The organism is Stenotrophomonas sp. MH181796 (assembly GCF_009659995.1).
Lineage (GTDB): Bacteria > Pseudomonadota > Gammaproteobacteria > Xanthomonadales > Xanthomonadaceae > Stenotrophomonas > Stenotrophomonas riyadhensis.
Genome location: NZ_RAHU01000004.1, coordinates 399,524 through 457,194 on the forward strand (window position 1 = coordinate 399,524; position 57,671 = coordinate 457,194).

The 57,671-nt window shown below is 66.0% G+C and carries 46 protein-coding genes and 1 pseudogene (2 of these 47 running past the window's edge); 22 read left to right on the forward strand and 25 right to left on the reverse strand.

Going from position 1 to position 57,671, the window contains the following annotated elements:
* The 3 genes from D5301_RS12085 to D5301_RS12095 all read right to left on the reverse strand — a co-directional run.
* A protein-coding gene (locus D5301_RS12085; RefSeq protein ID WP_164162050.1) for a TonB-dependent receptor crosses the window boundary here: on the reverse strand, positions 1-426 show its start. 2,403 nt of this gene lie to the left of the window's left edge; 426 of the gene's 2,829 nt are visible here — the first part of the coding sequence; the start codon lies at positions 424-426; its stop codon lies off the left edge, out of view.
* A gap of 198 nt (positions 427-624) precedes the next feature.
* Positions 625-1,272, reverse strand: coding sequence for an energy transducer TonB (locus D5301_RS12090; RefSeq protein ID WP_153855794.1), 648 nt, complete (start codon positions 1,270-1,272; stop codon positions 625-627).
* A 217-nt stretch (positions 1,273-1,489) separates the two neighbouring features.
* Positions 1,490-2,227, reverse strand: coding sequence for an SIMPL domain-containing protein (locus tag D5301_RS12095; RefSeq protein ID WP_153855795.1), 738 nt, complete (start codon positions 2,225-2,227; stop codon positions 1,490-1,492).
* Positions 2,228-2,358: 131 nt separating this feature from the next.
* Between D5301_RS12095 and D5301_RS12100 the strand changes: the two genes are divergently transcribed.
* From D5301_RS12100 to tldD, 4 genes are read left to right on the forward strand one after another with little or no spacing between them, the layout of a single operon-like run.
* Positions 2,359-2,967 carry a Maf family nucleotide pyrophosphatase gene (locus D5301_RS12100; RefSeq protein WP_153855796.1) on the forward strand — a complete coding sequence of 203 codons (609 nt, stop codon included), beginning with the start codon at positions 2,359-2,361 and terminating at the stop codon, positions 2,965-2,967.
* Positions 2,960-4,447 carry a ribonuclease G gene (rng, locus tag D5301_RS12105; RefSeq protein ID WP_049444954.1) on the forward strand — a complete coding sequence of 496 codons (1,488 nt, stop codon included), beginning with the start codon at positions 2,960-2,962 and terminating at the stop codon, positions 4,445-4,447. The genes D5301_RS12100 and rng overlap by 8 nt, the downstream gene beginning before the upstream one ends.
* A gap of 30 nt (positions 4,448-4,477) precedes the next feature.
* Entirely contained in the window at positions 4,478-8,332 is a 3,855-nt protein-coding gene (locus D5301_RS12110; protein WP_153855797.1) for a YhdP family protein, read from the forward strand.
* A gap of 60 nt (positions 8,333-8,392) precedes the next feature.
* Entirely contained in the window at positions 8,393-9,838 is a 1,446-nt protein-coding gene (tldD, locus tag D5301_RS12115) for a metalloprotease TldD (protein WP_049398683.1), read from the forward strand.
* A gap of 41 nt (positions 9,839-9,879) precedes the next feature.
* Here tldD and yjgA read toward each other — a convergent pair whose 3' ends face one another.
* Entirely contained in the window at positions 9,880-10,467 is a 588-nt protein-coding gene (gene yjgA, locus D5301_RS12120; protein ID WP_049398682.1) for a ribosome biogenesis factor YjgA, read from the reverse strand.
* 68 nt (positions 10,468-10,535) lie between these two features.
* Between yjgA and pmbA the strand changes: the two genes are divergently transcribed.
* Entirely contained in the window at positions 10,536-11,903 is a 1,368-nt protein-coding gene (gene pmbA, locus D5301_RS12125; RefSeq protein WP_121504581.1) for a metalloprotease PmbA, read from the forward strand.
* 87 nt (positions 11,904-11,990) lie between these two features.
* A complete protein-coding gene (locus D5301_RS12130) occupies positions 11,991-12,362 on the forward strand; it encodes a DUF4870 domain-containing protein (protein ID WP_010482972.1) in 372 nt (123 codons plus the stop codon).
* Between the two features lie 85 nt (positions 12,363-12,447).
* Here D5301_RS12130 and D5301_RS12135 read toward each other — a convergent pair whose 3' ends face one another.
* The 5 genes from D5301_RS12135 to D5301_RS12155 all read right to left on the reverse strand — a co-directional run bounded on the left by D5301_RS12135 (position 12,448) and on the right by D5301_RS12155 (position 17,810).
* Entirely contained in the window at positions 12,448-13,326 is an 879-nt protein-coding gene (locus D5301_RS12135) for a farnesyl diphosphate synthase (RefSeq protein WP_121504580.1), read from the reverse strand.
* Positions 13,316-13,576 (reverse strand): exodeoxyribonuclease VII small subunit, encoded by a 261-nt coding sequence (locus D5301_RS12140; RefSeq protein ID WP_005410522.1) that lies wholly within the window; start codon positions 13,574-13,576, stop codon positions 13,316-13,318. The genes D5301_RS12135 and D5301_RS12140 overlap by 11 nt, the downstream gene beginning before the upstream one ends.
* A 36-nt stretch (positions 13,577-13,612) precedes the next feature.
* Positions 13,613-14,899, reverse strand: a complete 1,287-nt coding sequence (gene tilS, locus D5301_RS12145) for a tRNA lysidine(34) synthetase TilS (RefSeq protein ID WP_324187314.1) — start codon at positions 14,897-14,899, stop codon at positions 13,613-13,615.
* Positions 14,900-15,561: 662 nt separating this feature from the next.
* Positions 15,562-16,107, reverse strand: a complete 546-nt coding sequence (locus tag D5301_RS12150) for a WG repeat-containing protein (RefSeq protein WP_324187315.1) — start codon at positions 16,105-16,107, stop codon at positions 15,562-15,564.
* A complete protein-coding gene (locus tag D5301_RS12155; protein WP_032128997.1) occupies positions 16,104-17,810 on the reverse strand; it encodes an alkaline phosphatase in 1,707 nt (568 codons plus the stop codon). The genes D5301_RS12150 and D5301_RS12155 overlap by 4 nt, the downstream gene beginning before the upstream one ends.
* Positions 17,811-17,964: 154 nt before the next feature.
* Between D5301_RS12155 and D5301_RS12160 the strand changes: the two genes are divergently transcribed.
* The gene (locus D5301_RS12160; protein WP_006381938.1) at positions 17,965-19,299 is read left to right on the forward strand and encodes a dicarboxylate/amino acid:cation symporter; all 1,335 of its coding nucleotides are present in this window, start codon (positions 17,965-17,967) and stop codon (positions 19,297-19,299) included.
* A gap of 227 nt (positions 19,300-19,526) precedes the next feature.
* Here D5301_RS12160 and D5301_RS12165 read toward each other — a convergent pair whose 3' ends face one another.
* Positions 19,527-20,300: a C40 family peptidase gene (locus D5301_RS12165; protein ID WP_324187316.1), complete on the reverse strand. Its 774-nt coding sequence runs from the start codon at positions 20,298-20,300 to the stop codon at positions 19,527-19,529.
* Positions 20,301-20,431: 131 nt separating this feature from the next.
* Positions 20,432-20,971, reverse strand: coding sequence for a C40 family peptidase (locus D5301_RS12170; protein WP_110714359.1), 540 nt, complete (start codon positions 20,969-20,971; stop codon positions 20,432-20,434).
* A 111-nt stretch (positions 20,972-21,082) separates the two neighbouring features.
* Between D5301_RS12170 and D5301_RS12175 the strand changes: the two genes are divergently transcribed.
* The 7 genes from D5301_RS12175 to D5301_RS12205 all read left to right on the forward strand — a co-directional run bounded on the left by D5301_RS12175 (position 21,083) and on the right by D5301_RS12205 (position 27,728).
* Positions 21,083-21,565 carry a peptidylprolyl isomerase gene (locus tag D5301_RS12175; RefSeq protein ID WP_110713041.1) on the forward strand — a complete coding sequence of 161 codons (483 nt, stop codon included), beginning with the start codon at positions 21,083-21,085 and terminating at the stop codon, positions 21,563-21,565.
* 99 nt (positions 21,566-21,664) lie between these two features.
* A complete protein-coding gene (locus D5301_RS12180) occupies positions 21,665-22,909 on the forward strand; it encodes a DUF418 domain-containing protein (protein WP_153855799.1) in 1,245 nt (414 codons plus the stop codon).
* Positions 22,910-22,912: 3 nt separating this feature from the next.
* Positions 22,913-24,163 carry an FAD-dependent oxidoreductase gene (locus D5301_RS12185; protein ID WP_110713038.1) on the forward strand — a complete coding sequence of 417 codons (1,251 nt, stop codon included), beginning with the start codon at positions 22,913-22,915 and terminating at the stop codon, positions 24,161-24,163.
* The gene (gene gorA / locus D5301_RS12190) at positions 24,160-25,518 is read left to right on the forward strand and encodes a glutathione-disulfide reductase (protein ID WP_110713037.1); all 1,359 of its coding nucleotides are present in this window, start codon (positions 24,160-24,162) and stop codon (positions 25,516-25,518) included. Before D5301_RS12185 ends, gorA begins: the two co-directional genes overlap by 4 nt.
* 186 nt (positions 25,519-25,704) lie before the next feature.
* Positions 25,705-26,625, forward strand: a complete 921-nt coding sequence (locus D5301_RS12195) for a DMT family transporter (protein WP_110713035.1) — start codon at positions 25,705-25,707, stop codon at positions 26,623-26,625.
* Positions 26,622-26,960 (forward strand): MGMT family protein, encoded by a 339-nt coding sequence (locus tag D5301_RS12200; protein WP_223846496.1) that lies wholly within the window; start codon positions 26,622-26,624, stop codon positions 26,958-26,960. The genes D5301_RS12195 and D5301_RS12200 overlap by 4 nt, the downstream gene beginning before the upstream one ends.
* Before the next feature lie 93 nt (positions 26,961-27,053).
* Positions 27,054-27,728 (forward strand): rhomboid family intramembrane serine protease, encoded by a 675-nt coding sequence (locus tag D5301_RS12205; RefSeq protein ID WP_008267505.1) that lies wholly within the window; start codon positions 27,054-27,056, stop codon positions 27,726-27,728.
* 176 nt (positions 27,729-27,904) lie between these two features.
* On the opposite strand, the gene D5301_RS12210 is transcribed toward D5301_RS12205, so the two are convergent.
* Positions 27,905-29,488 (reverse strand): NAD(P)/FAD-dependent oxidoreductase, encoded by a 1,584-nt coding sequence (locus D5301_RS12210; protein ID WP_153855800.1) that lies wholly within the window; start codon positions 29,486-29,488, stop codon positions 27,905-27,907.
* A gap of 75 nt (positions 29,489-29,563) precedes the next feature.
* A complete protein-coding gene (locus D5301_RS12215; protein WP_110713034.1) occupies positions 29,564-30,058 on the reverse strand; it encodes a VOC family protein in 495 nt (164 codons plus the stop codon).
* A 317-nt stretch (positions 30,059-30,375) separates the two neighbouring features.
* Here D5301_RS12215 and D5301_RS12220 point away from each other — a divergent pair, with 317 nt between their 5' ends.
* Entirely contained in the window at positions 30,376-33,399 is a 3,024-nt protein-coding gene (locus D5301_RS12220) for a TonB-dependent receptor (protein ID WP_110713032.1), read from the forward strand.
* Positions 33,400-33,602: 203 nt separating this feature from the next.
* Here the strand turns inward: D5301_RS12220 and D5301_RS24245 are convergent.
* The 5 genes and pseudogenes from D5301_RS24245 to D5301_RS12245 all read right to left on the reverse strand — a co-directional run.
* Positions 33,603-34,102 (reverse strand): annotated as a pseudogene (locus D5301_RS24245) (DDE-type integrase/transposase/recombinase); the annotation flags it as partial.
* A gap of 236 nt (positions 34,103-34,338) precedes the next feature.
* Positions 34,339-36,345 carry a M13 family metallopeptidase gene (locus D5301_RS12230; RefSeq protein ID WP_153855802.1) on the reverse strand — a complete coding sequence of 669 codons (2,007 nt, stop codon included), beginning with the start codon at positions 36,343-36,345 and terminating at the stop codon, positions 34,339-34,341.
* A gap of 308 nt (positions 36,346-36,653) precedes the next feature.
* Positions 36,654-38,756, reverse strand: a complete 2,103-nt coding sequence (locus D5301_RS12235; RefSeq protein ID WP_049398732.1) for a M13-type metalloendopeptidase — start codon at positions 38,754-38,756, stop codon at positions 36,654-36,656.
* A 190-nt stretch (positions 38,757-38,946) separates the two neighbouring features.
* Positions 38,947-41,961 (reverse strand): TonB-dependent receptor, encoded by a 3,015-nt coding sequence (locus D5301_RS12240; protein ID WP_164146818.1) that lies wholly within the window; start codon positions 41,959-41,961, stop codon positions 38,947-38,949.
* Between the two features lie 817 nt (positions 41,962-42,778).
* Positions 42,779-45,586, reverse strand: a complete 2,808-nt coding sequence (locus D5301_RS12245) for a TonB-dependent receptor (RefSeq protein ID WP_153855803.1) — start codon at positions 45,584-45,586, stop codon at positions 42,779-42,781.
* Positions 45,587-45,800: 214 nt separating this feature from the next.
* Here D5301_RS12245 and apbC point away from each other — a divergent pair, with 214 nt between their 5' ends.
* Both apbC and dcd read left to right on the forward strand, forming a co-directional pair.
* A complete protein-coding gene (gene apbC / locus D5301_RS12250) occupies positions 45,801-46,655 on the forward strand; it encodes an iron-sulfur cluster carrier protein ApbC (RefSeq protein ID WP_110714355.1) in 855 nt (284 codons plus the stop codon).
* 78 nt (positions 46,656-46,733) lie between these two features.
* Positions 46,734-47,306, forward strand: a complete 573-nt coding sequence (gene dcd, locus D5301_RS12255; RefSeq protein ID WP_010483020.1) for a dCTP deaminase — start codon at positions 46,734-46,736, stop codon at positions 47,304-47,306.
* A gap of 88 nt (positions 47,307-47,394) precedes the next feature.
* On the opposite strand, the gene D5301_RS24030 is transcribed toward dcd, so the two are convergent.
* Genes D5301_RS24030 through D5301_RS12265 form a run of 3 tightly spaced genes read right to left on the reverse strand, consistent with a single transcriptional unit; the run spans position 47,395 to position 48,668 of the window.
* On the reverse strand, positions 47,395-47,562 hold the full coding sequence (locus D5301_RS24030) for a DUF5668 domain-containing protein (RefSeq protein ID WP_180846270.1): 168 nt from the start codon (positions 47,560-47,562) through the stop codon (positions 47,395-47,397).
* Positions 47,563-47,577: 15 nt separating this feature from the next.
* Entirely contained in the window at positions 47,578-48,000 is a 423-nt protein-coding gene (locus tag D5301_RS12260; RefSeq protein WP_110713023.1) for an HIT family protein, read from the reverse strand.
* A complete protein-coding gene (locus tag D5301_RS12265; RefSeq protein WP_153855804.1) occupies positions 47,997-48,668 on the reverse strand; it encodes a dienelactone hydrolase family protein in 672 nt (223 codons plus the stop codon). The genes D5301_RS12260 and D5301_RS12265 overlap by 4 nt, the downstream gene beginning before the upstream one ends.
* A 204-nt stretch (positions 48,669-48,872) precedes the next feature.
* On the opposite strand from D5301_RS12265, the gene rimO reads away from it, so the two are divergent.
* Positions 48,873-50,234: a 30S ribosomal protein S12 methylthiotransferase RimO gene (gene rimO, locus D5301_RS12270; protein ID WP_153855805.1), complete on the forward strand. Its 1,362-nt coding sequence runs from the start codon at positions 48,873-48,875 to the stop codon at positions 50,232-50,234.
* Positions 50,231-51,070: a DUF3025 domain-containing protein gene (locus tag D5301_RS12275; RefSeq protein ID WP_324187317.1), complete on the forward strand. Its 840-nt coding sequence runs from the start codon at positions 50,231-50,233 to the stop codon at positions 51,068-51,070. The genes rimO and D5301_RS12275 overlap by 4 nt, the downstream gene beginning before the upstream one ends.
* An 87-nt stretch (positions 51,071-51,157) precedes the next feature.
* On the opposite strand, the gene greB is transcribed toward D5301_RS12275, so the two are convergent.
* Entirely contained in the window at positions 51,158-51,664 is a 507-nt protein-coding gene (gene greB, locus D5301_RS12280; protein WP_110713018.1) for a transcription elongation factor GreB, read from the reverse strand.
* A gap of 87 nt (positions 51,665-51,751) precedes the next feature.
* Positions 51,752-53,257, reverse strand: a complete 1,506-nt coding sequence (locus D5301_RS12285) for a helicase HerA-like domain-containing protein (protein ID WP_110713017.1) — start codon at positions 53,255-53,257, stop codon at positions 51,752-51,754.
* Between the two features lie 122 nt (positions 53,258-53,379).
* Between D5301_RS12285 and D5301_RS12290 the strand changes: the two genes are divergently transcribed.
* On the forward strand, positions 53,380-54,987 hold the full coding sequence (locus D5301_RS12290) for a transglycosylase SLT domain-containing protein (protein ID WP_110713015.1): 1,608 nt from the start codon (positions 53,380-53,382) through the stop codon (positions 54,985-54,987).
* A 23-nt stretch (positions 54,988-55,010) separates the two neighbouring features.
* Positions 55,011-55,358 (forward strand): ribonuclease E inhibitor RraB, encoded by a 348-nt coding sequence (locus D5301_RS12295; RefSeq protein ID WP_110713014.1) that lies wholly within the window; start codon positions 55,011-55,013, stop codon positions 55,356-55,358.
* A 91-nt stretch (positions 55,359-55,449) separates the two neighbouring features.
* On the opposite strand, the gene asd is transcribed toward D5301_RS12295, so the two are convergent.
* Entirely contained in the window at positions 55,450-56,292 is an 843-nt protein-coding gene (gene asd / locus D5301_RS12300) for an archaetidylserine decarboxylase (protein ID WP_153855806.1), read from the reverse strand.
* Positions 56,289-56,939, reverse strand: a complete 651-nt coding sequence (locus D5301_RS12305) for an SCO family protein (protein ID WP_006381470.1) — start codon at positions 56,937-56,939, stop codon at positions 56,289-56,291. Before D5301_RS12305 ends, asd begins: the two co-directional genes overlap by 4 nt.
* Before the next feature lie 122 nt (positions 56,940-57,061).
* On the opposite strand from D5301_RS12305, the gene prmB reads away from it, so the two are divergent.
* On the forward strand, positions 57,062-57,671 hold the 5' portion of the coding sequence (prmB, locus tag D5301_RS12310; RefSeq protein ID WP_110713009.1) for a 50S ribosomal protein L3 N(5)-glutamine methyltransferase. 320 nt of this gene lie beyond the right edge of the window; 610 of the gene's 930 nt are visible here — the first part of the coding sequence; its start codon is at positions 57,062-57,064; its stop codon lies off the right edge, out of view.

The window sequence follows — 57,671 nt, forward strand, 5'->3', positions numbered from 1 at the left end:
CAGGCCATAGGTGGCCATGCGGCGGCCGTTCAACAGGATCAGCGTCGACCCCGCGCCAAGGCCGCGCAGCGACACGCCCGAGCCGCCGCCGGCGAAGCCGGTACCGAAGGACTTGGGAATCGAACCTGCGCCATTAGCGGTCAGTGTCTGCAGGTACTCCGACAGCGACGTCTTGCCCGTGCGGTCGATTTCCTGGCGGGTCACCACCTGCACCGGCGACGGCGTTTCGGTGTTGGTGCGCGGAATGTTTGAGCCCGTGACCGTGATGCGGTCGAGGTTGGTGGCCTTCTCCTGCTCCTGCGCGAAGGCGGAGTTGGAAGCTACCGCACCAACCAGCAGCAGCGTGCTGCCGGCAAGGATATGGGTGATGGATGATGCCAGGGTGCAGCGGCGGCGGCTGGCGGGCCGTTGGATCAGGTGTTTCACAGCTTCTCTCCTAACTGGAAAACCATAGCGTTGAGGGCTGTCTCCGGAAGGTTCCGGGACGGGCCAATCTAGGTTTCCGATGGGTGACGAAGCAGTGAAATTTTGCTTAATTCGTAACGACTGACTGCTGGCTTTGCCGAGTCTGTCTTTTCGCGTGTGAAAGCCGGCCCGACGGGTCGCCGGGCCGGCCCGGAACGATCACTCCGGCAGCGAGAACTGCACTGGCACCAGGCCGATGGCCGGGACCGCTACGCCATCACGCTGGGCCGGTTCGAAACGCCAGCGCTTGAGCACCTGCTGGCGCGCGGCCTGGTCCAGGCTGCGCGAGCCACTGCTGCGCTCGATGCTGACCATGACCGGCTGGCCGCTGCTGTCGACTTCCACCCGCAGCAGCACCGTGCCTTGCTCATGATTGCGCAGGGCCGGCACCGGATAGGTGGGTGGCGGTGCACTGCGGTATTGCAGCTGCGCTCCGGCCAGCGGTGCAGCACTGTCGATGCTCGGCGCGAGCTGTGGCGGGGCCGGTTCGGCCGCTGGAAGTGCGATGCCCTGGGTGTCCTCCACGGTCGCGGTGGGAGCGGGCAGGGGCGGCGTTGCCGGCTGTGCATGCGGCTTCGGCACGACCCGAGCGATCTCCTTTGGGTCCAGTTTCGGCGGTGCCGGCGGTGGGGGGATCTTCTCGATCAGCCGTACCGTGGTCTTGTCGCGCGGGACCTGTACGGCCTGGTAGGTCGCCGGTATGAGCAGCAGCAGGAATGCGAGCAGATGCAGGGCGATGGCCGCGCTCCAGGCGGCAACGCGGGCGGGGTCGAAGTGCGGGGATGCAACGGGATACGTACGAACCATGGTCCACCTCCATGCCAGTGACGAAGTCCTCAACGCACCAGGGCCCGTGGCGGGGTTGCCGCACGCGGCTGGCAGTGCATCAGTAGCGCGGCATGGCGGCCACTGCCTAGAGGCAGGGGCGGCATCGTTGGGCTGGCCTTCAGCCAGCACCGGTGGTGCGCATGAAAAAAGGCGGGCCCCCTGCGGGACCCGCCTTCGTTGGCGGTGCTGGACGCGATCAGCGGCCCAGTTCGAACACCACGTCCAGGTTGACCGAGACCGTCGATTCGCCCGGCGCGACCGTAGTGGCCTTGTCCATCGCCGCACCGGCGGACATCGTCCGCATCATCGGCATCGGGCGGAAGCCGCCGTTGCTGTTTTCGGAGATGCTGACGATGCGGCGCACCTGCAGCCCCAGTGATTTCGCGTAGGTCTGGGCGCGGGCCTGGGCCTTCTTCAGCGCAGCCAGGCGCGCTTCGTCATAGACCGGTTCCGGCTGGTCGATCTCGAAACTGGGGCCATTGATCTGGTTGGCGCCCTGTGCGGCCAGTGCGTCCAGCACCTTGCCGAGCTTGGCGATGTCGCGCACCTTCAGGCTGACCGTATTGTTGGCCTGGTAGCCGGTGATCTTCGGCGCTTCGTTGTCGGCATAGCGGTACTGCGGATTGAGGCTGATGCCGCTGGTCTGCACGTCACGCTCGGCGATGCCGGCGGCCTTGATCGCGGCCAGCACCTTGTCCATCTGCTGGGCGTTCTGGTGCATGGCGCTGTTGCCATCGGCAGCCTGGGTGACCACGCCGGCCGACAGGGTGGCCACGTCCGGTACGCGGGTGGCTTCGGCATTGGCCGAGATGTTCAGCAGCGTGCCTTCGGCCGGGGTGGCGATCGACGGCGACGACGGGGCGGCATGGGCAGTCATCGAGGTTCCAAGGGCGAGGGACAGGGCAAGCAGCAGCGGGGTGGCGGTCAGGCGCATGGAGAACTCCTTGTTGTGCCGTTGAGGGTGGTGTCGTAGCGATGAACGCGCTGTGAGCCCGTTCGGGGTTGAACGCGTTCCGGAACGGGTTGCCGACGATTCAGGTGGCGGCCTCAGGTTATGCTGTGCCGATGCTCTATCTTGCTTCCCGCTCCCCCCGACGCAACCAGTTGCTGGCCCGACTCGGACGCCCCTTCCAGGCCCTGGACCTGGAGGTCGTCGAGCAGCGCGCGCCCGCTGAAAGCGCCGAACAGTATGTATGCCGGGTCGCCGCCGACAAGGCGCGCGCCGGCCTGGCCCGGGTGCTGGCCGATGATCCGCAGGCGCGGGTGCTCGGCTCGGACACCGAGGTGGTGCTGGACGGTGAAGTGTTCGGCAAGCCGGCCGATCCCGCCGACGCGCGGGCGATGCTGGCCCGGCTGGCCGGGCGCACCCATCAGGTGATGACCGCAGTGGTGGTGGTGGCTGCGGACGGGCTGGACAGTGAGCTGGTCATTTCCGAGGTGACCTTCGCGCCGATCAGCGCCGCCGACATCGCTGCCTACGTGGCCAACGGCGAACCGCTGGACAAGGCCGGGGCCTATGCCATCCAGGGCGGGGCCGAGCGCTGGATCGAACATCTTTCCGGCAGCTACTCCGGCGTGATGGGACTGCCGCTGCTGCACACCGATCGTCTGCTGGCGCGCTGCGGCGTGCCGGCCCCAACTGCTGATGCCGCCAGGGAGGCTGCCGATGTCTGAGGAAATCCTGGTCAATGTGACCCCGCGCGAGACCCGGGTCGCAGTGATCGAAAACGGCATGCTGCAGGAGCTGCATATCGAGCGCGGCTGGCGCCGGGGTGTGGTCGGCAACATCTACAAGGGCAAGGTGCAGCGGGTCATGCCCGGCATGCAGGCGGCCTTCGTCGAGGTCGGGCTGGAGCGCGCTGCGTTCCTGCACGCCAACGACGTGGTGCGGCCGGCGCCGGTGGCCAGCGCCGACACCGAGAACACCACGCTGCCACCGCCGTCCAGCGTGCCCATCGTCGAGCTGCTGCGCGATGGCCAGGACATCGTGGTACAGGTGGTGAAGGACCCGATCGGTACCAAGGGGGCGCGCCTGACCACGCAGATCAGCATCCCCTCGCGTTACATGGTGCTGCTGCCGCAGTCCAAGGTGGTGGGCGTGTCGGCGCGTATCGAGGATGAAGGCGAACGCGCGCGGCTGAAGGCGCTGGTGACCGAACTGTCGGCCCAGCATGGCGGCTACGGCTACATCGTGCGTACCAATGCCGAGGGGCAGCCGGCCGAGGCCATTGCCGAGGACATCGCCTACCTGTCGCGGGTCTGGAACGTGGTCGAGCGACGGGGCCGCGAAGCGCCTTCGTGCAGCAACATCTATGAAGACCTGAGCCTGCCGCTGCGTTCGGTGCGCGACCTGATCCGCAAGGACGTGGACAAGGTGAAGGTGGACTCCAAGGAAACCTTCGCGCAGCTGCAGGCGTTCGTGGCCAAGTACATGCCGGTGCTGGCCGAGAAGCTGGAACTGTATTCGGGCGATCGCCCGATCTTCGACATGTTCGGGGTGGAGGACGAGATCGGCCGCGCGCTGGACAAGCAGGTGCCGCTGAAATCCGGCGGCTACCTGGTGATCGACCAGACCGAGGCGATGACCACCATCGACGTCAACACCGGTTCGTTCCTCGGCCAGCGCAACCTGGAAGAGACGGTGTTCCGCACCAACCTGGAGGCCGCGCAGGCGGTGGCCCGGCAGCTGCGGCTGCGCAACCTGGGCGGCATCATCATCATCGATTTCATCGACATGGACGATGCCGAGCATCGGCGCCAGGTGCTGCGCACCCTGGAGAAGGCGCTGGCCCGCGACCATGCCAAGACCACGGTGTACGACTTCTCGCCGCTGGGCCTGGTGGAGATGACCCGCAAGCGCACGGTGGAAAGCCTGGAGCGCCAGCTGTCGGAAACCTGCCCGCAGTGCAGCGGCCGTGGCAGCATCAAGACCACCGAGACGGTGACCTACGAGATCTTCCGCGAGATCACCCGCGCGGTGCGCCAGTTCGATGCGGCGCGCCTGCTGGTGATTGCTTCGACCAAGGTTGTTGCGCGCATTACCGACGAGGAGTCCTCGGCGGTGGCCGAGCTGGAAGAGTTCCTCGGCAAGAGCATCCGTTTCCAGGCGGACGAGCAGTACCTGCAGGAGCAATTCGATGTCGTTCTGCTCTGACCCTCGCCGGCTGCAGGCCGGCGGTGGCCGATGAGCGCGCCGCCGCGCCTGCGACTGCGAAGGATCCGCCGTCATTTCATTGCCGCCTGCGCGGTGGGCCTGGTCGGGCTTGCACTGCTGGTGGGCACGCTCAGCCAGCTGCTGCCGCTGGCCGAGCGCCATCCCGACAGGATTGCCGCCTGGCTGAGCGAGCGTGCCGGCCAGCCGGTACGTTTCGACCAGTTGCAGACCGCATGGACCCGTCGCGGTCCGCTGCTGCAGCTGAAGGGCCTGCGCATCGGCGCCGGCCAGGGCCTGGCGATCGGCGAGGCCGAAGTGCTGGTGTCGATGTACAGCGGGCTGCTGCCCGGGCGCTCGCTGACCGAGTTGCGCCTGCGTGGCCTGGCACTGGACCTGCAGCAGGGCGAGGACGGCCGCTGGTCGGTACGTGGCCTGCCGCAGTCCGACGCTGGTGGTGACCCACTGGACGCGCTGCGCCGGCTGGGCGAGCTGCAGGTGATCGATGGCCGCCTGGGCGTGCATGCGCCGGGGCTGGGAATCGACACCACGCTGCCACGCATCGACGTGCGCCTGCGGGTCAATGGCGACCGCCTGCGCGTGGGCGTGCGTGCCTGGGCCCAGACCGAAGCGCTGCCGTTGACGGCGGTGCTGGACGTGGACCGCGTGCGCGGCAATGGCCAGGCCTGGCTGGGCGCCGATCCGGTCGATTTCCATGCCTGGTCGCCGCTGCTGGCGGCCGGCGGTGTGCGCCTGCGCGAAGGCAAGGGCGAACTCAACCTGTGGCTGACCCTGCGCGATTTCGCGCCGGTGGCGCTGACCACCGACTCGGACCTGCGTGATGTGCGCATCGACGGTGCGCCGATGCCTGACGTGGCGACGCCGCAACTGCAGCTGCAGCGCCTGCAGGCGCGCCTGCGTTGGCAGCGCCAGGCCGATGGCTGGGCACTGCAGGTACCGCGGCTTCGTTTGAAGACGGATGACGGCGAACAACAGCTCGATGGCCTGCAGTTGCAGGTCGGCAAGCAACTGCGGGTGAGTTCCGGTGAAGTCCAGGCGGGTACCGCATTGCGTGCGCTGGCGCTGAGTGATCGCCTCGAGCCGGGCCTGCGCCATTGGCTGTTCCTGTCCAGGCCGCAGCTGGATGTGCGTCAGCTGCAACTGGCTGGTGAGCGTGATGGTCCGTTGAGGGCGCAGGGCGAGCTGCAGTCGCTGGGCTTTGCCAGTGTGGGGCATTCCCCGGGCCTGCGCGGCCTGGGCGGGCGCTTCGAGGGCGATGCCGATGGCTTCAGCCTGCAGCTGGAGCCGCAACGGCAGCTGCAGTTCGATTGGCCGACCGGCTTTGGTGTGCGCCATGACCTGCACCTGGCGGGGCAGGTGGTGGGCTGGCGCGACGAGGGCGGTGGCTGGCGTATCGGCACCGCAGCGATGCGCGTGGAAGGCACTGACTATGCGGCCGATGTGCGTGGCGGCGTCTGGTTCCAGGGCGACGGCACGCGGCCCTGGCTGCAGCTGGCAGCCAAGCTGGACGATGTGCCGATGACCGCGGCCAAGCGCTTCTGGATCCACTCCAAGATGAGCAAGGGCGCCACCGACTGGCTGGACATGGCGCTGGCTGGCGGCCAGGTGCGCAATGGCGTCGGTCTGGTCAGCGGTGACCTGGACGACTGGCCGTTCGACAACAACGATGGCCGCTTCGAGGCCACCGGCCACATCACCAACGGCGACATCCGCTTCCAGCACGACTGGCCACTGATGAGCCAGGTCGATGCCGATATCGCCTTCATCGGCCCCGGCTTCGACATGCGCGGACGCGGTGATCTGGCCGGTGTGGCGGTACAGCAGTTCGAAGCGGGCATTCCTGATTTCGGCCAGCAGCCGCTGTACGTGCGCGCCGATGCCCAGAGCGAGGCGGGCAAGCTGCTGGCGATGCTGCGGCAGAGCCCGTTGCACCACGACTACGGTGACACCCTCGACAACCTCACCGCCGCGGGACCGGCGCATGTGACCTTCGACCTGCTGCAGCCGTTGCACCTGGATGAAGGCGAGGGCCACCTGCAGGGCACGGTCGACCTCAACGGTGTGAAGCTGGTCGACAAGCGGTTCCAGTTGACCTTCGACAACATGCATGGGCAGGCGCGCTACAGCAACGGCGGTTTCGACGCCGAGGAACTGGCGGTGCGTCACCTCGGCCAGGACGGCCGCCTGAGCCTGCGCGCCGGCGGTTACGTGCACGACAGCAAGCTGGCCTTTGAATCGCAGCTGTCGGCCAACCTCGATGCCGGCGTGCTGATCGACCGCGCACCGGAAATGGCGTGGTTGAAGCCCTACGTCGCCGGCACCTCGCCGTGGACCATCGCGGTCAACCTGCCGAAGGTCGCGCCGGGGGCACCTGCACCACCCAGCGAACTGCGCTTGAGTTCGGATCTGGTGGGCACCCGCCTGGACCTGCCGGCACCGCTGGACAAGCCGGCCGCCGAACCGCTGGCGACCACGGTGGCCGCACAGCTGCCGATGGGGGCTGGCCGCATCGACGTGGCCTTTGGCCAGCGCCTGGCCCTGGCCGCGCGCAGCCATAACAACCAGACCGGCGTCCAGGTCACGCTCGGCAGCGACCACGTCGACCGCGAGCCGCCACCGAGCGGGCTGACCGTCAACGGTCGCAGCCCGACCCTGGATGCGCTGGAATGGATCAGCCTGGCGCGTGGCGGTGGTGACGATGACAGCATGCCGCTGCGTGCGGTGGATGTGCAGGTCGGCAGATTGATGCTGATCGGCGGCGTCTTCGAGCAGACGCGGCTGCAGCTGCAGCCCGGTCCGCAGGCGCTGGATGTACGCCTGGACGGACCGTCACTGGCGGGACGCCTGACCGTTCCCAATGCCGAGGGCGGCACGATCAGTGGCCAGCTCGACCGCGTGCACTGGCAATCCCTGCCGGCGGCTCCGGGTGCATCGGCCGCACCGGCACGGGTACAGGCCGGCGCCAACGACATGGACCCGGCCAAGCTGCCGCCGTTCGCGCTGGACATCGCCGACCTGAAGTTCGGCAAGGTGGTGCTGGGCCAGGCGGTACTGCGTACGCGGCCGCTGGCCAATGGCCTGAACGTGGACGAGCTGCGCTTCCGTGCGCCCGACCAGGAGATCGACATCAGCGGTCGCTGGCTGGGCCGCACCGGTGGTGCCCGCACCGAGCTGACTGCACAGGTGCGCAGCGAGGACCTGGGCGGACTGATGCAGAACCTCGACTACGGCGGCCAGCTGCGTGGCGGTTCCGGCCAGGCGCAGCTGCAGGCCACGTGGAGTGGGGGGCCGTCGGACTTCCAGCTGGGCAACCTGCAGGGCCGCCTGGACCTGCACGCGCGCAACGGCCAGCTGCTGGAGCTGGAACCGGGCGCTGGCCGGGTGCTGGGCCTGCTCAGTGTCACCCAGTTGCCGCGGCGCCTGATGTTCGACTTCCGCGACTTCTTCTCCAAGGGCTTCGCGTTCAACCAGATCGACGGCAGCATGCAGTTCGGCCAGGGCATGGCACGCACCGACAAAGTGCTGATCGAAGGCCCGGCAGCCAACATCACCATCCGCGGCCAGGCCGACCTGCGCAACCAGCAGTTCGACCAGACCATCGACGTCAACCCGCGTGCAGGCAATCTGCTGACCGTGGTGGGTGCGGTCGCCGGTGGTCCGGTGGGGGCGGCGCTGGGCGCGGCCACCAATGCGGTATTGTCCAAGCCATTGGGCGAGATTGGCGCCCGTACCTACAAGGTGACCGGTCCATGGAAGGAACCGAAGGTGGAAGTGATCGAGCGCAGCCGCGACAAGGCTCCGCCACCCGTACCGGCACCGGCGCCGGCCATTCCGCCGACCGTCACCGGCCTGCCGCGCTCGCGTTGAGCGCGGCTTTCTTGTTCACGGGGCTTGCCTGAGCGCCCCCGCATCCCCAGATCGAGAACCATGACTGATATCGCCCTGACGCTTGCCCAAGACCGCCTGCTGCGCCCCGGCGGCCTGGATACCGCTGGCCTGGAGCGCACCTTCGGCCAGCTGCTCGGCCCCGGTGTGGACTTCGGCGACCTTTATTTCCAGCATGCCCGCCGCGAGAGCTGGAGCGTGGAAGACGGCATCGTCAAGGACGGCGCCCATTCCATCGAGCAGGGCGTGGGCGTGCGGGCGATTTCCGGCGAGAAGACCGGCTTCGCCTACTCCGACGACATCCATGCCGATGCGCTGCTGACGGCGGCGCAGTCGGCGCGTGCGATCTCGCGTGAAGGTGGCGCCCAGTCCGGGCGGTCGCTGCTGCGCGGCAACGCGCGCGCGCTGTACCCGGCGCTGGACCCGATCGATGGCATCGGCAACGAGGCCAAGGTCGAGGTGCTCAAGCGCCTGGATGGCTACCTGCGCGCCGCCGACCCGCGCGTGAAGCAGGTGATGGTGAGCCTGTCCGGCGGCGTCGATACGGTACTTATCGCCCGCAGCGACGGTGTGCTGGGCGCTGACGTGCGCCCGCTGGTGCGCCTGAACGTGCAGGTGATCGTCGAGCACAACGGCCGCCGCGAGTCCGGCTATGCCGGCGGTGGTGGCCGCTACGGGTATGAGGAGCTGTTCGCCGACGGCCGCCCCGAGGCCTTTGCCCGCGAGGCGCTGCGCCAGGCGCTGGTGAACCTGGACGCCGTTCCGGCACCGGCCGGGGTGATGCCGGTGGTGCTTGGTCCGGGCTGGCCCGGCGTGCTGCTGCATGAAGCGGTCGGCCATGGCCTGGAAGGCGACTTCAACCGCAAGGGCACCAGCGTCTACGCGGGCCGCATCGGCGAGCGCGTTGCCGCCCCGGGCGTGACCATCGTCGATGACGGCACGCTGGACGGACGCCGTGGTTCGTTGAACATCGACGACGAGGGCCATCCGAGCCAGTGCACCACCCTGATCGAGGACGGCATCCTGGTCGGCTACATGCAGGACAGCCTCAACGCACGGCTGATGGGCATGGCGCCGACCGGCAACGGCCGCCGCGAATCGTTCGCGCACCTGACCATGCCGCGCATGACCAACACCTACATGCGCGCCGGCCAGCACGACCCACAGGAAATGATCCGTTCGGTGAAGAAGGGCCTGTACGCAGTCAACTTCGGTGGCGGTCAGGTCGACATCACCAGCGGCAAGTACGTGTTCTCGGCCACTGAGGCCTACCTGATCGAGGATGGCCGCATCACCACGCCGGTGAAGGGTGCGACGCTGATCGGCAACGGTCCGGAAACCATGCAGAAGGTGCGCATGGTCGGCAACGATCTGGCCCTGGACGAGGGCGTGGGCATCTGTGGCAAGGACGGGCAGAGCGTGCCCGTGGGTGTCGGCCAGCCCTCGCTGCTGATCGAGGGCATCACGGTCGGCGGTACCCAGGCCTGAGCCGGGCGATGGCCAGCGCCACCGCCCAGGCCGACGCGGACTCAGTCCTCGTCGGCTTCGTCGCTGTCGACGGGGTCGGCGTCTTCGGCGCTGGCCTTCAGGCCCAGCGCGGCCGGCAGCATCAGGGCGCGCAGCACCTGGAAGATTTCGCGGTAGGCGCGCGGCGGCTTGTTCCTGGCCTTTTCGGCCTGGGCATTGCGCACCAGCGTGCGCAGCTGCTGGCGGTCGGCCTGCGGGTAGTCGTCCAGCAGTGCAGCCAGCGCCTTGTCACCCTCGGCCAGCAGGCGCTCGCGCCAGTCTTCCGCGCGGTGCATCATCGCCACTTCGCGGCGGCCGGTTTCGCTGTTGGCGTCCAGCGCATCGCGGATCGCATCCAGCGTGGCGTCTTCTTCGCGGCGCATGTGCTTGGCCAGGAACGCCAGCTGGCGCTTGTGGGCGATGTGGGCGGTGATGCGCTTGCACTCGGCGATATGCGGCAGCAGGTCTTCCGGGATCGGCAGGCGTGCCAGCTGCGCCGGGGTCAACGACACCAGCTTCTCGCCCAGGGCCAGGACGTCGAGCGCGTCGCGCCGGTTCTGGCTGCGGCTCTTGTCGTGGAATTCACCGGTTTCTTCGTCGCGTCCGCGCATCGTTCCTACCTGATCTCAAAAAAAGTCGCCCGGCGTGATGCCGGGCCCAACCCGTACAGGATAAAGCATTGAACGTGATCGCCCCTGAAGTCGCTGTCGGCGACGACAGCCTGGCCCGGCTGGAACGGCTGGCCGACCTCTCCCAGCAGCTGCTCGACCGCGCCCGTGCGCTGGGCGCCAGCCAGGCCGAGGTCAGCTGCAGCGAGGATCGTGGCCTGGAGGTCAATGTCCGCCTTGGCGAGGTGGAGACCGTGCAGTCCACCCGTGACCGCGGTATCGCCGTCACCGTCTATTTCGGCCAACGCAAGGGCAGCGCCAGCACCGGCGACCTGAACGAGGCCAGCCTTGCCGCCACGGTCGAGCAGGCCTGTGCGATCGCCCGGCACACCGAAGATGACCCGGCTGCCGGCCTGGCCGAGGCCGCACTGATGGCCACCGATTTCCCGGATCTGGATGCCTGGCACCCCTGGGCGCTGCAGGCCGACGAGGCGGTGGACCTGGCCCTGGCCTGCGAGAACGCAGGCCGTGAGGCCGATGCGCAGATCCGTAATTCCGACGGCGCCTCGGTGTCGAGCATGCAGAGCCTGTCGGTGTACGCCAATTCGCATGGCTTTTTCGGCCGTGAGCGTGGCACCCATCATTCGGTGGGCTGTGCGCTGATCGCCGGCCAGGGCGATGGCATGCAGCGCGATGGCTGGTACACCAGCGCGTTGGCCCGGGAGGACCTGGAAGACGTGGGCCTGGTCGGCCGTCGTGCTGCCGAGCGCACCGTCGCCCGCCTGCAGCCTCGCTCGATGGCCACCGGCACCATGCCGGTGCTGTTCGCCCCGGAAGTAGCGCGCAGCCTGGTTGGCCACCTGCTGTCGGCGGTGTCCGGCGGTGCGCTGTACCGCCAGGCCAGCTTCCTGCTGGACAGCGTTGGCCAGCAGCTGTTCCCGGACTGGATGCAGATCGAGGAACTGCCCCACCTGCGCCGTGGCCTGCGCTCGGCCGCCTTCGACGGTGACGGCGTGGCCACGCGTGCTTCGGCCCTGGTCCGTGACGGCGTGCTGCAGCGCTATGTGCTGGGCAGCTACTCGGCACGCAAGCTGGGCCTGCAGACCACCGCCAATGCCGGTGGCGTGCACAACCTGCAGCTGGCCGCCAACGCGGGCTCCCTGCAGGACATCGCCCGGCAGATGGGCGATGGCCTGCTGGTGACCGAACTGATGGGGCAGGGCGTGAACGGGGTGACCGGCGACTACTCGCGCGGTGCCGGCGGCTTCCGCGTCGAGAATGGTGAGATCCAGTACCCGGTGGATGGCATCACCATCGCCGGCAACCTGCGCGAGATGTTCAGCAGCATCGAAGCGGTCGGCAGCGACGTCGACCCGCGCTCGCACATCCGGACCGGTTCGATCCTGCTGGGGCGGATGACCATCGCCGGTAATGATTGATGGCGTCGATGGCGTAAGCTATGCCCGCCTGACGCAACCAGCTTGGTGCTGGTGGGTCAAGACCACCCAATGAAAAGGAGTTTTGTCGTGAGCGAATTCGATAACGTCCCGCCGCCGCCGGCCACCACCGACGTGCCGGCCGACCAGCGCACCATGGCCCTGGCTGCCCACCTGCTGGGTATCTTCACCGGCTTCATCGGCGCGTTGATCATCTGGCTGATCAACAAGGATGACGCGGGCAAGGCCTTCGTGACCGACCAGGCCAAGGAAGCCCTGAACTTCCAGATCACCGTGACCATCGCCATGGTCATCAGCATGATCCTGACCATCGTGATCATCGGCGTGTTCCTGGCCCCGATCGTGGGCATCATCAGCCTGGTGTTCAGCATCATTGCAGCGGTCAAGGCCAACAACGGCGAAGCCTATCGCTACCCGTTCGCACTGCGCCTGATCAAGTAATACCGGCGGCATGCGGAATTGAGAACGCCCGGCATTGCCGGGCGTTTTCATGTGCGGGGAGCGACGGGCGGTGCCCGGCGAGCGATCAATGATCGCGTTCGACCGCCAGCGTCGCCAGTGCACGCAGTGCATCGGCCTCTTCGCCATACCCGGCCAGGATCGACTGCATGCGTGCGGCCAGTTCGTGCAGCTGAGCCTTGGCACCGTCCATGCCGAGCAGGGCGGGGAAGGTGCTCTTGTCCTGCGCCTGGTCCTTGCCGGCGGTCTTGCCCAGCTGCTCGGAACTGGCCTCGACATCGAGGATGTCATCGCGTACCTGGAAGGCCAGGCCGAGTGCGTCGGCGAAGCTGTCCAGCTGGGCCAGCTGAGGTTCGTGGGCCTGGCCGCACAGCGCGCCCATGCGCACCGCCGCACGGATCAGCGCGCCGGTCTTCAGGGCATGCATGCGGGTCAATGCCGCCAGCGTCTGCTGCTGGCCGGTGGCATCGATATCCAGCGCCTGGCCGCCGCACATGCCAGCGGCGCCGGACGCGTGGGCCAGGGTCTGCAGGCAGGCCACGCGCAGCGTGGCCGGCAGCGGTGCATCGGCCAGCAGGCCGAAGGCACGGGTCTGCAGCGCGTCGCCTGCCAGAATCGCGGTGGCTTCATCGAAGGCGATGTGGGTGGTCGGCTTGCCGCGACGCAGCGCGTCGTCATCCATCGCCGGCAGGTCGTCATGCACCAGCGAGTAGGCGTGGATGAGTTCGACGGACATGGCGGCCGCATCCAGGCTTTCCGGCTGCGCACCGAACAGGTGGCCACTGGCGTAGACCAGCAGCGGGCGCATGCGTTTGCCACCGCCCAGCACCGAATAGCGCATGGCCTGGTGCAGGCGCTGCGGCGCTTCGGCAGGCGAGGGCAGCGCGGCGTCGAGCTGGCTTTCGATACGGTCGCGCCAGCGCGCGAACAGAACCTCAGCCGTCATGGCTGGGCGGATCGAAAGGCTCGGATGCTTCCGGCTGCGCCGGATCGCTGAGCAGGCGCACGCGCAGCTCGGCCTGCTCCAGCGCCTGCTGGCACTGGCGATACAGACCGACGCCACGTTCGTAAGCACTGAGCGAAGCTTCCAGGCTCAGCTCGCCGGTTTCCATCTGCTCCACCAGCTGCTCCAGCGATTCGAGCGACTGCTCGAACTGGGCGACCGGGGAGGCGTTTTCGGGGGACTTCTTGGCCATGCGGCAAGTGTGGACGGGCCGCGCGCGGGGGTCAATTCACCAGCCGCCCGGGCGCCATTGCAACTGTGCGCCATGCGCCTGCAGCCAGGCCTGCAGCGGTGCGGCGATGACCACGTCGGCGGCGGCCAGCAACTGCGGGCCATCAAAGATCAGCGGCAGCTGCGCGCGTCGCCAGGGGGCGAGGTGTTCGCGTTGCAGGCAGTCCTTCAATGCGTGCGAATGCTGGCGACCGGGCAGCAGAATGCGCTCACCGCCCACGCGTGCACGGACCTGCAGCGGGCGATCGAAGGCCGGGGTGCCCTGCAGGCGCAGCTGTCCGCCATCGGGCAGTGCCAGCGGTGCGCGTCCATCCCATTCGGCCTGCCACTCGTGGGGAAGCGCAGGCAGCCGGGCCGGCAGCAGGTAGGCGTGGTCGCGCCACTGTTGGATCGCGTGATCGTGCCAGCACACCCGCGCCTGGCGATCGTTGTCGGCCGGCAGCAGCTCGTCCAGCGCCTGCTGCAGCACCGTGGCCGGCAGCGGTGCCGCACCGTGGCCCACCACCCAGGCACGCAGCACGCGTGCGGCACGGCCCGTTGAGACCTGGCGAAGCAGCTGCAGCGACAGCACGCGTGGAGCGACTTCCAGGTGTGCGATCAGCTCGGCGTCTTCCTCGTCAAGCAGTTCGCGGGTCTGCCCGCAGTGCGTTGCGCTGCCCGCCATCGCCGCAGCGGCATGCGGCCAGCGCTGGCGCAACAGTGGCAGTACCTGCAGGCGCAGGAAGTTGCGATCGGCGTGGTCGTCGCCATTGCTGGGGTCTTCGATCCAGTGCAGTGCATGCTGGCGGGCATGGTCGAGCAGGGCGCTGCGGGGCACCGCCAGCAGCGGTCGCCATAGAGGCTTTTCGCCAAGGCGGCTGTGCGCGGACATCGCGGCAAGGCCATCGACGCCGGACCCACGCAAGGCACGCAGCAGGAACGTCTCGGCCTGGTCGTCCAGGTGCTGCGCCAGCGCCAGTGTTTCGCCGTCGCGCAGTTCGGCGGCGAACGCGGCACGTCGCGCCTGCCGTGCCGCACCTTCGAGACCCAGCCCCGTACCGCTTTCAACCTGCACGTGGCGCACGGCCAGTTCGATGCCCCGTGCCGCGCATTGCTGCTGGCAGTGCAGCACCCAGTCGTCCGCATCGGCTTGCAGGCCATGGTGCACGTGCACCGCGCGCAGCGAGGTGCCGGAGGCCTGTGCGCAGCACCACAGCCAGTGCAGCAGCACGGTGGAGTCGACACCGCCGCTGTAGCCCACCAGCACGGGCGCATCCAGCGGAACGAGGGCAGGGAATTCGGTCACGGCGGCAAGTATAGGGTTGCTCGGCAGGGCTGCGCCCTGCACCCGCTACAAGCAACAGCAACAGCCGAAGCAACAGCAGAAGCGGGGTTCCTGAGGGTTGGCGGGGTGGGTCCGGTTGCGGGAGACGCCGTAAACCCATCCATGGGGGCTTGGCCGCGGCATCCATGCCGCGGACACTCCCGCAACCGGACCCATCCCGCCTTCGACAGATATTCGCGATCTGTCGGAAATGCTCTTGGGGTCAGATCCGTTTTCCGCAGGAAAACGGATCTGACCCCGATTTATTTCGATATCTGACGGATTTCATCCACGCGTGGCGTGGATCTACCAACCGTCATCGGGAAACTGTCGGGGGTGGGGCGGTGTGGGTGGGCAGGACCGTTGGCGCCATGGNATTTATTTCGATATCTGACGGATTTCATCCACGCGTGGCGTGGATCTACCAACCGTCATCGGGAAACTGTCGGGGGTGGGGCGGTGTGGGTGGGCAGGACCGTTGGCGCCATGGATGGCGCCATCGAGCCCCCAGGGATGGGTTTACGGCGTGTCCTGCCCACCCACACCGCCCCACCCAACTCACAGAAATCCAGAGCCGCTTCGGCTGTTGCTGTTGCTGTTGCTCTGGCTTGCAGCAGGTGCAGGGCGCAGCCCTGCCGAAAACCCTACTTCACCCGACGACCCGAACGGTCGATGCGGAACCGCTCTCCGCCTTCCATCGGGGTGTGGCCATCGGCATCCGGCGTGCCGCGCCGGCAGCCATTGCAGACTTCGGCCACGCCATCCTGGAACGGCCAACCGAAATCGAAGGTGCCGGGCACCACCTGGCGGAACTTCAGATCGAAGTAGGCCACGCGGTTGCCGACGCGGGCGCGCAGCAGGCCTTCCTGCGGTGTTTCCGGACCGTTGTCCCAGGTCAGTACCGGCAGGCTGCGGCCCTTGCGGTTGACGTAGTGGAAGCCCCGGTCGGCGTACACCACGGCCAGGCCATGGTCGTCGTAATTCAGTTCCTTCAAGGTGTCGGCACTGATCTTCGGCCGGTGATCGACCACTTCGCAGTTGGGCAGCGGCCACAACCCGTGTTCGTCGGTCAGCAGCTTGCACGCCGGTGCCTGTGCCGCTGCATTGGCACTGACCAGCACGCCAAGCAGGACCAGCGACCGCGCGAAGCGGCCGCTGGCAGGGGCAGGGTGGGCCTGCCTCACGATCACTTGGCCTCGGCCTTGCGCTCGAATGCGGTCGGCGCCGGCAGCTGTACCGGCACGCCCTTGTCGTCGCAGGTGCCGGCCTGGCACAGGCGCTCGCGCAGGGCCGGGGTGGCCTGCACGATCATGTGGTAGATCGCGTTCTGTTCCAGCGTGCCGCGGATCGCCTTGCTGCCCGGGCCGCGTGCCCAGATACCGACGTCTTCGCCGCCGTGCGACTCGGACTTCATCGGCACCAGTGCTTCCTGCATGTAGTCCGGATGCTCGGTGTCGACCTCGCGCAGGTTCGGGCGGCCGTTGGCCGGTTCGAAGCTGCTCGGGTTGTGCGGGTAACGCTTCGGGCCAGCCGGCTGCTGGTTGCTGCTGCCGGTGTGGCCCGGGCCATTGGCGTAGCTCAGGGTGGTGTACGGCTGGCCGGTGCCGTCCAGCGCGTAGTCGAGCTTGCCGGCGCCATCTTCGCCGCCCTTGTCCTTGACCTTGCCCAGGATCGGGTTGCCGCGTGCCGGGTAGCCGACGAAGTTCAGGGTGTGCGAGTGGTCGGCGGTGACGATGATCAGGGTGTCGTCGGCCGACGTCAGTTCGTTGGCCACGCGCACCGCGTCGGACAGGGCCACGGTCTCGGTCAGCGCACGGTAGGCGTTGCCGCTGTGGTTGGCGTGGTCGATGCGCGCGCCTTCGATCATCAGCACGTAGCCTTCCTGGTGCTTGGCCAGGTTCTTGATCGCGGCGGCAGTCAGTTCGGCCAGGCTCGGCTCACCACCCGGATCCTGCGGACGCTCGTACTCGTAGCGCATGTGGTCCGGCTCGAACAGGCCAAGAATGGCCGGAGCGTTGGCGGCGGCGGCCAGCTGCTTGCTGTTCCACACGTAGGCACCCTGCGGATGCGCCTGCTGCCATTCCTGCACCAGGCTGCGGCCATCCAGGCGCTGGCCGACCTTGTCGTCGTACTCGGGATCGCGCTCTTCCACGGTGGTGAACTCACCACGACCACCGCCGAGGGCGACCAGCGGGCCACGGCCATAGCGCGAGGTGGACAACAGCTGCTGGGCGATGTCCTTGCAGCCGGCGGCCTTCGCGGCTTCGGTCAGGTCGGTGTCGTTTTCCCAGTTGCGCTCGGGCGAGTGCGCGTAGGTGGCGGCCGGAGTGGCATGGGTCAGGCGTGCGGTGGACACCACACCGGTGGCCAGGCCGGCGCTGTCGGCCAGCTGCAGCCAGGTCAGCAGGCCCTTGGACAGGCTGTCGGCGCAGTCGGTGCGGCTGCCGGCGCTGACGCCGATCGCGCCCATGTGGGTCTTCACGCCGGTGGTGATGGCGGTCATGGTGCCGGCCGAATCCGGGGTTTGCGAATCGGTGTTGTAGGTCTTGCTGAACGCCGTGGCCGGGAAGCGCTCCCAGGACAGCAGGTTCTCTTCACCCGAGCCGCCCTTCTGCTGGCCTTCGTAGATGCGCGAGGCGGCCACCGTGGTCAGGCTCATGCCGTCGCCGAGGAACAGGATGACGTTCTTGGCCTTGCCGGACATCGCGCCGTTGGCGGCGGCCTGGGCGGCGCCGCTGCGGTACCACCACTGCGGGGTCTCGCCGGCCGGATGGGCAACGGGGTCGACGGCGACCTTCAGGCCGGCCGGGGCGGACGCGGGGGTGGTGCTGGCGCAGGCGCCCAGCAGCAGGGTGGTGGCGCAGGCGGCCAACAGGGAGACGGAACGGCGCATGGACGCTGGGATCTCACAAACTGTAACGGGACGTTCATTATGCCCGCCCTCGCAAGGCACGCCGATGACACACTGATTTGCCGGCCGGGCGGTCGTTCCGCGGGCCGCCTTGGGCTATCGTGCCAGCATCCCTTCCTTCCCCTCTGGATTGCCTATGAAGCTGGTCTCTGCCTGGCTGCGGATTCCATTCTGGCAGCGCGTGGTCGGTGGCTTCGTGCTCGGCGCGCTGGCCGGCTGGGCGCTCGGCCCGGCCGCGGAAACGTGGTTCGGCCCGCTCGGCGAGCTGTACGTCACCCTGATCAAGATGATCGCCGTGCCGCTGGTGTTCTTCGCGGTCATCAACGCAATCTCGTCGCTGCACGGCCAGAAGTCGGTCGCCGCGCTCAGTGGCCGCACCTTCCTGTGGTTCGTGATCACCGCCGCGTTGGCGGTGTGCGTCGGCCTGGGCGTGGGCACCGTGCTGCAGCCCGGCGCCGGTGGCCTGCAGCTGTCGATGGCCAGCAACTACGTGCCGCGCGAAGTGCCCAGCGTGGTGCAGGTGCTGCTGGACGTGGTGCCGGCCAATGTCTTCTACGCGCTGTCCGGCATCGGCACCAAGGTCAATGCGGCCGGTGAAACCGTGCTGGCTGCCGGTCGCGGCTCGATCCTGCCAGTGATCTTCTTCGCTGGCCTGGTGGGCTTTGCCATCGTCAAGCTGGGCGAGAAGGTGACCGAGGCGCGCAAGCTGGTCGGGCAGATGAGCGACATCATGATCCAGGTGACCCGCTTCGTGCTGGAAGTCACCCCGATCGGCACCTTCGGCCTGATTGCTGGCCTGGTCGGCAGCTACGGTTTCGAGAAGCTGCTGCCGCTGGGCCACTTCGTGCTGGCGCTGTACGTGGCCTGCGCACTGCACATCGTGGTGGTCTACAGCGCACTGCTGCTGGCGCACGGCCTGAACCCGTTGAAGTTCTTCCGTGGCGCGGCGCCGGGCATGCAGGTCGCCTTCGTCAGCTCGTCCAGCTTCGCAGCGATGCCGGTGGCGTTGCGCTCGATCACCCACAACCTGGGCGTGAACAAGGACTACGGTTCGTTCGCGGTGCCGCTGGGCGCCAGCATCAAGATGGATGGCTGCGGCGCGATCTACCCGGCGCTGTGCGCGGTGTTCATCGCGCAGTACAGCGGTGTGCCGCTGACCCCGGAGCAGTACGTGGTGGTGCTGATTGCCTCGGTGCTGGGCAGCTTCGGTACCGCCGGCGTGCCGGGTACCGCGGTGATCATGGCCACGGTGGTGCTGAGCGCAGCCAACCTGCCGCTGGAGACCATCGGCTACCTGTATGCCATCGACCGCATCCTGGACATGATGCGTACGATGACGAATGTGACGGGCCAGATGCTGGTGCCGGTGATCGTGGCCAAGGAAACCGGCCTGCTTGACCAGGCGGTGTATGACAACCCGTCCAGCAATGTGGGTGTGGACGATCCTGATCCAACACCGCCACGCGCCTGAGGCTGCGTGGAGATGAAAGGCCCGCCCTGACCGGCGGGCCTTTCGTTTGGGAAATGGCTGGCGCGGTGCCGGCCGAGGCGGGCACCTGGTAGATCCACACCATGCGTGGATGAAGGCAGAGCCGACCAGGGTTGGCAGGTACCCAGCGTGTGCAGGCCCAACAAAAAAGCCGCTGCAGGGCAGCGGCTTTTTCGTGTCAGGCGGCGCGGTAGCGCCAACCGGTCAGATCAGAGATCGACCCGGCGGGCCTGCATGAACTTGTTGCCCCAGTAGCCGCTGAGCAGGGTGTCCACGCGGACGTCCTTGCCCGAGCTCGGCGCGTGCAGGAAGCGGCCGTCGCCGACATAGATGCCGACGTGGTCAACACGGCCCTTGCGCCCGAAGAACACCAGGTCACCGGCAGCCAGCGCGGTGCGGTCGTTGATCAGTTCGGCGTTGTCATCGTGGGCCATCTCGCGCGAGACGCGCGGCAGCTCGATGCCCAGGGCCGAACGGAACACATAGCCGACCAGGCCACTGCAGTCGAAACCGCTGTCCGGGTTGCTGCCACCCCAACGGTACGGGGTGCCCAGCAGGGTCATCGCGCGGCGCAGCAGCGACTGCACCTTGCCGTTGTCGGCCGCGGTACCGACAACGCTGCCATTGGCGGTGCTGCTGGTGTCGTAGTTGGCGAGCAGGCGGCTGAGGTCGCCGGCCACCACGGCCGAACGGTCCATCAGCGGAATGGTGTCATTGGCGGCCAGGTGCGGCAGCAGGGCTGCCAGCGTGGCACTGGCGGCGGCATCGACGCGGCTGCGCTGCGGAGCGGCAGCCTCGGCCTTGGCGGCCGGTCGGGTGGTGTTCTCGGCCACCGGGGCCGGGGTCACATCGGAACGGTTCGGAGCAGTCTGCGACCAGGCCGGAAGGCTGGTCAGACACAGTGCCAGGCCAAGCAACAGCGGGCGGGCACTACGTGAAGATACGGAAGTCTGGCCTTCGCTTTTCAGGTCGTCAGTCGTCACGCGTCGGTCACAGGAAAAAAACGATGGGGCATCATGCCCTGTAAAAGCGGCAATAAGTTAAAAATTCCGTTAGAAAACCGTTAGTTTCAGGGTGATGTGCGTCACAGTTTTGAACATATCGCCTGTTCATTTTAGCGAAGGACACGTTTCGCGCCGGTGTAGTGGTCTTTCCAGTAGGGGCCGCTGAGCGAGTCCAGGCGCACGGTGCCGCCGGTGCTTGGCGCGTGCACGAAACGACCTTCACCTACATAAATACCGACATGGGTGACGCTGCCGCGGCTGCCGAAGAACACCAGGTCGCCGGTGGCCAGACGCTGCGGGTCGATCTTCGGGCCCTGTACCGCCGCCAGATCGCGCGAGGTGCGTGGCAGCTTCAGGTCCAGCATCTCGCGGTAGACGTAGGCGACCAGGCCGCTGCAGTCGAAGCCGGAGTCGGGGGTATTGCCGCCATAGCGATAGGGGGTGCCGACCAGGCTGATGGCTCGCATCAGCACCGAGTTGGCGGCCTCGGGATTGTCCGGCACGGTCTTCGGCCAGTTTGCGGTTGGCGGTGGTGGCGCGGGACGGGTGGCCTTGCCGCCGCCGCAGGCGGTCATCAGCAGGGGCAGGACCAGCAGCAGGGCCGGGGCGAGGAACCGGCGGGGGCCGGACGAAACTGGCGTGATGTGCATGATCTCCGGATAATGCGCCACCTTGGATTGGCCGTCATGATGGCGGCGTCCCCGCCGGGCGACAACCCGCCCCAACCCGCCTGCCTCCGGCAGATCCAGACAGAGTTGCGCATGAAGATCGAAAAAGACCGCGTTGTCCGCTTCCACTACACCGTTTCCGAAGTCGGCCAGGAGCCGATCGAATCGTCCAAGGACCGCGGCGAGCCGCTGGCGATCCTGATCGGCCACGGCAACATCATCCCGGGCCTGGAAAACGCCATGATGGACAAGGAAGCCGGCGCGACCTTCAGCGTCGACGTCAACGCAGCCGATGCCTACGGCGAGCGCCGCGAGGGCCTGTCCCAGCGCGTGCCGAAGAAGCACTTCGGCAACACCAAGCTGGCTCCGGGCCAGCAGGTCGTGCTGCAGACCAACTTCGGCCCGCGTGCGGTGACCGTGCAGAAGGTCGGCATGAGCGTGGTCGACGTCGACCTGAACCACCCGATGGCTGGCAAGGACCTGCACTTCGACGTCGAAATCGTTGATGTGCGCGAAGCCGGCCAGGAAGAGATCGACCACGGCCACGTCCACGGCGACGGCGGCCACCAGCACTGATCGCAGTGCGATCGTGATGGCAGCAACGGCCCGCTTCGGCGGGCCGTTGCGTTTCTGGAACACGGCGCGGGCATCCATGGCGTGTGGGCCGGCGGCATAATGGCGGACCTGCCTGACGGATGCCCCGTGAACGCCGTTTCTCCTTCCCTGCAGCCGATGGCCTCCGGCGAACGCATCGCCGTGCTGGACGTGCTGCGTGGTGCCGCGTTGCTGGGCATCCTGCTGATGAACATCGAGGCCTTCAGCGGTCCGCTGGAACTGGCGTTCACCGGCATCGACGTGCATTGGCAGGGCATCGACTACTGGGCCGATGCCTTCGTCTACGTGTTCGTGCAGGGCAAGTTCTTCACCCTGTTCTCGCTGCTGTTCGGTGCCGGCTTTGCGGTGATGGCGCAACGCGCCGAAGTGGCTGGACGCGACTTCACCCCGTTCTACCTGCGCCGCAGCGCCGGGCTGCTGCTGATCGGCCTCTGCCACGCGCTGCTGGTCTGGTCCGGCGACATCCTGGTGATGTATGCGCTGATCTCGTTGCCGCTGCTGGCCTGCCGCGAGGCACCACGCAGCTGGCTGCCGTGGATGGGCGTGATCGTCTACCTGGGCGGCGCGGCGATGATGCTGCTGGTCGGCGCGATGGTGTCGATGGCCTCGACGGAGGACGTGCAGAAGATGCTCGCCGAAGCGCAGCAGGGCATCGATCTGCAGCGGCAGGTCTATGGGCAGGGCAGCTGGATGCAGGCCAATGTGCAGCGCCTGCACGAGTTCGGATCGTCAATGGGTGCGCTGCTGATCACCGGTCCGGAAGTGCTGGGCATGTTCCTGATCGGCAGTTGGTTCGCCGCCAGTGGTGCGCTGGCGGCGCCGGAACGCGTCCCGCGCCTGTATGCGTCACTGCGCTGGATTGCACTGCCGCTGGGCCTGCTGGTCACGTTGATCGGAGTTGCCTGGAAACCCTATCTGGCACCGGGCGCCTACGACCTGCCGGTGACGGCGGCGATGGGCCTGGTGACGATAGGCGGCCTGCCGATGTGCCTGGGCTATCTGGCGTGGATCGTGCACTGGCGCACGCGGCTGGCGTGGCTGGCCCCGGTCGGGCGCATGGCGCTGACCCATTACCTGGCGCAGTCGCTGTTCTGCACGCTGCTTTTCTATCACTACGGGCTGGGATGGTTCGAGGTGATGCCGCGCAGCGTGCAGCTGCTGTTCGCGCTACTGCTGTTCGCTGTGCAGGTGGGCATTTCGCACGCGTGGCTGCGGCGCTTCCGCTTCGGGCCGATGGAATGGCTGTGGCGGGCGATGACCTACCGGCAGTGGCCGCCGATGCGGCGCGGGGCTGGGCTGGGCTGATCGATGCAGGGCGCGCGCGAGGATGTCATCGTGGTCGGCGCCGGTGCCATTGGTCTGGCCGCCGCGCTCGCGTTGCGCGCGCAGGGGCGGCAGGTGCGGGTGATCGACCGTGGGCGCATCGGCGCGGCCACGTCGCACGGCAACTGCGGCACTGTGACTCCCAGTCATGCACCGCCACTGGCGGCTCCTGGCATACCGTTACGCGCGCTGCGATGGATGCTTGATCCACGCGCGCCGCTGTACGTGCGTACGCGGCTGGATCCAACGTTGTGGCGCTGGTTGCTGCAGTTCGGCGCACGCTGCAATGCCCGCGACTGGCTGCAGGCCACGCGCGCCCGCGCTGCGCTGCTGAATGATTCCCGGCTGCGCCTGGCCGAGTGGGTGCAGATGCATGCACTGGACTGTGAGTTCGACACCCGCGGGCTGGACTATGTGTTCGGTGACACGCGCAACTTCGATCACCACGCAGCCGAATGCGAAGCACTGGCCGCGCAGGGCATTGCCACGTACTGCATCGAGGGGGCCGACTATGCGCGTGCCAATCCGGCCTTCCATGATCGCCTTGCCGGTGCGATCCACTTTCCCGGTGATGCGCAGCTGCGGCCTGACCGCTACACCGCGGAAATGGCGCGTGTGCTGCGCGCGCAGGGCGTGGTGATCGACGAATGCCTGGACGTGCAGGGTTTCAGCGACGATGCACAAGGGGTACGGGTGCAGGTCGGCGGGCAGGTCGTGCGGGCGCGTGAGCTGGTGCTGGCCACCGGCCCGTGGTCGCGCGACTGGGCACGGCAGCTGGATCTGCGCGTACCGATCCAGCCCGGCAAAGGTTACTCGCTGACCTGGTCGCGACCGTTGCAGGTGCCGCAGCGCCCGGTGGTGCTGAAGGACCATTCCGTGTTCGTGATTGCCTGGCGCGAGGCGTTGCGACTGGGCGGCACCATGGAGTTCGCCGGTGCCGACCCGCAGCTGCGCACGGCCCGCCTGCAGGCCCTGCAGCAGGCCGCCGACCACTACCTGCGCGCGCCACGCGGTGCGCAGCTGCAGGAGCAGTGGTGCGGGTGGCGCCCGATGAGCGTGGACGACGTGCCATTGATCGGCCGTGCGCCCGCACATCCTCACGTCTGGCTTGCAGCGGGGCATGGCATGCTCGGCATCAGCATGAGCGCCGGCACCGGCCAGCTGATCGCCGATCTCGTCTGCGGCCGCACGCCAGCGATCGATCCTGCCCCTTACCGACCCGAGCGATTCCGATGAGCACTGCATCCTATGATTACGACCTGATCGTCCTTGGCGGTGGCTCCGCCGGCCTGGCCGGCGCGATCCGCGCTGCGCAGCACGGCAAGCGCGTGGCGATGCTGGAGCCTGGTGAACTGGGCGGGACCTGCGTCAATGTTGGCTGTGTGCCGAAGAAAGCGATGTGGCTGGCGGCTGACCTGCATGAGCGTATCGGCCTGGCCAGCGCGATGGGCTTCGATGTTGAAGCGCGTCCGGCGCTGTCGTGGAAGGAACTGGTGATCCATCGCCAGGCCTACATCAGCAACATCCATACCAGCTACCACAAGCGCCTGGACGAAACCGGCGTAGTGCGCATTCCGGCACGCGGCCATCTACTGGATGCGCACACCGTGGCCTGCAGCGATGGCGTGCGTTACAGCGCCGAGCACATCCTGATCGCCACCGGCGCACACCCGTTGCGTCCGGACATTCCCGGCGCGGAACTGGGTCTGGTCTCCGACGATTTCTTCGACCTGCGTGCCGCGCCGGCCGAGGTGGCGATCATCGGAGGTGGTTACATCGCAGTGGAACTGGCCGGCCTGCTGCAGGCACTGGGCAGCAGGGTGAGTCTGCTGGTGCGCGGCAAGCGGCTGCTGGAGCGCTTCGACTATGAGTTGACCGATCAGCTGGCCGAGAACCTGAAGCAGCAGGGCGTGCGCATCCATTTCGACTACCGGCTGCGCGAGCTGCAGCGTGATGGCGAACGCGTGCGTGCGTTTGGTCATGACGGCCCGCTCGACAACGTGTTCGATGCAGTGTTCTTCGCGACCGGTCGCCGCGGCAACAGTCGTGACCTCGGCCTGGAAGCGCTCGGTATCGACATCGGCGAACACCAGCAGGTGCAGGTGGACGAATGGCAGACCACCAGCGTGCCGAGCGTGCACGCGGTGGGTGACATCGCCGGCAAGGTCGGCTTGACCCCGGTGGCGGTGGCGGCGTCGCGGCGGCTGATGGATCGCCTGTTCGGTGGCCGCCCGCAGTCGAAGATGGACTACGAGAATGTGGCCAGCGTGGTGTTCTCGCACCCGCCGCTGGGTGCGGTGGGCATGAGCGAGGAAGAAGCGCGCGCGCGCTTCGACCAGGTGAGTGTCTACCACAGCCGTTTCCGCCCGATGCTGCAGGCACTGGCCAACGGCACCCAGCGCAGCCTGTTCAAGATGGTCTGCGCGGGCCCGGACGAACGGGTGGTGGGCATCCACCTGCTGGGCGAAGCGGCGGACGAGATCCTGCAGGGCTTCGCAGTGGCGGTGAAGATGGGCGCGACCAAGGCCCAGTTCGACGACACCGTGGCGATCCACCCGACCTCGGCCGAGGAAGTGGTGCTGATGCGCTGACCCGGGCCGTTGTAGAGCCGAGCCATGCTCGGCCGTCGCTCTTTGTAGAGTCGAGCCATGCTCGACTGCGGTGGAAAGACAGTCGAGCATGGCTCGACTCTACAAGGCGGGCACCGGCCGCCCCCATGCGACAATGGCCGCCCCCACGCCTTCCCGGGCCGCTCCACGCGGCCCGCCGTCGTCCTGATGTCCAGCCCCACTTCCCGTATCGCCACCGCTTCTCCTCGCGTCGCGCTGGGGGGTATCGGCCTGGCCGCGATCGGCGCCATCGCTGCTTCCGGCAAGGCGATCATCGTCAAGCTCGGCCTGCGCCACGGCGTTGATGCCACCACCTTGCTCGCGCTGCGCATGCTGATGGCGCTGCCGCTGTTCGTACTGATGGCGCTGTGGGCCGCGCGCCGGGCCGAACCACTGTCCTGGGCCGACCGTGCCCGCGTGCTGTGGCTGGGTTTCACCGGCTACTACCTGTCCAGCCTGCTCGACTTCCAGGGCCTGCAGTACATCAGCGTGACGCTGGAACGGCTGATCCTGTACTTGAACCCGACCCTGGTGCTGCTGATCAACGTGCTGCTGGCGCGCCAGCGGCCGGGCCGATGGCAGATCGGCGCGCTGGTGCTGAGTTATCTGGGCGTGCTGCTGGCGTTCGGCCATGACCTGCAGCGTGAAGGCGGGCAGATCATCGTTGGCAGCCTGCTGGTGCTGGGCAGTGCGCTCAGCTATGCGCTGTACCTGTTCGGCAGCGGGCAGGTGGTCGCGCGCATCGGCGCGGTGCGGCTGACCGCTTACGCCAGCTGCGTGGCCAGCGTGCTGGTGCTGCTGCATTTCGCGGTGACCCATCCGCTGCCGCTGTTGTGGCAGGCACCGGCGCCGGTGCAGTGGTTGTCGCTGGTCAATGCCACCGTGTGCACGGTGTTGCCGGTGCTGGCGATCATGCTGGCGGTGCAGCGCGTGGGTTCGTCGCTGGCCGCGCAGGTCGGTATGCTGGGCCCTGTTTCCACCATCGTGATGAGCCTATGGCTGCTCGACGAACCGATGGGGCCGGCGCAGATCGCCGGCACCGTGCTGGTGCTGATCGGCGTACTGCTGGTAACCCGCCTGCGGCGCTGACGCCGGAGCAGGCGCGTGCGCGCATCCTGGCAGTGATCCGCGCGATCCCGGCGGGGCAGGTGATGGGCTATGGGCAGGTGGCGATGCGCGCGGGCCTGCCCGGGCGTGCACGCCTGACCGCGCGCATCCTGGGCCAGAACGACGACCCGGACCTGCCCTGGCATCGCGTGCTGCGCTCGGATGGGCGCATTGCCATGGAGGAAGGTTCGGCCGGTTGGCGCGAACAGTCACAGCGGTTGCGCGCGGAGGGCGTGGTGGTGGAGAACGGCCGGGTGCGGATGCCGGCGGCTGATCCGGCGGCGGCACTGGATGCCGCCGTGTGGGGACCGGGCTGAGCACCGCTGGCGACTGAACGGGCCGCGCCTGCCGGTCGCCAACAAGACGCGGTGCTGCGGCTATGATGGAGGCCGTTCCATGCCGGTGCTCCCATGTTCCCGCGACTGCCAACCGTCACCAAGGCCCTGCTGATCGCCAACGCGATCCTGTTCCTGCTGCAGCAGCCGTTCCTGCTCGGCATGCAGACCTTCGAGCCGTTCATGCTGCAACCGTTGCAGCAGGGCTTCGATGCGTTCTCGCCGGGCGGTAACTTCCAGCCCTGGCAGCTGCTGACCTATGGCTTCCTGCATGGCAGCTTCGGCCATCTGTTCTTCAACATGCTGGCGGTCTTCATGTTCGGCGCGCCGCTGGAGCAGACCTGGGGCGAGAAGCGCTTCCTGCTGTATTACCTGGTCTGCGTGGCCGGTGCCGGTGTCTGCCAGCTGCTGGTGGGCACGCTGCTGGAAAACCCGGCCACGGTGCTGGGCGCCTCCGGCGGCGTGTTTGGCCTGCTGCTGGCCTACGGCATGCTGTTCCCCAACCAGCGGGTGATGCTGCTGTTCCCGCCGATCCCGATGAAGGCACGGACCTTCGTGATCCTGTTTGGCGTGGGCGAGCTGGTGCTGGGCATGACCGGCTGGCAGCCCGGCGTGGCCCATTTCGCGCACCTGGGCGGCATGCTGTTCGGCTGGTTGCTGATCCGCTACTGGCGCGGGCAGCCGCCGTTCAACAAGCGCCGCCCCCCCGGCCCGCCGAATCGCCCGAACCACCTGCGCAGCGTCAAATGATCCGAAGGATCATTTGACGCTGTAGGTGCCAACCTTGGTTGGCACGCTTTGAATGGGATCATTTGACGCTGTAGGTGCCGGCCGTTGGTCGGCACACCTTGTCCCACGCGGGTAGGTGCCAACCTTGGTTGGCACGCTGTCGATGTTGTAGGTGCCGACCGTTGGTCGGCACACCTCTACAGATCCTGCAGCACCACCTGCGCGGCGTTGTGCCCCGGCGCACCGGTGACGCCACCGCCGGGATGGGTGCCCGCACCGCACAGGTACAGGCCGGGCAGGGCGCCGCGATAGCCGGCCTGGCCGACCATCGGCCGTGCCGAGAACAGCTGGTTGGCACTTAGTGCGCCGTGGAAGATGTCGCCACCGACCAGGCCGAAGATCCGCTCCAGATCCAGCGGTGACAGTACCTGCCGACCGAGCACGCTGTCGGCGAAGCCGGGCGCATACCGTTCAACGGTGGCAATCATCAGGTCGGCCACGGTTTCCCGGTGATCATCCCAATGGCGGCCCTCAGGCAACACCGGTGCCACGTGCTGGCAGAACAGGCTGGCCACATGCTGCCCGGGCGGCGCCAGCGAATCGTCCAGCGTGCTCGGAATCAGCATCTCCACGATCGGCTCGCGCGACCAGCCGTCGCGGCGCGCATCCAGCCAGGCGCGGTCCATGTAGTCCAGGCTGGGGGCCATGATGATGCCGGCGCTGAGGTGATCGCCGGGGCCGGGCAGGGCGCTGAAATCCGGCAGCCGCGACAGCGCCACGTTCATCCGGAGCGTGCCCGAACCACAGCGCCAGTTCGCCATGCGTTCGCGCGTTGCGTTGGGTACCTGTGCTGGTTCCAGCAATTGTTCGTACAGTAGCTTCGGATTGACGTTGGCGACCACCGCGCGTGCGCGCAGGATTTCGCCGTTGGCCAGTTCCACGCCCACCGCGCGGCCCTGTTCGATCCGCACGCGCTGCACCCCGGCCTCCACGCGCAGTTCCGCACCGGCCTCGCGTGCCGAGGCCGCAATCGCCTGGCTGATCGCGCCCATGCCACCAATCGCATGGCCCCACGCACCTTTCACGCCATTGCACTGGCCGAACACGTGGTGCAGCAGCACGTAGGCGCTGCCCGGTGCATAGGGGCTGGCGTAGTTGCCGACGATGCCATCGAAGCCAAACAGGGCCTTGATCGGCTCGCTCTCGAACCAGCGGTCCAGATACTCGGCCGCTGAGAGCGTGAACAGGTCCAGCAGTTCCTGCCGCAGCGAGGCATCCAGCGTCGCCAGTTCACGACCAAGGCGACCCATCTGCCACAGGGCGGGCAGGGCGCGCCAACCGGCTGCTGCACCCAGGTCCGGCGGCGTGCGCAGGGCCCATGCGCGCAGTACGTCGGCGAAGATCTCCAGGCGTGCCTCGTACGCGGGCAAGTGCTGCGCATCCCGCTCGGAGAACTTCGCCACCTCGGCCTGGGTGCGACCGGGTGCTGACAGCAGATAGCGGTCATCAGGCAACGGCAGGAAGTTGTTGGCAGGACGCGCGACGATGCGCAGTCCATGGGCATGCAACTGCAGGTCGTCGATTACCTTCGGCTGCAGCAGCGATACCGTGTACGACGCCACCGAGTTGCGGAAACCGGGATGGAATTCCTCGGTGACTGCGGCACCGCCGAGAACGCCACGACGTTCCAGCACCAGCACCTTCTTTCCGGCGCGCGCCAGATAGGCCGCGCAGACCAGGCCGTTGTGGCCACCACCAACGACGATCGCATCCCAGGTCATCAGCACCTCTGAAAAGGGGACGGAGGGGATTAAGTCGCAATCTGCATCTGCGCACAGGACATGGGGAGAAACGACTTAATCCCCTCCGTCCCCTTTTTTGATTGCCGCTTCGATGGTGGCGATGTCGATCTTCTTCATCGGCATCATTGCGTTGAAGGCGCGCTTGGCCAGTGCCTTGTCCTTGCTGGTCACCGCTTCGATCAGCATGCGCGGGCTGATCTGCCAGGAGATGCCCCAGCGGTCCTTGCACCAGCCGCATTGGCTCTCCTGTCCACCGTTGCCGACGATCGCATTCCACAGGCGGTCGGTCTCGGCCTGGTCTTCGGTCTGGATCTGGAAAGAGAAGGCTTCGCTGTGCTTGAACGCGGTGCCGCCGTTGAGGCCGACGCAGGGGATGCCGCAGACGGTGAATTCGACGGTCAGCACGTTGCCTTCCTTGCCGTCGGGATAGTCACCGGGGGCGTGATGCACGGCGGTCACTGCGCTGTCTGGCAGGAGGCTGGCATAGAAGGTGGCGGCCTCGAGCGCGCCGTTGTCGTACCAGACACAGATGGTGTTCTTGTGTGCCATGTCGGGGCTCCGCGATGGACGAAGCCGCAGCGATAGCACGCCGGGTGTTAACCCGGGATCTCCACGCCGGGGCATCACGCACCGTTGATGGAGACTGCAATCTGGAAGCCAAGTCGCTAATTTTCAAACAGAACGTGAACGGAGTTCACGTTTGTATCGAAATTTCTCTTTTAATTTCAATTGGTTGTTTTTGTTCAGCTGGCATTGCAAATTGAGGATTGGGGAAATTAATATTTGGTTCAGCTGAAACAGAAGCGTCGCTTCTGTGCAGCGCTTCTGCAACAGCAGCCTGATCTCCGTCGAATCAAGGAAACTCAATGAGCAGCAGCAAGCACGTCACAAGGTTGAAGCGCACCGCGCTGGCGGTGGTCATGACGTCTTTCATTGGCGCCGCCGCGGCACAGAGCACGACCGGTTCGTTGTTTGGCAATGCGCCTGCCGGTACCACCATCGTCGTGCAGAGTGACACGGGCCTGACCCGGTCGGCGACCGTCGACAGCAGCGGCCGCTACAATCTAGGTTCCTTGCCAGTGGGTAAATACACCATTACCCAGCAGCGTGATGGCCAGACCATCGAGCGACGTGAGAATGTGCTGCTGAGGGTAGGCGGTGGCACCGAGGTGTCGTTTGGCGGCGGTGCGGCCGGAGCAACTACGCTTGGCACTGTGAACGTTGTTGCGGCCAACGTGCCGAAGATCGACGTCAGCAATACTGTCTCCAAGTCGGTGATCACCTCCGAGCAACTCGACGTGTTGCCCCTGGGCCGTAGCGCCGAAGCCATTGCGCTGCTGGCGCCGGGCGTGGTGTCTGGCAGTGGATCCTTTACCAATGGTTCGCGGTCGGTGCTGTCGTTCGGTGGCTCCAGCGTTACCGAGAACGCCTACTACCTCAATGGCTTCAACGCCTCCAACCCGCTCAGCAACCTCGGTGGTGTCAGCCTGCCCTATGGCTCGATCGACCAGCAGGAAACCTACATGGGCGGCTACGGTGCCGGCTATGGTCGCTCCACCGGTGGCGTGATCAATCAGCTGGGCAAGCGCGGTACCAACGAATGGCATTTTGGTGTCCAAGCTACGTGGGCACCTGACTCGTTGGCCGCCTCCGCAGCGACGGTGATGTATCCGGACCGCGAGTTGCCTGCAGGCTATGCCTATACCAAGGACTCGCTACGTGGCAGCCTTTATCGCTACCGCAAGGACGATGCCGCGACTCGCACCACCTACAGCGGTTATGCCAGTGGCCCGTTGATCGAGGATCGCCTGTTCATCCATCTGGCCGCCGAGAAGGACCGTACGGAAGGCGTGTCGACGAACAGTGCGGCGGCTTCGCAACAGGTTCGCAACCACTACACGATCGACACGCCAAAGTTCTATGGCAAGATCGACTGGAACATCAACGACAGCAATACCCTTGAGTACACACGTGTGCAGAACACCGATCGCACTGGTGGCTACTACCGGTCGTTCGAGTACGACGACCTGACCGAAGGCGATCGCACCGGTACCTTCCCGAACACCACGAAGGTCAAGGACGATTTCGATATTTTCAAGTACACCGGCTACCTGACTGATGACCTGACCCTCAGCGCGGTCTGGGGACGCAGCAAGCAGATCAACCTGGAATCCAACCCTGCCTCGTCCGGCATCCCCTATCTCAGTGCCCCGGGTAACCAGGACCCGGCCATCACGGGTGGGCGTCCCATCCGCAACAGCCAGCCTGAGCTCTATGAAAAGGCTGCAGATGCGGGCAGCAAGACTCGCGGCTTGCGACTGGATCTGCAGTATCGCATCGGTGACCACGAGCTGACCGGTGGTATCGACAACATGTATTACCAGGGGCACAACGAAGGCCAGAAGGTCACGGGCCCCGGCTATGCGTGGATCTATGGCCGTGTCGAACCCGGCGAATCGCCGAGCCCGCGCTTCGACATCGCGCCACCGCCAGGTGATGGCTACTTCGTGCAGAAGTACATCCTCTCCACGACCACCAGCATGTCAGTCAAGCAGAAGGCCTACTACCTGGAGGATCGCTGGCAAGTCACGCCGAACTGGCTGCTGACCATCGGCGTCCGCAACGACAAGTTCACCAACTACAACAGTGATGCCAGGCCCTATGTGGAGAGTGGCGATCAGTGGGCGCCGCGCCTTGGAGCAAGCTGGGACGTGTTCGGCGATTCGTCGCTGAAGTTGTTCGCCAATCTCGGTCGCTACTACCTGGCACTTCCGAACAGCGTGGCCATTCGCGGTGCTTCGGCATCGACCTTCACCCGCGAGTACTTTGCCTACAGCGGTATCGATGAGAACGGTGTTCCGACGGGCCTCACCGCGCTTGGCCCGGGCCCCGTGTCGTCCAACAACGAGTACGGCCAGACCCCGGATCCGCTGTCGGTAGCTCCAACAGACCTGAAGTCGCAGTACCAGGACGAACTCATTCTTGGTTTCGAGAAGACGCTGGGTGAGCGCTGGAACTCCGGTGCTAAATTCACCTATCGCCGCCTGCAGTCAGCTATCGACGACACCTGTGACTCGGACCGCATCATCGACAAGCTGGACGCGATGGGTGTTGATTCAAGCGATCTGGTGATCCCAGGTTGCGTGATCTTCAATCCCGGCAAGACGAACACCATCATGCTCAAGCATGCCGATGGTTCGGGCTATACGCCGGTACGGATGAGTTCGGCAGATTGGGGTTTCGGGAACAAGAAGGCCAAGCGCGATTACATTGCTGTGGACCTGTTCATCGAGCACCCGCTGAGTGACAAGTGGTATGGCCGCCTGGACTACACCTGGTCGCGCAACTTCGGCAACACCGAAGGCCAGGTGAAGTCGGACATCGGACAGGATGATGTTTCCAAGACGCAGGACTGGGATGCTGGGGCGTTGATGGAATACGCGGGCGGGTACCTCGCCAACGACCGGCGCCACCAGCTGAAGGGCTATGGTGCATACATGTTCAATGACGAGTGGTCGGCGTCGGCGACCCTGCGTGTCATGTCTGGAATGCCGAAGAGCTGCCTGGGCTACTACGGCACCGATGAAAGCGATCCTTTGGGTTACGATGCGGCGTATCACTATTGTGGTGGCACGCCGTCGCGCCCGGGTGATGCCGGCCGTACGCCATGGACCACGCGCGTGGATCTGGGTGTGATGTATCGCCCTGCGTTTGCCGATCACAAGTTGGCTTTCGGTCTGGATGTCTTCAATGTGCTCAATCAGCGTCGTGCCGTGCAGACCGATGCGGTATATGAGGATGCTCCCTACACCGTGTCGAACACCTACGGTATGGGCACGTTCTTCAGCGCACCGCGTTCGGTCCGTGTCAGTGCGTCCTACGACTTCTGATCGTAGTCACGTGTCGACCTCTCCATGAGATGAATTGGGCCCCGGCAATGCCGGGGTCCTTTTTTTGGAGTGACTCGCATGACCCGGCCTACCATAGGTTGACATCTACGGGGGGGGGGATGGTCCGGCCGCCGGCAGGCGGCCAAGGACGCCCGATGCATCGCATCGGGCGTCTGCACTTTAAGGCACAGGTGGGGCGCTCAGCGTTGCCGCGCATGGATCTTCTGGTAGTAGTCCGAACAGTACTGGATGCCGCGATCAGAGTGATGGAACAGCTTCTGCTGTGTCTTTCTTCCTTTCAATGTCATCTCCAGTGCCTGAGCTACCTGCTCTGTCTGCAGCGTTTCATGCACGTTCCAGACCACGATCTTGCGTGACCATGCATCCGTGATCAGGCTCAGTTACACGAATTTCCCCTGCGACGGCAGATAGGTGATATCCGCTACCCATGCCTGTTCGATACCGGTGGGTGTCACGCACCCTTCGTCCGGTTCGAGCAGGTTCGGATGCCTCCGGAAGCGATGATGGCTGTCGGTGGTCTTGTGATAACGGATCTGTTGGCACCAACAGGCGTGCTTCTTGAAACACCTCAGACACGCGGTCGCGCCCCAGGGCGATGCCCACCGCCTGTAGCTTCGGTTCGATCAAATGGTGCAGTTTGCGGGTAACGATCCGCGGCTGGCGTACGGCAATCGCTCACCAGTGCCTGTGCCGTGGCATCGACAGCGTGTCGCCGCTGATGACGGCGTCCAGTCTGACAGAACGCCTGCCGACTGATTGAAGGTCAGCGAGTAATCCCGCTGGCTGCGCCTGATTGTTGATTTCATTGAACATTCCTTTTCCAGAGGGAAAAGGTGTCAACCCAATTCAGGACGGGGCAGCACAAGGAAAAAGGCGCCCTGAAGGCACCCTTTTCCTGTTGTCGCTATAGCCGCACGATCAGCGCCAGACTTTGATCTGGTCGGCTTCGCTGCGCTGCATCGGCTGGCCGGCCTTGCAGCTGAAGGTGGCGCCGAAGGCCGGCAGGTTGGCCAGCGTGCCGTTGCTGCGCCACAGGCCCGGTGCACGGATGTCGGCGGTCAGGCGGCGTACGGCCTCGTTCGGCGCCAGCTGCTGCGCCCACAGCGCAGACCAGGCGCGGAAGAAGCCCTGCTGCTGGGCCTGCTTGGCCTTCGGCTCCTGCGCGACATACGCCGCCCAGGCCAGTTCCAGACCGGCGATGTCGGCCAGGTTCTCTTCCTGGGTGAGCGTGCCGTTGACCTTGGCACCCTTCACGCCCGGGAAGTCGTAGGCGCTGTACTGCGCGGCTACGCGGTTACCGAGCAGGGTCCAGGCGGTCTTGTCGGCCGGGGTCCACCAGCTGCGCAGCTCGCCCTTGGCGTCGACCAGCGCGCCCTTGGCATCGATCGCGCGGGTCAGCTCATGGCCGACCAGGCCACCGAAGCTGCCGAACTTGTCGGCAGCGTCGGCCTTGGCGTTGAACACCGGGCCCTGCAGGATCGCGGCGGTGACGATCAGGCGGTTCTGGGCCAGATCGTAGGCCAGCGACGGCTGCTGCGGCAGCACGTCCCAGCGACGGTCGGCATTGCCCTTGCCGATGCGCTTCATTTCCTCGCGATGGCGCCAGGTCGAAGCAATCAGCATGTTGCCACCGAACGAACCGCGGCCCATCGGCTGCACGCTGTAGTCGAGGTCGCGCAGCGGGGTGCCGATCTCGATCTTCAGCGCAGCCAGCTTGGCCTGCGCTTCGGCCTTGGCTTCGGTGCTCATCCAGCTGCTGTTCTTGACCGCTTCGATCTGCACTTCGCGCACCTTGTCGACGATCCACGCCGCCTGGCGACGATCTTCGGCGGACAGGTAACGGGCGGCGTATTCGCGACCGACCATCGGGCCAGCGGCTACGTTGATCGCCTCCAGCACGTCTTCCCAGCGCTGCGGCGGCAGGGTTTCGCCACGCAGCACGCGGCCGCGGAATTCGAACTCGGCGTCGCGGTAGGCCTTGGACAGGTACGGTGCCATCGAGTCGCCCACGCGCCAGCGCAGGTAGGCCTTCCACTGGTCCGGCTTGAGCTTGGTGACCATGCCGTCGAGCTGCTTGAACAGGCCCGGGTCGGCCAGCGAGACCAGGTCGTCATCCACGCCCTGTGCCTTCAGGAAGGCATCCAGCTGCAGGTTGCGGTAGCGGCTGTTGAGCTCCTTGGTGGAGATCGGCGCGTAGTTGTTGAACGGGTTGTTGATGCCGGCCAGCGACTGCGCATTGCGTGCCAGCTCGGTTTCCAGCGCGATCACCGCCTGCGACTCGGCATCCAGCTTGGTCGCCGGGGTGCCGGTCAGCGCCAGGATCTGCTTGACGTAGTTGCGGTAGCGGCCCATCAGCGCCACGGTGTCGGCGTCGGTACGGGTATAGAACGCCGGATCCGGCAGGCCCATGCCGCCCTGCATGAAGTAGCCGATGTGACGGTCCAGTGCTTTCAGATCGACGTCGGGGCCGAAGTTGAATGCCACCGGGATGCCGACCTGGTGCAGTGCGGCGATCGAGGCCGGCACATCCTTGGCCTTCTTGATGGCGTTGATGCGGGTCAGCAGCGGGGCGATCGGGTTGGAGCCGTCTGCTTCCACGGCAGCTTCGTCCAGGCCACTGGCCCAGAAGTCACCCAGCAGCTTCTGCACATTGCCCTGCGGCGCCTTCATCGCTGCGTCGAGCAGTTCACGCTGCTGCTGGCGGCTGCGGTCGACCAGCTGGCCCAGCGCGGTGGTGGCGCCGGTCTGCGGCACCGGGTTGGCCTTCAGCCAGCCTGCATTGGTGGCGTCGTAGAAGTCGCTGCACTGGGCACTGACAGCCGGGGCACGCGCGGCCTTTTTCTTGGCGGCGAAGGCATCGTGGGTCGGGACCAGAGTCGCCAGGCTGATGCCCAGGGCGATTGCAAGCGGACGGAAATTGGGCATGTGGAACGAATCCGTGATGGATTGAGGGCGCGCGCACTATAGCAAGCCGCGCATGGGCGCGGCATGCACGCATCACGGCGTATCCGCCGGGCATGGTCCGGCGCTACCGGGTGTGCGGCATCGACACCGCATGCACGCATCACGGTGGCTCCGCCATGCTGTGCGCCAACCAAGGTCGGCATCTACCAACGGCGTGGGCCTGCACAGGCGCAGCAGATCCACGCCATGCGTGGATGACGGGCGCCGCAAAAAACAAAGGCCCGGGAATTCCCGGGCCTCTGCAGGTCTACCTTGGCATCAGCCAGGGCTTACCAGATCACCACCTGCTGCTCGCCGGCGCGGGCCATCGGCGAACCGGCCTTGCACTGGAAGGCCGCAGCAAAGGTCGGCAGGTTCGACGGCGCACCCATGGCTCGGAACTGCGCCGGCGCGTGCGGGTCAGTGGCCAGGCGGACCTTGGCGTTTTCCGGGGTGTACTTGGTGCGCCACACGGTGGCCCAGTTGAAGAAGAAGCGCTGGTCGCGGGTGAATCCATCGACCTTTGCATCTTCCTTGCCGGCGGAGGCCTTCTGCAGGGCGTCGTAGGCGGTAGCCAGGCCGCCCAGGTCGGCGATGTTCTCGCCCAGGGTCAGGTGACCGTTCACGGCCTGGCCGTCGACCTTGTACTGGTCGAACTGCTTGACCAGCTTGCCGGTCAAGCCTTCGAAGTTCTTCTTGTCAGCGGCGGTCCACCAGTCTTCCATGTTGCCGGTCGGCCCGAAGCGTGCACCCTGGTCGTCGTAACCGTGGGTCATTTCGTGGCCGATCACCGCACCGATGCCGCCATAGTTCAGTGCGTCGTCGGCCTTCGGATCGAAGAACGGCGGCTGCAGGATGGCGGCCGGGAACACGATCTCGTTCTGCAGCGGGTTGTAGTAGGCGTTGACCGTCTGCGGGGTCATGCCCCACTCGGTCTTGTCCACCGGCTTGCCGATCTTGGACAGATTGAACTTGTAGTTGAACTCACTGGCTGCGCGCACATTGCCCAGGTAGCTGTCGCGCTGGGTCTGCAGGCCCGCCCAGTCACGCCACTTGTCCGGGTAACCGATCTTCGGGGTGAAGGTTTCCCACTTGGCGATGGCCTTGGCCTTGGTTTCATCGCTCATCCAGCTCAGGCCCTGGATGCGTTCCTTCAGCGAAGCGGCCAGGTTCTTCACCAGCTCTTCCATCTTCGCCTTGGCTTCCGGCGAGAAGGCAACCTTCACGTACAGCTGGCCGAAGGCTTCACCGGCGTCGTTCTCGATGGTGCCCAGCACGCGCTTCCAGCGCGGCTTCTGTTCCTTCTGGCCATTGAGGGTCTTGCCGTAGAACTCGTAGTTCTCCTGCACGAAGGCATCGGCCAGGTACGGCGAGGCGCTGTCCACGGTGTGGAAGCGCAGGTAGGCGCGCCACACCGACGGATCGGTATCGCCCAGCGCCTTGCTCACTTCCTCATGGAAGGCCGGCATGGCCAGCGAGAACTTCTCCGGCGCGGCTACGCCCTGCGACTTGAAGAACTCGGTCCAGCTGAAGTTCGGGGTCAGCTTGTCCGCGTCGGCCAGGGTGACCGGGTTGTAGTACAGCTCGACGTTGCGCGACAGCTCCACGCGCGACTTGGAGGCCTTGGCCAGGCGGGTCTCGAACTTGACCACGTCCTCGGCCTGCTTGGCAGCGTCGGCAGCGGCGACGCCGGACAGCTCCAGCACCTTGGCGACGTGCGCCTGGTAGGCCTTCAGCTTGTCGGCGTTCTTGGCATCGGTGTAGTAGGTGCTGTCCGGCAGGCCCAGGCCGCCCTGGCTGGCGTAGGCCAGGTTGACGGCCGAGTTCTTGAAGTCGGCTTCGGCGCCGAAGCCGAACAGGACGTTGTCACCCTTGGCCGCGCTGCTGCGCAGGTAGTCGGCGATGGCCGCCTTGTCCTGCAGGCCGTCGATCGCGGTCAGGTCGGCCTTCAGCGGCTCGATGCCCTGGGCATTGATCTTGGCTTCGTCCATGCCGGTGGCCCACAGGTCGCCGACGATCTTCTCGATATGGTTCGGGTTCTTGACCTGCGCGACCTGTTCAGCCAGCTGGTGCTGCACGGCCACCGAACGCTCGTCGAGGATGGTGAACGCGCCCCAGCTGGTGCGGTCGCCCGGAATTTCATTGGCGGCCAGCCACTTGCTGTTCACGTAGTCGCCGAAGGCGCCACAGGCGTCCTTGCTGGCATCCAGATCGCTGGGCTGGAAGGCGTTGTAGGCCGGCAGCTTGCTCTCGTCCAGCGTGTAGTTGGTGGCTTCGGCCGCAGCCGGCGTGGAGGCGGTGGCATCCTTGGCCGGGGTTTCGTTCTTGCCGCAGCCGACCAGCGCGGCCGAAACGGCCAGGGTCAGCAGCACGATCTTGGGAGTACGGGTCACTTTGATGGCCTCCAGGCCGAGTGAGTCAGGGAAGGGCCGCGGGGACGGCCGTGGGCCGAACAATACGCCGCCGGCCTGCCCTGCAAGGGTGTCGAAGGTCATGGCCGGGCGCAAGGGGGCAGGGCCGCGGCCGGAAAAAGACAGACCCGGCAAAAGCCGGGCCTGTCGGGGTGTTGCGGTTCTGGATGGATCAGAACTTGTAGGTGGCGCCCATATACATGTAACGGCCGATGTTGTCGTACATCGCTGAACCTACATCGGAGCCGAAGTAGTTCACCGGCGGGTCCTTGTCGAAGGCGTTGTCGATGCCCAGGTAGACGTCGATCTTGTCACCCGGGAAGCGGTAGCCGAACTGGAAGTTGTGGTACGTGTACGAGCCGTTGCGGATCGGACTGGTCTGTCCCGGGTTGGCCTGGTAGCTCTTCGGCTGCACACGCAGGTTCGGGCCGACGTAGGTCATGTCCCACGACGCGCGCCACTGGCCCAGCGAGTACTTGGTCTGCAACTGGCCACGCCAGCGCGGATCGGTCACCCAGGTAACGTTCTCGTCGTACTCGTTCGGGAAGGCCTGGAAGGCCCACTCGCGCGACTGCAGCAGACGGGTGCCCACTAGGCGGATGACGGTGTCACCCTCGGCCAGCTTGAAGCGGTAGTCCATTTCCAGATCGACGCCGACGCGACGCGAGCGGGCCAGGTTTTCGTTCAGCGCAACCCAGCGGCTGATCGAGTATTCCGGGAAGGTGCGGCCGCCAGCATCGGTCTTGCCGCCCACCGGTGCGCGTTCGATGAAGCCGCAGAAGCTGTTGTTGATCCCCCCCGGCGAATCCACGCAACGGGTTGCATTGGTCTGCGCGGTCACCGCACCAATGGCGTCCTTCAGACTGATCCACCAGTAGTCGACGGACATGCCGAAGCCCTGCAGGAAATCAGGCTGCCAGACCAGGCCATAGGTGAAGCTGCGTGCGCGTTCCGGCTTCAGGTCCGGATTGCCGCCGCTGACGCCCGGGCGGGTGGCAGTGTAGGTGTCGACCCAGCCGACCGGCACGCCCAGCGCCGAGCAGTTGGCCTGGCGCAGTGCCGGGTCCGCCGCGGTGTTCGGGCGGTTCGGGTTGGTGGCCAGGTAGTTGCAGGGGTCGTTGACCGTAGCGAAGTTTTCGCTCTGCGGGTTGTACAGCTCACCGATGCTCGGTGCGCGCACCGCCTGCGACAGGGTGCCGCGGGCACGCAGCGACGGGATGATGGTCCAGTCCAGGCCCACCTTCCAGGTGGTGGTCTTGCCGATGCTGCTGTAGTCCGACCAGCGGCCTGCGGCGTCCAGGGTCAGGTTGTAGATGCCCGGGATGTCGGCCAGCAGCGGCACGGTGGTTTCAACGAAGGCCTCGCGCACGTCGTACTTGCCCATGCGGTTGGGAATGGCGTTGAGGAAGGTCAGGCCCTGCGCGGCCAGCGGATCGGTGATTTCGCGGCTCTTTTCGCGGCGGTATTCCACACCACCGGCCACGCCGACATCACCGGCCGGCAGGCTGAAGAGCGAGCCGTTGGCCAGCGACGCGCTGAACACCGACTGCTGCAGGCGCGAGTAGTTGAACGAATTGACGTTCATCCAGTCACGCGCGGCCTGGGTCACAGCTCCGTTGCCGAACACCGAGAACGGTACGCAGCCTTCGCGGGCGAACTGCGAGTACACGCGGTTGCCGTTGTTGGGATTGGTCGCGTTCGGGTTCAGCGTGGTGCGGCAGACGATCTCGCCATTGGCCGGGTTGACCACGGTATCCAGGCCGGCCTGCCAACGCTCGTTGATGCGGTTGTTGAGGTTCCAGCGCTTGACTTCGCTCTGGCCCCAATTGCCGTAAACGTCGTAGGTCCAGTTCTCGGTCAGGTTGCCTTCCATGCCCAGCACGAAGCGCTGGGTATTGCGCTCCACGTGCTCACCACGCTGGCCGGCGTCGACGTTGAAGCGGCTCAGGGTCAGCTGGCTCAGGCCGGCGCTGGTCATCAGTGCGCGCAGTTCCGGCGACACGTAGGCGTTATCGCGCTGGATGCGCAGGGTCTGGTCGAACGACGGCTGTGCCAGGAAGTCGGACACCGTTTCGGTGTACTTGCCCTCGAAGTACAGGCGGTGGTTGTCGGTCAGGTCGAAGTTGACGACCGTGTTGATGCTCTTGCGGTCGAACTTCGGCTGCAGGTCGGCAACCGAGTTCAGGTCGGCGAAATCACAGTTCACGCAACTGGTTGCGCTGACCACGGTGCCGTCGTAGCGCTGCTTGCGGAAGGTGCCATCCGGGTTGAACTGGTAGCGGTTGCCCCAGGTAGCCGGATTGTTCGGGTTGAAGGTACCAATGTTGAAGGTACCGCCGAAGGAGATCGAGTGGTTGCCGCCCGGGCCTGCCAGCACGGTTTCCGGGTTGCTTTCGCTGGACGGCTTGCTGCTGTCGTAGTTCGGGTTGCGCACCGACACCAGGAACTCGTTGCCGATGGCGCGGTCGGTGCGGACGAAGCGGTCCTGCTTGCTGTATTCAAGGGCGACAGCGGCGTTGCCGCGGCCACCGGCGAAGTCGGTGCCGGCCGAGGCACTGATGAAGGAACGGTTGAATCCGCCTTCGCTGGCCATGCCCGTCTGACCGCGTACTTCAGCCCCGTCGAAGGACTTCTTCATGATGAAGTTGACCACGCCAGCCACGGCGTCGGCGCCGTACACCGCCGATGCACCACCGGTGATCACTTCCACGCGCTCGATCCATTCCACCGGAATGGTGTTGACGTCCACGGCGGAGGAGCCGGAGGTTGCGCCGACGTGACGGCGGCCATTGACCAGTACCAGGGTGCGGGAGGTGCCCATGCCACGCAGGTCCATCAGACCCACACCGGCGGTGCCGATGAAGCGGGTCGAGTTGCCCAAGGTATAGGTTGGGGTCAGCGCCGGCAGGCGGGTCATCAGGTCGCCGATATTGTTCGCACCGGTGGCACGGATTTCCTCGGCGGTGATGGCCGTAACCGGGGAGGGGGTCACGAAGCCGGTACGCGCAATGCGCGAGCCGGTCACGCTGACGCGATCGAGGTCGATCGGGTTGGAACCTGAGCTGGCTTCCTGGGCCAGGGCCGGGCCGGCAGCGGCCATCATCAGACCGACCAGCAGGGCGTTGGTCAGCGGGTGGCGGCCGGGAGTGCGGTTGTACGTCATCGAGTGGATCCCCCTAGTGGACAGAATTCTTTCGCTTCCGTGCAGTTGTTATGTTGATGTTCAGATGTCGTCCTGACTTGACGCGAACCTAACATGGTTTTAACGAAGCTTGACCATGTGCGGGGAGAGTTGACACATTCCGCATCAGCTGGCTACATAAAAGTGCAACAAATACAGCGACTTGGTATCAGTTGTAATCACGGCGTCGAGATCTTCCAGTGGATGCTGAATAGGCTGTTAAGGTCAACTTTGCGCAAAGTGGCGGTTGCCTTTGCGCGGGGAGACATGCGCGGGGAACCTGAGGGTCTCTGTGCCCGACGTGCCTGTAGGGTGCGTTCAGCTGCAGCAGGCTGGCGGGTCAGGGCGTGGCGACCGTCCTGCAAGGTGGGGCATCCCATCGCCCGCAGCCGGCCCGGCCAGGTCGCCTTGGGGCATCACCTCAAGATTGCATGAGGCGGCGAAGCAACCCGTTTGCGGGGCATTGGATTCATCAGGCGATCAATGCTCAGACGGGAGATCGGTAGGCCGTTCGAACGGCTTTTGAACGTAGTTGTGCTGCGCACCAATGTCGCCAACTTCCGCTGGGCTCAGAGCGTGCCTCATGTTGCCGACAGTGCCGCCTGACTGCGGATCAACGAGATTGCCGATGCCCCATTCCTTTCAAATCCAACGGCCTTGGGTGTCGAGCCAGGTCGGCAAGGTTTCATTCCGTGACTTTTCAGGGGGTTATTGCAAGAAAGTAAAGTTTGAAAATCTATTCAGCGTTTTGGCCGGAAGCGGGCAAAAAAGGCCCCGCCGAAGCGGGGCCTGGTCCAGACACGAGGTCCGGAAAACGACGGGATCAGAAGTTGTACTTGACCTGGGCCGAGATCTGGCGGCCGTAGACGCTGTAGAAGCCGTCATTGAACGGGGTCGATTCGTTGCCCGGGTAGTTGTAGCGCTGGCCTTCCGGCAGCTTGTTGAACACGTTGTTGACCATCAGCGACAGGACCAGATCGTCCTGTGCCTGGTAGTTCATGCTCAGGTTGTACGTGGTGTACGAACCCCACTTGCCGGCCTTGGCGCCGGAAGAGTGGACGTAGCCGTAGCTGCGGCCGGTGTAGGCCAGGTAGTTCGGGGTGCTGCCGACGTAGTTGGCGTACACGGTGGTGGTGAACTTGGCGATGTTCCAGGCCACCGACAGGTCGCCGCGGACCTTGGCGAAGTTGTCGTAGTACCACATGTTGTACGGATCGCTCAGCAGATCCAGCTTGGCGGCACCCGGCATCGGCTGCACTTCACGCTTCAGCATGTTGGTGTAGTTGCCGGAGAACATCAGCGAGCCGAAGCGGCCGATATCCTGCTGGTACTTGGCCGCCACGGTCACCGCTTCCAGGTTCTGGCTGGCAACGTTGAGCTTCGGCGTGTACACGCGGGTCAGGTTGCCACCGGTATCGCGGGACACCCAGTTGGTCACGTCGCCGCAGCTGGCCGAGGTGTTGTTCGGCAGGCCGTTGTGGCACTGGTACTCGGCCAGCAGCAGCTGGTCGCTGCTGAGGGTCTTGACCTCGTTCTTGATCTTCCAGTTGTAGTAGTCCGCCGACAGCGAGAAGTTGCTGACCGGGGCCCACACCACGCCTGCACTCCAGACGTCGGCGGTGATCGGCTTCAGGTCCGGGTTGCCGGACTTTTCGCTGTACACCGAGGTCCCCTTGTAGAACGAGCAGGCCTCGTCACGCAGGCCATAACCCAGCTGGCTGCAGCGGTAGTAGTCGTTCTGGTTGGAGGCGTACGAGCCGCTCATGCCCTGGAAGGCATCGGACAGGGTCGGCGCGCGGAACGCGGTACCGTACTTGCCGCGCAGCAGCAGGCTTTCGATCGGACGGAATTCCAGGCCGATGCTGTAGGTCGCCTTGTCGACGGTCTTGTCGGCGATCTTGAAGGCGTCATAGCGGCCCGATGCGCTGACGGTCAGCGTGTCATGCAGCGGCATGCGCAGTTCGCTGGTGACCGCATAGTTGCTGCGGTGGCCGGCGCCGGCGACAGCGGTGGCGCCCCACACGTTGCCCTTGACGAAGGCCTGATCCGGTGAATAGTCCCAGCCTTCGCTGCCACCTTCCAGCACGACGGCCAGGCCGGCGTCGCCGCCCGGCAGGCTGAACAGCGAACCATTGGTCACCTGCACGCGACCCAGGTTCTGCCAGGTCTTGCTGCGGTGGGTGCCGTAGCCGGTGAAGCTGGCGAACTGGTCCGGGGTGATCGGCGAGTAGAAGGCCGCGTAGTTCGGGTTGTAGATGCCGAACTTGGCTTCCGGGTCCTTCGGGTCGATGTAGGTGCCCAGACGCTGGCCCATCACGTTCTGGCCGAAGAAGCCATCGATCTTGTCCTTCCAGCGCACGAAGCGGTTCTGGTCCAGGCGGTACTCGCCGCGGGTGAAGCTGGCGCTGTAATCCCAGTTGCCGACCATGCCCTTGCCGCCCAGGGTGACCTGGTAGGCGCGGCTCTCATCGGAGTTGAGGATGTTGTTGTAGTCGCCCTGGCCGATTTCTTCCGGAGCGAAGGAGCGCTGCAGGTTCACGACCTTGCCGGAGTTCTGGTCGTAGAAACCGCCCATGCTCGACTTGGTGCCCCACCACAGGGCGCTGGCGCCGGAGGTGAACTCGGTCTTTTCCTTGCTGTACAGCACGTCGGCGAACAGCTGGAAGTTGTCGTTCACGTCGAAGGTCATCGACGAGTAGAACTGGCCGCTGTTCTTGCCGTTCTTCAGGGTCTTGTAGCCGGCGCTGTACACCGAACCGCAGGACTCGCCCGACGGGCGCTGGCCGACCACGGTGGTGCCGTCGTACAGTCCGGCGACGTTGGCGCAACGGCTCGGGTCCATCATCAGCAGCTTGCTGTCAGCGTTGGTGATGACCGCGAAGTCGTTCGACGGCACCTGTGCGGTGTAGCCGACCGGGTTGTTCTGGCGGGTGATGTCGCGCTGGTAGCCCCAGATCGGGCTGCCGTTCTCGATCTGCACGTTGAACAGTGCATGGAAGCGGTCGTCGAACGCGTTGATGCCCTTGGCAGCGCTGAAGCGGATGTTGCTGCCGCCGCCTTCGGTATAGGTGCCGCCACGGACGGTCATCGTGCCGCCGTCCATGCGCTCCTTGAGGATGATGTTGACCACGCCGGCGATCGCGTCCGAACCGTACAGCGAGGACTGGCCACCCGGCAGCACTTCGATGCGTTCGACGATGTCGATCGGAATGCCGCTGATGTTGTTGAAGGTTTCGCTGCCGTTGTACAGCGCCGGATACGAGAGCATCGGGCGGCCGTTGATCAGGTACTTGGTGTAGCCCGGGTTCAGGCCGAACATGCCGGCGGCTTCGGCGCCCTGGGTGAACGAACCCGAGGTCTGGCCGCCCTGCAGGCCGCCGGTGGTCAGCGAGGACTGCTGCAGCACTTCAGCGACACTGCTGAAACCGCGGGTCTGGATGTCTTCGGCGGTGATGGACATCACCGGGGTCTGGGTCTCGACCTGGGTCTGCGGGATCAGCGAACCGGTGACGGTGATCTTGTCCAGGTTGGTCGCCTTGTCCTGGGCCATTGCCGGTGCGGCGGCCATCAGAGCGGAAATCAGGGCGACGGCGAGCGTGTTGCGACGTGCGGTGTTGCTTACGTATTTCATGTAGTTCCAATGGAGATCAAAAACAAAAACGGCACTGCGCATGCGCCATCGCGCGGACTGGAAATGCCAGCTCCGCAGCCCAAAACAGTGCGGATCGAACGTAACATGAACTTAACAATCTGTGCACGAATCTGTAGCAATCCTGAATTTCAGTCAGGTTGCGTCCAGCTTGTATGATGCTGGGTTATTCCCCCTGACCCCGCCGGTGCTCGTTGTGAACAGTTCTCCCCGCCGTCCTCATGCAAGCCAGGTCCAGAAGGGACTTACGCCGCATGCCCGCATCCGCAATGTGATCGCGGTTGGTTCGGGCAAGGGCGGCGTCGGCAAGTCCACCACTTCGGTGAACCTGGCCGTGGCGCTGCAGCAGCTGGGCGCCCGTGTTGGTGTGCTGGATGCGGACATCTATGGCCCCAGCGTGCCGGCCATGCTGGGCCTGTCCGGCCGCCCGGAAAGCCCGGACAACAAGAGCATCGAGCCGCTGCGTGCGTTCGGTGTGGATACCATGTCGATCGGCTACCTGATCGAAGAAGACACGCCGATGATCTGGCGTGGCCCGATGGCCACCTCGGCGATGACCCAGCTGTTCAACGACACCCTGTGGGACGACCTGGATTTCCTGCTGATCGATCTGCCGCCGGGCACCGGTGACATCCAGCTGACCCTGACCCAGAAGATTCCGCTGGCCGGTGCGGTGATCGTCACCACCCCGCAGGACATCGCCACGCTGGATGCGAAAAAAGCGCTGAAGATGTTCGAGAAGGTCGAGGTGCCGGTGCTGGGAATCGTCGAGAACATGGCGGTGCATACCTGCAGCAGCTGCGGCCATGTCGAGCACCTGTTCGGCGAAGGCGGCGGCGAGCGCATGGCCGCGCAGTACGGCGTGCCGCTGCTGGGCTCGTTGCCGCTGCAGATCGGCATCCGCGAACAGGGCGATGCAGGCACCCCGATCACCGTGGCCCAGCCGGATTCGGCGCCGGCCCAGGCCTACCGCCATGCCGCACAGCGCCTGATCGAGGAAGTCGGCAAGCGCCCGCGGGCCTCGATCCCGATCCTGTCGTCGCTGCTGTAAGCGCCGTGGCCGGTGCCGCCGGCCGAGGCCGGCCCCCTGCTAGAATCCTCGCGCCCCCTCGTACCCCCAGGACAAAGCATGAGCATCAAGAGTGACCGTTGGATCCGCCGCATGTCCGAGCAGCACGGCATGATCGAGCCGTTCGAGGCCGGGCAGGTCAAGCAGGCCAACGGCGAACGCATCGTCAGCTACGGCACGTCCAGCTATGGCTATGACGTGCGCTGCTCGCGCGAGTTCAAGGTGTTCACCAACATCAACTCGACGATCGTCGATCCCAAGCACTTCGATCCGGGCAGTTTCGTGGATATCGTCGGCGATGAATGCATCATCCCGCCGAACAGTTTCGCGCTGGCGCGTACCGTCGAGTACTTCCGCATTCCGCGCGATACCCTGGTGGTGTGCCTGGGCAAGAGCACCTACGCGCGCTGCGGCATCATCGTCAACGTGACCCCGCTGGAACCGGAGTGGGAAGGCCACGTCACCCTGGAATTCAGCAACACCACGCCGCTGCCTGCGCGCATCTACGCCAACGAAGGTGTGGCGCAGATGCTGTTCTTCCAGGCGGCCGCCGATGACATCTGCGAGACGTCGTACCGCGATCGTGGCGGCAAGTACCAGGGCCAGACCGGCGTGACCCTGCCGCGGACCTGATCGCTCGCGTCATCACCCATCGAAAACGCCGGGACATGCCCGGCGTTTCCGTTTCTGGCGCGTGCGCGGACATGGCCGGGCACTACCCTTATTTGCCGCGACCGAACAGCATCGCGATGCCGACGCCCACCAGGGCCACCGGCCACCAGGTCATCAGCAGCTTGGACAGGTTCAGATGCGTCCAGCCGAGGTTGCTGGCGAGCATGAACAGGCCGATCAGGATCAGCAGGATGGCGGCAACGAGGTTGAATCGCATCGGGTCGGCAAGGGCTCAGGAGTGGGCCGGATATCCTAGCCGTTCCTTCCAGTAGGCGACATGCTGGTCCAGCGCGGCCGGCTCGTAGCGGTGGGCAGGCCCGCTGCCCCAGACCGGACCCGGCCAGGCCGGATCGCCGTCATGGCGGCCGATCACGTGGAAATGCAATTGGCGCACGATGTTGCCCAGCGCCCCGATGTTGATCTTTTCAACCCCGTCGGAGCCCTTCAGGGCCTTGCAGGCGCGGTTGAGCTCGGTGCGCAGCTTGTCCTGCTGCTCGCCGTCCAGCTCGATCCACTCGGTCACCCCGGCCAGGCGCGGTACCAGCACCAGCCAGGGGAATCGTTCGTCGTTCATCAGCCGCACTTGCGACAACGGTCCTTCGGCCACCAGCACGCTATCGGTGGCCAGGCGTGAATCGAGTTCGAATTCGCTCATCCAAGATGCTCCGAGAAGAAGTCCAGGGTGCGTTGCAGCGCCAGGGTAGCGCTGTCTGGATCATACGCATGTCCGACCTCGCGGTTGAAGGCGTGATCGGCCGGATAGACGAAGGTGGCCATCTGCGGCAGCTTCTCGCGGTGGGCCTGGACCGCCTCCGGTGGGATGCTCTTGTCCTGGGCGCCGAAGTGGAAGATCACCGGGGCCTTGGGCGTCTCATCGAGGAACTGCACGTTGCGCGCACCGTAGTAGCTGACCGAGGGCAGGCCCAGCCGCACTGCCGACAGCATCGCCACGGTACCGCCCCAGCAGTAGCCGACCGTGCCGACCTTGCCGTAGGGAGCCAGTCGGGTTGCCGCGGCGCGGACCACTTCCAGTGCCTTCTCCATGCCCAGTGCGGCGACCCGTTCCAGGCCGTCCTTCACGCCCTCGGGGCTGTAGGGGAGGGCGTCGGGGTCGGCATCGGGGCCGTCGATCAGGTCGAAGAACGACGGCGCCAGCACCGCGTAGCCCTCGGCGGCGAAGCGCTCAGCCACGCTGCGGATGTGCGGGTTGGCGCCGAAGATCTCCTGCACCACCACCAGCCCGCCACGCGGGGTACCTTCCGGCAGGGCCTGCCAGGCCCGTACCGGGCCGTGATGCGTATCCAGGGTGATCCACTCGGCCATCGTCATCTACCTCGTTGCGGGGAACAGGACTGCATTGTCGGTGCTGCGCGGGTTAGCGCGGTGTCAGCGGCTGTGCGTGATCGGGCGACTGGGCGTTCAGAGCGAGGCAGCCAACCCCGGTATACTGGCGCCCTTTCAGGCCCCGGCCCCCAGGAACCCCTGCCATGGCGGCAGGGGCCCAGGCCCCCAGAGTCCCGCGATTCCATGTCCCAGCTGAACCCCAAAGTCGGCTTCGTCAGCCTTGGCTGCCCGAAGGCCCTTGTCGATTCCGAGCGCATCCTCACCCAGTTGCGGTCCGAGGGATACGACATCGTTCCGTCCTACGATTCGGCCGACGTGGTGGTGGTCAATACCTGCGGCTTTATCGATTCGGCGGTGACCGAGTCGCTGGACGCGATCGGCGAGGCGATGAACCAGAACGGCAAGGTCATCGTCACAGGCTGCCTGGGCAAGCGCCCGGAGCAGATCCGCGAGGCCTATCCGAACGTGCTGGCGGTGTCCGGCCCGCAGGACTACCAGAGCGTGATGGAAGCGGTGCACGAAGCGCTGCCGCCCAAGCACGATCCGTTCGTGGACCTGGTGCCCGACTACGGCATCAAGTTGACCCCGCGCCACTACGCGTATCTGAAGATTTCCGAAGGCTGCAACCACAAGTGCAGCTTCTGCATCATTCCGTCGATGCGCGGCAAGCTGGTGTCGCGCCCGGTGGATGAGGTGCTGCGTGAAGCCGAGCGCCTGGTGCGCGGTGGCGTGCGTGAGCTGCTGGTGGTATCGCAGGACACCTCGGCCTACGGCGTGGACGTGAAGTATGCCGAGAAGATGTGGCGCGACAAGGCCTACCAGACCCGTCTGAAGGCGCTGTGCGAAGGCCTGTCCGAGCTGGATGCCTGGGTGCGCATGCACTACGTCTACCCGTACCCGCACGTGGACGAGGTGGTGCCGCTGATGGCCGAGAATCGCATCCTGCCGTACCTGGACATCCCGTTCCAGCACGCCAGCCCGCGCATCCTGCGCCTGATGAAGCGCCCCGGCGCGGTCGAGAAGACCCTGGAGCGCGTGCAGAACTGGCGCCGCATCGCGCCGGACATCACCGTGCGTTCGACCTTCATCGTGGGTTTCCCTGGCGAGACCGAGGCCGAATTCGAAGAGCTGCTGTCGTTCCTGGACGAAGCGCAGCTGGACCGCGTGGGTGCGTTCGCCTATTCGCCGGTCGAGGGGGCCACCGCCAACGACCTGCCGGATGCGGTTCCGGAGGAAGTGAAGCAGGAGCGCCTGGCCCGCTTCATGGAAAAGCAGGCGCAGATTTCCGCCGCACGCCTGGAAGCCAAGATAGGTACCGTGCAGCAATGCCTGGTCGACGCCATCGAAGGCGATATCGCCGTGGCCCGCTCCAAGGCCGACGCCCCGGAGATCGACGGCCTGGTGCATATCCAGAATGCCGACCAGGTGCCGTTGCGCGTGGGTGAGTTCGTCGACGTGGAAATCACCGAGAGCGACGAGCACGACCTGTATGGTGACGCGCTACTGGCCGCCACCCGCCCGGCATTCGATCTCAAGATGCTGTGACCGCGGCGACGGCCGCCGCCGGTGACGGCAGCGGTGTCCGCCGCTTCGTGCCGCCGCCGCGTGTGGCGGTCGATCCACAGGTGTTCGCGCACCCGGTGTTTGCCGGGTTGCGCGACGTTGGTGATCTGTTGGAAGGCCCGGAGTGGCCGGCCGTCGCCGTGCTCGATGCACGCCTGTCACTGCCCGGCAAGCACTTGATCGAGCAGGATGCCACGCTGCTGGCAGACGGCCTGCACTATGAAGCCCGCATCGCGCAGGGCTGTATCGCCACCCGCGCCGACAACTGGCATGACCTGTTCAATGCACTGGTGTGGGCCCGCTACCCGCAGCTCAAGCTGGCGCTCAATGCGCAGCAATGCCGGCATATCGAGGCCATGCCGCCGGGCCAGCGCAACCGCGCGCAGGCGGCACTGACCCAGTTCGACGAAACCGGTGTGATCGTGCGCGTGCGCGACAACACGTTGCTGCGCGCGTGGGACCTGCACGACTGGCGTGTGCTGTTCGAACCGGCATGCTGGCAGAGCGGTGACATCGCCATCGCTGCGGTATTCGGTCACGCGCTGATGGAGCAGGCGCTGCTGCCGGGGCGTTTGCTGGTTGGCAAGTGCGTGGTGGTGCAGGGCAAGGACGATGAGGCCAGCATTGCCGAGGTGGCTGCCGCCATCGCCGAGCACAGGGCTGTGACCGATCCCCTGCAGCTGCGTCCGCTGCCGCTGGCTGGCATCCCGGGTTGGTACGAAGGACAGGATGCCGCCTTCTACGCCAGTACCGATTACTTCCGACCGCTGCGTGCCGGCCGCCAGTACCCGTTGCCGCTGGCGCGGTTGCCTTTGTAGCGCCGAGCCCATGCTCGGCTGCGTATGCCCATCAGCCGAGCATGGGCTCGGCGCTACAAAGGGCAGGCAGTCGAGCAAGGCTCGACGCTACACAGGCGCGTATTCCACCCCGATCACCGCAAAGGTGAACTGGCCGCCGGGCAGTTCCACCGAAAATTCATCATCCAGCCGCTTCTTCAGCAGCGCCCTCGCCAGTGGTGAATCGATGCTGATCCAGCCCAGGCCAGCATCGGTCTCATCCGGCCCGACGATTCGGTAGCGGCTGGTGTCGCCGCTGTCCACGTTCTCCAGTTCCACCCACGCACCGAAGAACACCGCCTGCGGATCGGTCGGCGTGGTATCGACCACGCGCAGCGATTCCAGGCGCTTGGTCAGGTAGCGCACGCGGCGGTCGATCTCGCCCAGCTGCTTCTTGCGGTAGGTGTACTCGGCATTCTCGGAGCGGTCGCCTTCCGCTGCAGCAGCGGCCAGGGCCTTGACCACTTCCGGCCGTCGCAACCGCCACAGCTCATCCAGTTCGGCCTTCAACCGGGCATGGCCGGAGGCGGTGATCAGGGCAGTGCTTTTTTCTGCGGGGGGACGCCAACGGGACATGCAATACGACTTCTTTTCTGGATGACGAAGTTGAGAGGGGGCGGGGCCCTTTCCCGGGGAAAGGGCTCTGACCTCGGCAGCGACAGATCAGCGCTTGCCGCCGAAGATGCCACCCAGCAGGCCGCGCACGATCTGGTTGCCCAGCTTGGTGCCGACGGTACGCGTGGTCTGCTTGGCCATGGTCTCGATCATGCCCTGGCGGCGCTTGGTGCCGAAGATCGCATCCTTGATCGCCTGGCCGAAACCGCCTTCCTGCGCTTCGTCCTGCTCGCGGCTGCGGGCGGCGGGAGCCTGCGCCTGCTCGACCGTCTTCTGCGCGCGCTGGGCCAGCAGCTCGGCGGCCGATTCGCGGTTGATCGCGGTGTCGTAGCGGGTGCCGACCGGGCTGCCGGCACGCACCTGGGCGCGCTCGGCCTCGGTGATCGGTCCCATCCGGCAGCGCGGCGGCGCGATCATCGTCTGCTGCACCGGCATCGGTACGCCCTTGTCCTGCAGCGTGGAGACCAGGGCCTCACCGGTGCCGAGCTGGCTCAATACCTTGGCCACGTCCAGCTTGGGGTTCGGCACGAAAGTCTCGGCGGCGGTCTTCACCGCCTTCTGGTCGCGCGGGGTGAACGCGCGCAGCGCATGCTGCACGCGGTTGCCGAGCTGGCCGAGGATGTTGCCTGGCACGTCGTCGGGGAACTGCGAGCAGAAGTACACACCCACGCCCTTGGAGCGGATCAGGCGCACCACCTGCTCGATACGCTGCACCAGCGAGGCCGGTGCGTCGTCGAACAGCAGGTGGGCCTCGTCGAAGATGAAGACCAGCTTCGGCTTGTCCAGGTCGCCCACTTCCGGCAGCTGCTCGAACAGTTCCGACAGCAGCCACAGCAGGAAGGTGGAGTACAGCTTGGGCTTGAGCACCAACTGGTCGGCGGCGAGGATGCCGATCATGCCGCGGCCGTCGTGGTTGACCCGCATGATGTCGGCCAGTTCCAGCGCCGGTTCGCCGAAGAAGTTCTCGCCACCGTCCTGCGCCAGGCGCAGCACCGAACGCTGGATCGCGGCGATCGACTGCGCGCTGACCAGGCCGTACTCGGTGGAGATGTCCTTGCGCTCCTCGGCGACCAGGCCGAGCAGGGCGCGCAGGTCATCCATGTCCAGCAGCAGCAGGCCGCGGTCGTCGGCCAGCTTGAATACGATATCGAGCACCCCGGCCTGGGTGTCGTTCAATTCGAGGATGCGCGACAGCAGGGTCGGGCCCATCTCACTGACGGTGGTGCGCACCGGGTGGCCGAGCTTGCCGTACAGGTCCCAGAAAATGGTCGGGCTGGCGGCCGGCGCATAGTCGGCCACGCCGATCTCGGCCGCGCGCTTGAGCAGGTTCTCGGCACCGGTGCCGGGCACGGCCAGGCCTGACACATCGCCCTTCACATCGGCCAGGAACACCGGCACGCCCAGCCGCGAGAAGCCCTCGGCCAGGGTCATCAGGGTTACGGTCTTGCCGGTACCGGTGGCGCCGGCCACCAGGCCGTGGCGGTTGCCGAGTTTCGGCAGCAGGGTGACGGCAATATCGTCGGTGATGCCTTTGCCGAGCAGAATCGGATCCATGGTCCAGCCCTTGTGGTGAATAGCCCAATGTTAACCGCCGGCGGTGACGGTCCGAAGGTCGGCTTGCCCGGACCTTGGCGGCGCCGCTACTCTGCCTGCCTGTTTCGCACACAGTGCCATCAATGCCCGTTCCTGTCCTGATTTCCCGTGGTTGGCCGCTGCTGGCCCTGGCCGGCCTGGTTTCCCTGGCGCCCGACGCCCATGCGCAGCGGGTTTCGGCCCGGGACAAGGCGAAGGTCGATGCGCTGCAGCAGCGCATGACCGTTGCCGAGAAGCGCTACAGCGATGCGCTGCTGCTGGTCGCCAATGCCGACCCCAAGGGCAGCAACGAGGCCGACGCCGCGCTGGAGGACATGGAGGATGTCCTCAACGACTGCGTCAAGCAGAAGGGCTGCCAGATGGGCACCCTGCTGGCCAGCTACAAGCGCCTGCTCAAGCATGACGCCGATGCCGCTGCCAGCGATGACGTGGCCGACGAGGGCGGCGACCGTCTGGAAGCCGACCCCGACCATATCGGCCCGCTCACCGCCGACGTGCCGGAGGCCGCGCGCGCTGCCGCGCTGCTGAACGACAAGCGGCACGCCTTCGACAGCATGGTCGAGTACAACCCGGCGGTGCAGGCCGGCATCCGCCGCTGGCTGACCGACATGCGCCCGGCGCTGCTGACCAGCTACGAGAATTACCAGAACCTGCGCGCGGTGATGTGGCCGGAGTGGGAGAAGCGAGGCCTGCCCGAGGCACTGCTGTTCGGCATCATGGCCAAGGAATCCAATGGCCGTGTGCATGCCTCCTCGCGTGCCGGCGCGGCTGGCCTGATGCAGTTCATGCCGGCCACCGGCCGCCGCTTCGGCCTGGGCCCGGACGGCACCGGCTTCGATACCCGTTTCGACGCGCGTAGCGCGGCCGAGGCCAGCGCCAGCTATCTCAACGAACGCCTGCGCGAACTGAACAACAACGTGGAAATGTCGGTGGCCGCCTACAACGGTGGTGAAGGCCGTGCCGCGCGCGTGTTCAAGCAGAGCGCTGGGCAGAGCTTCTGGACCGACAGCGTCTACAACCAGTTCCCTGGCGAGACCAAGGACTATGTGCCGATGGTGATCGCCGCGGCCTGGATCTTCCTGCACCCACAGCAGTACGGCGTGGAGTTCCCGAAGATCAGCGCGCAGCCGGCCACGCTGCGCCTGGCCAAGTCCACCACCATCTACGAACTGACCATCTGCCTGGGCAGCCACGGCACCCGTGATGGCTACATGCGCGCGCTGCGCAACCTCAACCCGCGCTATGAAGCCGATGGCTGGATTCCGGCCGGCACGCTGATCAACGCCACTACCCGCATCGCTGGCCTGTACCAGCGCAACTGCGTCAGTGGCCCGCGTGCCGACCTGGCCCGCACCCTGATCACCGCTGATCTGAACGCGGCGATCAAGCGCCCGACCGCGGCCAGCTATACCGGCAGCGTGGCGGTGGGCGGCGTGGTGCCGGTGGCCGATGCGGCAGCGTCCACCAGCGTGCCGACCGCACCGGTGGCCGCGGTGGCGACGCCACGCCCGGCACCGGCCCGACCGAAACCCGTGCGCAGCCACAAGGTGGGCAAGGGCGAGACCCTGGGCGCCATTGCCGCGAAGTTCCAGTGCGACGTGCCGACCCTGGCCCGCGCCAACGGCCTGAAAGCCCCGGCCTACAGTCTGCGCCACGGCCAGACGCTGAAGCTGCAGGGCTGCGACAAGTAATCCCCACGCCCCCCGGAACCCGCATGGACCTCGAAGACACCCGCAACCTGTTCGCCAACCTCCGCGAAAACACCGACTGGGACATCAACGGCCCATTGCTGTGGGGGTATTTCTTCGTCCACTCCAGCGCCGAGCCGCTGCAGGTACTGGCCGACCACCTGCAGGCGCAGGGCTACAGCTTCGTCGAGCTGTTCGAACAGGAGCCGGAAGAGGGCGACGCGCCGTTCCACGTGCTGCACGTGGAGCGCGTGGAAATCCACGACGAAGCCTCGCTGGACCGCCGCAACCAGGAATTCGCTGCCCTGGCCGCGGAAAAGGGCGTGGAAGACTACGACGGCATGGACGTCGGCCCGGCCCCGGCCCTGCAGTAACGCGCGTACCGGTAGTGCCGGCCGCTGGCCGGCAATGCTCGTCGCGTTGGATCAACGGAGATGCCGGCCAGCGGCCGGCACTACCGAAGCCTCAGCGCAGCTTCGCCAGCGCCTGGCCCAGCTGCACCGGGCTTTCGGCGCCCAGCTGCGGGGCGAACTCGGCCACGCCCGGCGGCAGCAGCACGATCACGGTCGAGCCGTAGTTGAAGCGCGCCATCTCGGCAAAACGTTCCAGCTGGATGCCCTGGCCGCGGTAGTCCTTGCGGGTGATGCGATCACCATAGGCCGGGATCTCCTCGCCGCTCCATACGGTTTCCACGCCGGAGACCAACAGCGCACCGACCATCACGCTGACCATCGGGCCGAAGCTGGTGTCGAAATGGCAGACCAGGCGCTCGTTGCGCGCAAACAGGCGCGGCACGCCGTTGACGGCCGCTGGGCCGACGCTGAACAGGCGTCCCGGCACGTGCACGGTTTCGCGCAGGGTGCCGGTCCACGGCATGTGCACGCGGTGGTAATCGCGCGGGGACAGGTACACGGTGGCGTACAGGCCATCGTTGTACGGCTTGGCATCCTCGTCACTGCCCAGCAGCTCGGCGGCGGTGAACGACTGGCCCTTGGCCTGGAAAATGCGTCCGGCCTCGATCCTGCCGAGCTGGCTGATGCGGCCGTCGGCCGGCATCACCAGGCTGCGCGGATCGGCATCGGCCACGCGCGCGCCCGGCTTCAGGGCACGGGTGAAGAACTGGTTGAAGGTGGCGTAGCTGCGCGGGTCCGGGTTGGCCGCTTCGTCCAGGTTGACGTTGAACTTGCGGGTGACCGTGTCGATCAGCCAGCGCGACACGCGCGGATCGTCCGAGTACGCCAGCGAGCGCGCCATCGAGGACAGCAGGCGGTGGGGCAGGACGTACGTCAGGGCGGTGGTGAGACTCATGGGGCGGTTTTCTCGGTCAGCTTCTGCAGGTCGCGGGCAATCGCCGGCGCGTTGAACGGGGGGCGTACCAGGCCGGCCAGGCGGCCCTGCGGATCAAGCACGGCCAGGCTGGCCGAATGCTCGACGGTGTAATCCTCGGGATTTTCGTCGAAGTGCTTGCCCGGCACCTTCTGGAACACGAAGCCCAGCGAGGTGGCAAAACGTTCCAGCGAGGGAACGTCGGCGGTGGCGGCCAGGGTGTCCTTGTGGAAACCGTGCACGTACTCGCCGAGGCGGGTGGCGCTGTCACGGTCGGGGTCGACCGAGATGAACAGCACGCGCGGGCGCAGGCTGTCGGGCAGGGCCTCCCACTGGTTCTGTGCGCCGGCCAGCTCGGCCAGCGTGGTTGGGCAGACGTCGGGGCAGAAGGTGAAGCCCAGGAACACCAGGGTCCAGTGGCCCTTCAGCTCGCCCGGGATCAGCCGGGTGCCGTCGGACTGGGCCAGGTTGAAGTCGGGCAGTTCACGCGGTTGCGGGTACAGCGTGATCGCTTCGGTGGCCGGGGCGTTGGCCGGCGGCTTCGGCGCGAACACCTGCTGGGCGGCCAGCAGGCCGAGCCCCGCCGCCAGGGCGATCAGCAGGATGATGCCGGCGTTGCGATTGAACATGGGGGCTCCCGCGCGAAATGGGCTCCATCATACCGGCTGCGGCCCGATCGTTTCCGCCGCAACGGATGCCGCCGCGGGCGCCAGCCCCTATAATCGGGGGCCACTTTGCCCGCAGTACCGCCATGACCGCTGAAACGGCCGCCGAACTCCACACGATCATCGATCTGATCCGCTACGGCACCAGCCGTTTCAACGAAGCCGGGCTGACCTTCGGGCACAGCTATGACAACGCGCTGGACGAGGCCACCCAGCTGGTGCTGCACAGCCTGCACCTGCCGCACGACCTCGGCCCGGCCTACGGCCAGGCGCGCCTGCTGCAGGCCGAGAAGCTGCGCGTGCTGGAACTGTTCCAGCGTCGCATCGACGAACGCATCCCGGCCGCCTACCTGACCGGTGAGGCCTGGTTCGCCGGCCTGAGTTTCAAGAGCGACGCGCGCGCCCTGGTGCCGCGCTCGCCGATCGCCGAGCTGATCGAGTGCGGTTTCGAGCCGTGGCTGGCAGGTCGTGACGTGCATCGTGCACTGGACCTGTGCACCGGTTCGGGCTGCATCGCCATCGCCATGGGGCACTACTACCCGAACTGGGAAGTGGACGGTGTCGACCTGAGCGACGACGCGCTGTCGTTGGCGGAGGAGAACAAGGAGCGCCTGCAGGCGCACAACGTCACCCTGCTCAAGTCGGACCTGTTCAATGGCCTGACCGGCCGCCACTACGACCTGATCGTCACCAATC

Bases quoted from the DNA above. Each gene is read 5' to 3' on its own strand.
- D5301_RS12090 (WP_153855794.1), bottom strand. From the start codon at position 1,272: ATGGTTCGTACGTATCCCGTTGCATCCCCGCACTTCGACCCCGCCCGC.
- D5301_RS12265 (WP_153855804.1), bottom strand. From the start codon at position 48,668: ATGGCCGAGTGGATCACCCTGGATACGCATCACGGCCCGGTACGGGCC.
- D5301_RS12155 (WP_032128997.1), bottom strand. From the start codon at position 17,810: ATGCGCCGTTCCGTCTCCCTGTTGGCCGCCTGCGCCACCACCCTGCTG.
- D5301_RS12230 (WP_153855802.1), bottom strand. From the start codon at position 36,345: ATGCCCAATTTCCGTCCGCTTGCAATCGCCCTGGGCATCAGCCTGGCG.
- asd (WP_153855806.1), bottom strand. From the start codon at position 56,292: ATGAGTCTCACCACCGCCCTGACGTACGTCCTGCCCCACCGCCTGCTG.
- D5301_RS12210 (WP_153855800.1), bottom strand. From the start codon at position 29,488: ATGACCTGGGATGCGATCGTCGTTGGTGGTGGCCACAACGGCCTGGTC.
- D5301_RS12195 (WP_110713035.1), top strand. From the start codon at position 25,705: ATGTCCAGCCCCACTTCCCGTATCGCCACCGCTTCTCCTCGCGTCGCG.
- D5301_RS12215 (WP_110713034.1), bottom strand. From the start codon at position 30,058: ATGGCACACAAGAACACCATCTGTGTCTGGTACGACAACGGCGCGCTC.
- D5301_RS12100 (WP_153855796.1), top strand. From the start codon at position 2,359: ATGCTCTATCTTGCTTCCCGCTCCCCCCGACGCAACCAGTTGCTGGCC.
- D5301_RS12180 (WP_153855799.1), top strand. From the start codon at position 21,665: ATGGCGGACCTGCCTGACGGATGCCCCGTGAACGCCGTTTCTCCTTCC.
- D5301_RS12175 (WP_110713041.1), top strand. From the start codon at position 21,083: ATGAAGATCGAAAAAGACCGCGTTGTCCGCTTCCACTACACCGTTTCC.
- rimO (WP_153855805.1), top strand. From the start codon at position 48,873: ATGTCCCAGCTGAACCCCAAAGTCGGCTTCGTCAGCCTTGGCTGCCCG.
- D5301_RS12290 (WP_110713015.1), top strand. From the start codon at position 53,380: ATGCCCGTTCCTGTCCTGATTTCCCGTGGTTGGCCGCTGCTGGCCCTG.
- D5301_RS12260 (WP_110713023.1), bottom strand. From the start codon at position 48,000: ATGAGCGAATTCGAACTCGATTCACGCCTGGCCACCGATAGCGTGCTG.
- dcd (WP_010483020.1), top strand. From the start codon at position 46,734: ATGAGCATCAAGAGTGACCGTTGGATCCGCCGCATGTCCGAGCAGCAC.
- D5301_RS12305 (WP_006381470.1), bottom strand. From the start codon at position 56,939: ATGTTCAATCGCAACGCCGGCATCATCCTGCTGATCGCCCTGGCGGCG.
- D5301_RS12295 (WP_110713014.1), top strand. From the start codon at position 55,011: ATGGACCTCGAAGACACCCGCAACCTGTTCGCCAACCTCCGCGAAAAC.
- D5301_RS12095 (WP_153855795.1), bottom strand. From the start codon at position 2,227: ATGCGCCTGACCGCCACCCCGCTGCTGCTTGCCCTGTCCCTCGCCCTT.
- D5301_RS12185 (WP_110713038.1), top strand. From the start codon at position 22,913: ATGCAGGGCGCGCGCGAGGATGTCATCGTGGTCGGCGCCGGTGCCATT.
- D5301_RS12140 (WP_005410522.1), bottom strand. From the start codon at position 13,576: ATGGCCAAGAAGTCCCCCGAAAACGCCTCCCCGGTCGCCCAGTTCGAG.
- tldD (WP_049398683.1), top strand. From the start codon at position 8,393: ATGACTGATATCGCCCTGACGCTTGCCCAAGACCGCCTGCTGCGCCCC.
- gorA (WP_110713037.1), top strand. From the start codon at position 24,160: ATGAGCACTGCATCCTATGATTACGACCTGATCGTCCTTGGCGGTGGC.
- D5301_RS24030 (WP_180846270.1), bottom strand. From the start codon at position 47,562: ATGCGATTCAACCTCGTTGCCGCCATCCTGCTGATCCTGATCGGCCTG.
- D5301_RS12205 (WP_008267505.1), top strand. From the start codon at position 27,054: ATGTTCCCGCGACTGCCAACCGTCACCAAGGCCCTGCTGATCGCCAAC.
- yjgA (WP_049398682.1), bottom strand. From the start codon at position 10,467: ATGCGCGGACGCGACGAAGAAACCGGTGAATTCCACGACAAGAGCCGC.
- D5301_RS12285 (WP_110713017.1), bottom strand. From the start codon at position 53,257: ATGGATCCGATTCTGCTCGGCAAAGGCATCACCGACGATATTGCCGTC.
- D5301_RS12160 (WP_006381938.1), top strand. From the start codon at position 17,965: ATGAAGCTGGTCTCTGCCTGGCTGCGGATTCCATTCTGGCAGCGCGTG.
- rng (WP_049444954.1), top strand. From the start codon at position 2,960: ATGTCTGAGGAAATCCTGGTCAATGTGACCCCGCGCGAGACCCGGGTC.
- D5301_RS12170 (WP_110714359.1), bottom strand. From the start codon at position 20,971: ATGCACATCACGCCAGTTTCGTCCGGCCCCCGCCGGTTCCTCGCCCCG.
- greB (WP_110713018.1), bottom strand. From the start codon at position 51,664: ATGTCCCGTTGGCGTCCCCCCGCAGAAAAAAGCACTGCCCTGATCACC.
- D5301_RS12245 (WP_153855803.1), bottom strand. From the start codon at position 45,586: ATGAAATACGTAAGCAACACCGCACGTCGCAACACGCTCGCCGTCGCC.
- D5301_RS12220 (WP_110713032.1), top strand. From the start codon at position 30,376: ATGAGCAGCAGCAAGCACGTCACAAGGTTGAAGCGCACCGCGCTGGCG.
- D5301_RS12110 (WP_153855797.1), top strand. From the start codon at position 4,478: ATGAGCGCGCCGCCGCGCCTGCGACTGCGAAGGATCCGCCGTCATTTC.
- D5301_RS12135 (WP_121504580.1), bottom strand. From the start codon at position 13,326: ATGACGGCTGAGGTTCTGTTCGCGCGCTGGCGCGACCGTATCGAAAGC.